At 64.5% G+C, this 57155-nt stretch carries 55 protein-coding genes and 1 tRNA gene (1 of these 56 running past the window's edge); 32 read left to right on the forward strand and 24 right to left on the reverse strand.

All coding sequences use genetic code 11. The features are described 5' to 3' along the window. Positions 1–72: 72 nt before the first annotated feature. Entirely contained in the window at positions 73–882 is an 810-nt protein-coding gene (locus WDN01_00005; protein MEJ0024381.1) for a TonB family protein, read from the forward strand. A 112-nt stretch (positions 883–994) separates the two neighbouring features. Here the strand turns inward: WDN01_00005 and WDN01_00010 are convergent, their stop codons facing one another. Both WDN01_00010 and WDN01_00015 read right to left on the reverse strand, forming a co-directional pair. After that, complete coding sequence (locus WDN01_00010) at positions 995–1249, reverse strand: hypothetical protein (GenBank protein MEJ0024382.1); 255 nt, start codon at positions 1247–1249, stop codon at positions 995–997. Positions 1250–2104: 855 nt separating this feature from the next. Next, entirely contained in the window at positions 2105–5515 is a 3411-nt protein-coding gene (locus WDN01_00015) for a S41 family peptidase (GenBank protein MEJ0024383.1), read from the reverse strand. Positions 5516–5783: 268 nt separating this feature from the next. Here WDN01_00015 and WDN01_00020 point away from each other — a divergent pair, with 268 nt between their 5' ends. The 3 genes from WDN01_00020 to WDN01_00030 all read left to right on the forward strand — a co-directional run bounded on the left by WDN01_00020 (position 5784) and on the right by WDN01_00030 (position 8381). Continuing rightward, positions 5784–6107, forward strand: a complete 324-nt coding sequence (locus WDN01_00020; GenBank protein MEJ0024384.1) for a hypothetical protein — start codon at positions 5784–5786, stop codon at positions 6105–6107. A gap of 253 nt (positions 6108–6360) precedes the next feature. Continuing rightward, positions 6361–6525, forward strand: a complete 165-nt coding sequence (locus WDN01_00025) for a hypothetical protein (protein MEJ0024385.1) — start codon at positions 6361–6363, stop codon at positions 6523–6525. A gap of 215 nt (positions 6526–6740) precedes the next feature. After that, a complete protein-coding gene (locus tag WDN01_00030) occupies positions 6741–8381 on the forward strand; it encodes a Na+/H+ antiporter (protein ID MEJ0024386.1) in 1641 nt (546 codons plus the stop codon). 38 nt (positions 8382–8419) lie between these two features. Here the strand turns inward: WDN01_00030 and WDN01_00035 are convergent, their stop codons facing one another. Continuing rightward, the gene (locus WDN01_00035) at positions 8420–8653 is read right to left on the reverse strand and encodes a hypothetical protein (protein ID MEJ0024387.1); all 234 of its coding nucleotides are present in this window, start codon (positions 8651–8653) and stop codon (positions 8420–8422) included. 134 nt (positions 8654–8787) lie between these two features. Here WDN01_00035 and WDN01_00040 point away from each other — a divergent pair, with 134 nt between their 5' ends. The 4 genes from WDN01_00040 (at position 8788) to WDN01_00055 (ending at position 11534) form a co-directional block, all read left to right on the forward strand. Continuing rightward, entirely contained in the window at positions 8788–9042 is a 255-nt protein-coding gene (locus tag WDN01_00040) for a GlsB/YeaQ/YmgE family stress response membrane protein (GenBank protein ID MEJ0024388.1), read from the forward strand. A gap of 174 nt (positions 9043–9216) precedes the next feature. Next, entirely contained in the window at positions 9217–9417 is a 201-nt protein-coding gene (locus WDN01_00045) for a hypothetical protein (protein ID MEJ0024389.1), read from the forward strand. 54 nt (positions 9418–9471) lie between these two features. Beyond that, positions 9472–10920, forward strand: a complete 1449-nt coding sequence (locus WDN01_00050; protein MEJ0024390.1) for a catalase — start codon at positions 9472–9474, stop codon at positions 10918–10920. A gap of 131 nt (positions 10921–11051) precedes the next feature. Then, positions 11052–11534, forward strand: a complete 483-nt coding sequence (locus WDN01_00055; GenBank protein MEJ0024391.1) for a ferritin-like domain-containing protein — start codon at positions 11052–11054, stop codon at positions 11532–11534. A gap of 70 nt (positions 11535–11604) precedes the next feature. Here the strand turns inward: WDN01_00055 and WDN01_00060 are convergent, their stop codons facing one another. Beyond that, a complete protein-coding gene (locus WDN01_00060; GenBank protein MEJ0024392.1) occupies positions 11605–12849 on the reverse strand; it encodes a hypothetical protein in 1245 nt (414 codons plus the stop codon). 187 nt (positions 12850–13036) lie between these two features. Here WDN01_00060 and WDN01_00065 point away from each other — a divergent pair, with 187 nt between their 5' ends. Then, positions 13037–14134 (forward strand): helix-turn-helix transcriptional regulator, encoded by a 1098-nt coding sequence (locus tag WDN01_00065; GenBank protein ID MEJ0024393.1) that lies wholly within the window; start codon positions 13037–13039, stop codon positions 14132–14134. 278 nt (positions 14135–14412) lie between these two features. Here the strand turns inward: WDN01_00065 and WDN01_00070 are convergent, their stop codons facing one another. From WDN01_00070 to WDN01_00100, 7 genes are all read right to left on the reverse strand, one after another. Further along, positions 14413–14580 carry a hypothetical protein gene (locus WDN01_00070; protein ID MEJ0024394.1) on the reverse strand — a complete coding sequence of 56 codons (168 nt, stop codon included), beginning with the start codon at positions 14578–14580 and terminating at the stop codon, positions 14413–14415. A gap of 66 nt (positions 14581–14646) precedes the next feature. After that, positions 14647–17253, reverse strand: coding sequence for a magnesium-translocating P-type ATPase (mgtA, locus tag WDN01_00075; protein ID MEJ0024395.1), 2607 nt, complete (start codon positions 17251–17253; stop codon positions 14647–14649). A gap of 508 nt (positions 17254–17761) precedes the next feature. Then, entirely contained in the window at positions 17762–17947 is a 186-nt protein-coding gene (locus WDN01_00080; protein MEJ0024396.1) for a CsbD family protein, read from the reverse strand. A 176-nt stretch (positions 17948–18123) separates the two neighbouring features. After that, positions 18124–18291 carry a DUF3309 family protein gene (locus WDN01_00085; protein ID MEJ0024397.1) on the reverse strand — a complete coding sequence of 56 codons (168 nt, stop codon included), beginning with the start codon at positions 18289–18291 and terminating at the stop codon, positions 18124–18126. Positions 18292–18664: 373 nt separating this feature from the next. Further along, on the reverse strand, positions 18665–19444 hold the full coding sequence (locus WDN01_00090; GenBank protein MEJ0024398.1) for a sensor histidine kinase: 780 nt from the start codon (positions 19442–19444) through the stop codon (positions 18665–18667). A gap of 151 nt (positions 19445–19595) precedes the next feature. Next, positions 19596–20273, reverse strand: coding sequence for a Crp/Fnr family transcriptional regulator (locus tag WDN01_00095; protein ID MEJ0024399.1), 678 nt, complete (start codon positions 20271–20273; stop codon positions 19596–19598). Between the two features lie 372 nt (positions 20274–20645). After that, a protein-coding gene (locus tag WDN01_00100; GenBank protein MEJ0024400.1) for an IS5 family transposase occupies positions 20646–21406 on the reverse strand; the annotation gives its coding sequence in 2 pieces (ribosomal slippage) (positions 20646–21079 and positions 21079–21406; 762 coding nt in all). A gap of 141 nt (positions 21407–21547) precedes the next feature. Between WDN01_00100 and WDN01_00105 the strand changes: the two genes are divergently transcribed. The 6 genes from WDN01_00105 to WDN01_00130 all read left to right on the forward strand — a co-directional run bounded on the left by WDN01_00105 (position 21548) and on the right by WDN01_00130 (position 25411). After that, positions 21548–22057: a hypothetical protein gene (locus tag WDN01_00105; GenBank protein MEJ0024401.1), complete on the forward strand. Its 510-nt coding sequence runs from the start codon at positions 21548–21550 to the stop codon at positions 22055–22057. Between the two features lie 698 nt (positions 22058–22755). Further along, positions 22756–22995, forward strand: coding sequence for a helix-turn-helix domain-containing protein (locus WDN01_00110; protein MEJ0024402.1), 240 nt, complete (start codon positions 22756–22758; stop codon positions 22993–22995). Positions 22996–23217: 222 nt separating this feature from the next. Further along, positions 23218–23613 carry a MucR family transcriptional regulator gene (locus WDN01_00115; protein ID MEJ0024403.1) on the forward strand — a complete coding sequence of 132 codons (396 nt, stop codon included), beginning with the start codon at positions 23218–23220 and terminating at the stop codon, positions 23611–23613. A 96-nt stretch (positions 23614–23709) separates the two neighbouring features. Then, positions 23710–24447 (forward strand): type IV toxin-antitoxin system AbiEi family antitoxin domain-containing protein, encoded by a 738-nt coding sequence (locus tag WDN01_00120; GenBank protein ID MEJ0024404.1) that lies wholly within the window; start codon positions 23710–23712, stop codon positions 24445–24447. Further along, a complete protein-coding gene (locus WDN01_00125; GenBank protein ID MEJ0024405.1) occupies positions 24444–25265 on the forward strand; it encodes a nucleotidyl transferase AbiEii/AbiGii toxin family protein in 822 nt (273 codons plus the stop codon). Before WDN01_00120 ends, WDN01_00125 begins: the two co-directional genes overlap by 4 nt. Continuing rightward, entirely contained in the window at positions 25262–25411 is a 150-nt protein-coding gene (locus tag WDN01_00130) for a hypothetical protein (GenBank protein ID MEJ0024406.1), read from the forward strand. The genes WDN01_00125 and WDN01_00130 overlap by 4 nt, the downstream gene beginning before the upstream one ends. 44 nt (positions 25412–25455) lie before the next feature. Here the strand turns inward: WDN01_00130 and WDN01_00135 are convergent. From WDN01_00135 to WDN01_00145, 3 genes are all read right to left on the reverse strand, one after another. Next, positions 25456–25530 (reverse strand) — tRNA-Val (locus tag WDN01_00135). Positions 25531–25588: 58 nt separating this feature from the next. Further along, on the reverse strand, positions 25589–26176 hold the full coding sequence (locus WDN01_00140; GenBank protein ID MEJ0024407.1) for an NAD(P)H-dependent oxidoreductase: 588 nt from the start codon (positions 26174–26176) through the stop codon (positions 25589–25591). 33 nt (positions 26177–26209) lie between these two features. After that, positions 26210–26869, reverse strand: coding sequence for an HAD-IA family hydrolase (locus WDN01_00145; GenBank protein MEJ0024408.1), 660 nt, complete (start codon positions 26867–26869; stop codon positions 26210–26212). A gap of 89 nt (positions 26870–26958) precedes the next feature. On the opposite strand from WDN01_00145, the gene glmU reads away from it, so the two are divergent. Together glmU and glmS are read left to right on the forward strand one after the other, a co-directional pair. Next, positions 26959–28305: a bifunctional UDP-N-acetylglucosamine diphosphorylase/glucosamine-1-phosphate N-acetyltransferase GlmU gene (glmU, locus tag WDN01_00150; GenBank protein MEJ0024409.1), complete on the forward strand. Its 1347-nt coding sequence runs from the start codon at positions 26959–26961 to the stop codon at positions 28303–28305. 157 nt (positions 28306–28462) lie between these two features. Continuing rightward, complete coding sequence (glmS, locus tag WDN01_00155; protein ID MEJ0024410.1) at positions 28463–30292, forward strand: glutamine--fructose-6-phosphate transaminase (isomerizing); 1830 nt, start codon at positions 28463–28465, stop codon at positions 30290–30292. On the opposite strand, the gene solA is transcribed toward glmS, so the two are convergent. Then, on the reverse strand, positions 30279–31394 hold the full coding sequence (gene solA / locus WDN01_00160) for an N-methyl-L-tryptophan oxidase (protein MEJ0024411.1): 1116 nt from the start codon (positions 31392–31394) through the stop codon (positions 30279–30281). The genes glmS and solA overlap by 14 nt on opposite strands. 11 nt (positions 31395–31405) lie before the next feature. On the opposite strand from solA, the gene WDN01_00165 reads away from it, so the two are divergent. The 3 genes from WDN01_00165 to rpiA are packed head-to-tail and all read left to right on the forward strand — an operon-like array spanning position 31406 to position 32866. Beyond that, entirely contained in the window at positions 31406–31708 is a 303-nt protein-coding gene (locus tag WDN01_00165) for a type II toxin-antitoxin system prevent-host-death family antitoxin (GenBank protein ID MEJ0024412.1), read from the forward strand. Further along, positions 31705–32127, forward strand: coding sequence for a type II toxin-antitoxin system VapC family toxin (locus tag WDN01_00170; GenBank protein MEJ0024413.1), 423 nt, complete (start codon positions 31705–31707; stop codon positions 32125–32127). The genes WDN01_00165 and WDN01_00170 overlap by 4 nt, the downstream gene beginning before the upstream one ends. A gap of 31 nt (positions 32128–32158) precedes the next feature. Beyond that, positions 32159–32866 carry a ribose-5-phosphate isomerase RpiA gene (gene rpiA / locus WDN01_00175; protein MEJ0024414.1) on the forward strand — a complete coding sequence of 236 codons (708 nt, stop codon included), beginning with the start codon at positions 32159–32161 and terminating at the stop codon, positions 32864–32866. Here rpiA and WDN01_00180 read toward each other — a convergent pair. Continuing rightward, positions 32847–34004, reverse strand: a complete 1158-nt coding sequence (locus WDN01_00180) for an alpha/beta hydrolase (protein MEJ0024415.1) — start codon at positions 34002–34004, stop codon at positions 32847–32849. The two genes, rpiA and WDN01_00180, sit on opposite strands and share 20 nt — an antisense overlap. 105 nt (positions 34005–34109) lie before the next feature. Between WDN01_00180 and gor the strand changes: the two genes are divergently transcribed. Both gor and WDN01_00190 read left to right on the forward strand, forming a co-directional pair. After that, positions 34110–35498 carry a glutathione-disulfide reductase gene (gor, locus tag WDN01_00185; GenBank protein ID MEJ0024416.1) on the forward strand — a complete coding sequence of 463 codons (1389 nt, stop codon included), beginning with the start codon at positions 34110–34112 and terminating at the stop codon, positions 35496–35498. A gap of 72 nt (positions 35499–35570) precedes the next feature. After that, positions 35571–36755, forward strand: coding sequence for a hypothetical protein (locus WDN01_00190; GenBank protein MEJ0024417.1), 1185 nt, complete (start codon positions 35571–35573; stop codon positions 36753–36755). Here the strand turns inward: WDN01_00190 and WDN01_00195 are convergent, their stop codons facing one another. From WDN01_00195 to WDN01_00205, 3 genes are all read right to left on the reverse strand, one after another. After that, on the reverse strand, positions 36756–37286 hold the full coding sequence (locus tag WDN01_00195) for a hypothetical protein (protein ID MEJ0024418.1): 531 nt from the start codon (positions 37284–37286) through the stop codon (positions 36756–36758). It lies immediately after the preceding gene. Positions 37287–37350: 64 nt separating this feature from the next. Continuing rightward, positions 37351–38934 (reverse strand): AMP-binding protein, encoded by a 1584-nt coding sequence (locus tag WDN01_00200; GenBank protein ID MEJ0024419.1) that lies wholly within the window; start codon positions 38932–38934, stop codon positions 37351–37353. Positions 38935–39077: 143 nt separating this feature from the next. Further along, on the reverse strand, positions 39078–39704 hold the full coding sequence (locus WDN01_00205) for a TetR/AcrR family transcriptional regulator (protein MEJ0024420.1): 627 nt from the start codon (positions 39702–39704) through the stop codon (positions 39078–39080). 107 nt (positions 39705–39811) lie between these two features. Here WDN01_00205 and WDN01_00210 point away from each other — a divergent pair, with 107 nt between their 5' ends. From WDN01_00210 to WDN01_00225, 4 genes are all read left to right on the forward strand, one after another. Next, complete coding sequence (locus WDN01_00210) at positions 39812–41014, forward strand: acyltransferase (GenBank protein MEJ0024421.1); 1203 nt, start codon at positions 39812–39814, stop codon at positions 41012–41014. 47 nt (positions 41015–41061) lie between these two features. Next, complete coding sequence (locus tag WDN01_00215) at positions 41062–41382, forward strand: hypothetical protein (GenBank protein MEJ0024422.1); 321 nt, start codon at positions 41062–41064, stop codon at positions 41380–41382. Positions 41383–41474: 92 nt separating this feature from the next. Further along, entirely contained in the window at positions 41475–42851 is a 1377-nt protein-coding gene (locus WDN01_00220) for a 3-deoxy-7-phosphoheptulonate synthase class II (GenBank protein ID MEJ0024423.1), read from the forward strand. Positions 42852–42875: 24 nt separating this feature from the next. Further along, entirely contained in the window at positions 42876–43634 is a 759-nt protein-coding gene (locus WDN01_00225; protein ID MEJ0024424.1) for a hypothetical protein, read from the forward strand. On the opposite strand, the gene WDN01_00230 is transcribed toward WDN01_00225, so the two are convergent. Genes WDN01_00230 through WDN01_00240 form a run of 3 tightly spaced genes read right to left on the reverse strand, consistent with a single transcriptional unit; the run spans position 43635 to position 45401 of the window. Further along, positions 43635–44045: a type II toxin-antitoxin system VapC family toxin gene (locus WDN01_00230; protein ID MEJ0024425.1), complete on the reverse strand. Its 411-nt coding sequence runs from the start codon at positions 44043–44045 to the stop codon at positions 43635–43637. It lies immediately after the preceding gene. Further along, positions 44046–44333: a type II toxin-antitoxin system Phd/YefM family antitoxin gene (locus WDN01_00235; protein ID MEJ0024426.1), complete on the reverse strand. Its 288-nt coding sequence runs from the start codon at positions 44331–44333 to the stop codon at positions 44046–44048. It abuts the gene before it with no gap. A 48-nt stretch (positions 44334–44381) separates the two neighbouring features. After that, positions 44382–45401, reverse strand: coding sequence for an NADP-dependent oxidoreductase (locus WDN01_00240; protein MEJ0024427.1), 1020 nt, complete (start codon positions 45399–45401; stop codon positions 44382–44384). A gap of 148 nt (positions 45402–45549) precedes the next feature. On the opposite strand from WDN01_00240, the gene WDN01_00245 reads away from it, so the two are divergent. The 5 genes from WDN01_00245 (at position 45550) to rarD (ending at position 53077) form a co-directional block, all read left to right on the forward strand. Next, positions 45550–46515, forward strand: coding sequence for a Gfo/Idh/MocA family oxidoreductase (locus WDN01_00245; protein ID MEJ0024428.1), 966 nt, complete (start codon positions 45550–45552; stop codon positions 46513–46515). Positions 46516–46725: 210 nt separating this feature from the next. After that, positions 46726–48390, forward strand: a complete 1665-nt coding sequence (locus WDN01_00250; GenBank protein ID MEJ0024429.1) for an NAD+ synthase — start codon at positions 46726–46728, stop codon at positions 48388–48390. Between the two features lie 436 nt (positions 48391–48826). Further along, a complete protein-coding gene (gene cysS / locus WDN01_00255; GenBank protein ID MEJ0024430.1) occupies positions 48827–50167 on the forward strand; it encodes a cysteine--tRNA ligase in 1341 nt (446 codons plus the stop codon). A 254-nt stretch (positions 50168–50421) separates the two neighbouring features. Then, positions 50422–52023 carry a citramalate synthase gene (cimA, locus tag WDN01_00260; protein MEJ0024431.1) on the forward strand — a complete coding sequence of 534 codons (1602 nt, stop codon included), beginning with the start codon at positions 50422–50424 and terminating at the stop codon, positions 52021–52023. Positions 52024–52171: 148 nt separating this feature from the next. After that, the gene (rarD, locus tag WDN01_00265; GenBank protein MEJ0024432.1) at positions 52172–53077 is read left to right on the forward strand and encodes an EamA family transporter RarD; all 906 of its coding nucleotides are present in this window, start codon (positions 52172–52174) and stop codon (positions 53075–53077) included. Here rarD and WDN01_00270 read toward each other — a convergent pair. Continuing rightward, entirely contained in the window at positions 53054–53626 is a 573-nt protein-coding gene (locus tag WDN01_00270; protein MEJ0024433.1) for a TIGR00730 family Rossman fold protein, read from the reverse strand. The genes rarD and WDN01_00270 overlap by 24 nt on opposite strands. A 153-nt stretch (positions 53627–53779) precedes the next feature. Between WDN01_00270 and WDN01_00275 the strand changes: the two genes are divergently transcribed. Continuing rightward, positions 53780–55657, forward strand: coding sequence for an ABC transporter ATP-binding protein/permease (locus WDN01_00275; protein ID MEJ0024434.1), 1878 nt, complete (start codon positions 53780–53782; stop codon positions 55655–55657). Here WDN01_00275 and WDN01_00280 read toward each other — a convergent pair whose 3' ends face one another. Next, positions 55658–57155: the end of an efflux RND transporter permease subunit gene (locus WDN01_00280; protein ID MEJ0024435.1), read on the reverse strand. It continues 1712 nt past the right edge of the window; 1498 of the gene's 3210 nt are visible here — the last part of the coding sequence; the start codon falls outside the window, past its right edge; the stop codon is at positions 55658–55660.

Below are 57155 nucleotides of genomic sequence, written 5' to 3' on the forward strand. Positions count from 1 at the left end.
ATGAGCGCGCATTCCAAACCGACGCAAATGACCGTTCGCCCCTCGCGCGGCGCGTTCATCCGACCGCGACCGATGATCGGCGGCGGGCCCGCTCCGTTGCCGCCGGCAAATGGCGGCGCCGCCCACCGCATCTTCCGCGGCCGCATACCAGCCGATCTCGCGCGCTATGGCACGAGTGCCTTCGTTGCGGTCTGCCTGCATGTCGGTATCGCGTTGATCTGCGTGCTGGAATGGGCAAGCACGACCGCCATGCCCTCCCAATCCGCGGCGCTGATCGTGGACCTGGCGCCCGTGCCGTCCTCGCCCGCCGCGATTTTCAAGGACACGCCGCCCGGTCCGCACCAGGTCCTGTCCCAGCCCAAGCCTCAGCCGCAGCAAAAGCCGCTCAAGCAGCCCAAGATAAAGCAGCCGCCGGTCATGCACGGCGAGATCGTCCTGCATACGGATGAGCACAAGACGCCGCCAGCGCCGCCCGACCGGCCGGCCGTCGCTCGCAGCACCGACATGCCGACCTCCGTTGCGTCCAAGAACGACGTCGCTGCGGCACCCGTTTCGGGCGCGGCCTTGGAGGCATCGCACCCGGCGGAGGAAAGCTGGGAGGGCGCGATCCTCGCCAAGCTCGAACGCGCCAAGCGCTATCCGGGCCTCGCCCAGATGCGCGCGGAAGAAGACGTCGTTTATCTGCGCTTCTCCGTCGACCGTGGCGGCCGGGTGCTGGCGGCGTCCATTGATCATAGCCGCGGTTTTGCGCTGCTGGACGATGAAGTGCTTTCTCTCATTCAGCGCGTGCAGCCCCTGCCGCCGCCGCCGGACCAGGTCAAGGGCGACAGCATCGAACTCGTCGTGCCTGTCGAGTTTTTCATCAGGCAGCGCGAGCCCTAGATATTTAATCGCAGGGTGAAGGGCGTGGTCTTCGAGTGGAGCATGCGTTCCGTATGCCCGCGCCATGGCGTCACGCGGTCCGGCGAGGACGTCGGCAGTCCGATAGTGACGTTCAGCGATCCATTGGATTGATCTCATAGACGGTATCCGTGCATAGATGGCGCAGGATTTCGATTGCCAATGCTCGTTGACGGTAGCCGGCAGTCCTGGCGTATCGGTAATGGGCGTGTCGTAATTGAGCATCAATGGCTGAAGCCGCGTCGTTTTCTGGCGGTACGGTGACCTCGCAAGCCACTATCGAATGCGTCGACGGCGCCGGGCAAGTTCCGGCACGGCTGTCAGGCGATAAGATGATGATCTTTGCCAAGGCCGCATCACTCAGTAGGCTCGAGGTGAGAACAGGCGTTCTGGTGGCACGCAAGTGTAACGCACGGAGGCGAAATCAGCCTATCAGCGCCCATTTTTGCGTGCGCTTGCATGCCTAAGCATTGAAATTATTAAATTGCCACTCCATTGACGTGGTAGCGCTGAGACGCGCCCAGTGACTTCTGTCACTACGGGTCGCGCGAACGAATCATGTCGACACGCAAGCTTCGATCCCCTTTGCTGCCGCTTAGCGTTGCGGCGGAGGTACGAGCAGGTGCGGCAGGAATTTAAATTCTTGAAATTGCTATGCATGATAGTCAACGCAATTGACGAGAAAGTCAGGTTTCCTTGTTTTTTTTGGGGGAGGCTTTGCCCTTATAACGGTCTGGTCGCTGGTTCGAATTCAGCCGGGCCCGGCAACGTGCGCCAGAGCCTGCTGCCATAACGGCGCACCGGTTCGACCGATTCGAGCATCTTGGGGCTGTTCAGACCTAGCCGCTTGAGGACTCTGCTCACCATTGGGCGGCGCTCCTGGCGCGGCCGCGAGTTGCGGTTGGCCAGGCCGGCAATGCCCCGCTTCATGGCGTTTGATTCATTTGCGATCCGCCCGCTGGCCGCCCGTCTACGGCTTGCGCAACGGCCTTCGGCGGTTGCCCGCTCGCTGCTTGACCTGCAGTCCACTCTCGACCGCGCGGCACCATCGAAATCCGACGTTCGCGCTGGTGCCACGAAAGACTTGCGATGAGATTGTCGAGTCATCAAGGCAAGCGGCTTGTCTTTTGCGCAGGGCCTAAAAGCTTATCCCTCCCGCTATCCAAAGAACGATCTCGGACCAGGAGTTATGACGCGTTCCTATTCAAGGCTTTGGTTGCACCATTCCGCTGGGCGGATAGGGCGGCAGTAGCGGTGGCGGAGCGGGCAGCGCGGCGGGCTTGTCCGCGATGGCCTTCATTAAAAGACTGACGGCTGTCTCCAGCTGCGCGTCATGTCCGGCGAGAAGGTCGGCGGGCATGTTCTCGATCTCCACGTCGGGATCGACGCCGTGGTTCTCCACCGACCAGACACGATCGGGTGTGTAGAGCGCGTCCTCGGGAATGGTGATATAGCCGCCGTCCATCATCTGCCAGTTGCCGCGGATTCCGCGAACGCCGCCCCAGGATCGGGTGCCGACCAGCGGGCCCAGGCCGTAGAGCTTGAAGAGATAGGGAAAAATGTCGCCGTCCGAAGCCGACCAGTGGTTCAACAGCGCGATCTTCGGTCCGTTCAGCACCTGTTCCGGTTCGGTGGCGACAGCGCCTTCACGGTTCGTCCCGAGCGTGACCAGAACACGGCGCAGGCGCTCCAGCGCATAGGGCGCGACGAAGCCGCCGCCATTCCAGCGGTCGTCCATGATCAGCGCTTGTTTGTCGAGTTGGCCGTAAAACTGGCGCACGAACTGTTGCAGGCCCAATTGCTCCATATCCGACATATAGACATAACCGATCCTTCCGCCGGACAGCTTGTCCACCACGGCCCTGTTGTGCGCGATCCAGGCAGCTTCGCGCAGACCGAGTTCCCGCTCGACGGGCTTGACGACCACGTGGCGCGACGGACCGTCAGGGCTGTCGGCGACAGTGAGATCGACGGTGGTGTCGGCGTCGGCGAGTTGGAGAAGGCTGTCCGGGTCGGTCGGCGCGCGAAGATCGATGCCGTTCACCGCCAGCACGTAATCGCCGGCTTTCACGTGGACGCCGGGTTGAGCCAAGGGGCTGCGATAGTCGTCGCGTGTGTTGTCTCCTGGATAGATGGTCGCGAGCCGATATCGGCCGGACGCCTGATCCAACGCCCAGTCGACGCCAAGTAGCGCCGAATGTGCCTTGGGCTGGGTGTCGCCGTCATCACCGCCCCCCACATAGGTATGGGAGTTGCCGATCTCGCCCAGCATTTGGCCGATCAGGTAGTTCAAGTCCTCGCGCGAACCGAGCAACGGCAGCAGCTTGGCATAGCTGTCATGGACGGCTTTCCAGTCCTGGCCATTCATCACCGGAGAGAAGAACAGATCCCGCTCTAGCCGCCAGGCATTCTCGAACATCTCGGCCCATTCGGCGCGCGGATCGACGAGCACGCGCATGTGATCGAGATCGAGCTTCTTGGTGTTGTCGCTGTCCTTGGACGCGTCTGCCTTGGTGTCGAGAACCGTATAGTTGTCATCGTGTTTGATCACGACCTTCTCGCCGTCCAGGGAGAGGGAATAGCTGTCGACATCTTCCGTCACCACCGAATCCTTGCGCTTGTCGAGATCATAGAAATGGAGAGCCGACTTCTCGCCTTTGAGGGCGCCGTCGATCAGGCCAATCGGCTGAGTCAGATAGTAGATGCGGTCGCCGCGGGCATCCATGCGCGCGATGTTGGCCCCATCGATGGGTAGCGCGACGGCGCGTGCCATCATGCCGTCCAGGTCGATCCGGATGGGCGCGATGGGTTTGGTGACATCGCGTGCAGGTTCGCTCTTTCCGCTCTTGTCCTTGTCCGGCGGCTGGTCCTGGCTGTCGCCGGCTTGACCAGGCTTTGATCCGCTATCGGCCTCGTCCGAGCGAGGTGCCGTCGGCGAAGCGGTATCCCGCGATAGGGGGACCGCATAGACGCCATTGGATTTCAAAACCTCGAAATCGAACTCTATGTCGGACGGCACGGTGTTCTCATGCCGATTGGAAACGAAGTAGAGGTATTTGCCGTCAGGCGACCACGCGGGGCCGTAATCGACCTCGCCGCCGTTGCCCAGCCGCGTCAACTTGGCTGTTGCAACCTCGTACAGATAAAGATCGCGCCGCCGATTGACCGCCGACATGCTGAAGGCGAGCCAGCGCCCGTCCGGCGAGAAGGCCTGGTCGTGGATTTCGCCGAACTTGTCCTGCGCGACCTGCTTCGGCGCGCCGCCGTCCGTGCGGACCGTCCATAGCCGGTGCGTCCCATCGCTGAAGGCCAGGGTCTTGCCGTCCGGCGAGAAGATCGGTCCGTAGAAGTAACCTTCCGTGAAGGCTGTCAGCACTTTCTCGGGGCCGCCCTCGGCCGGGCGTACGGCGATCTGCTGCGCGCCGCCGACATCGGTGGTGTAGGCGACGGTGCGTCCGTCCGGCGACCAGGCCGGATGGTCCTCGTCGATACCCTGGGTCATCGTCAGATCGCGGGTTGCGCCGAACTCGGTGGGCAAGCTGAAGATATCGCCGCGGGCCGAGAACAGTGTCCGCTTGCCGTTCGGTGCCAGCGCGTAGTCCGTCTGACCCGCCGGGTCGCCGCTGCGGATCTCGTCATGGACCTCGTCGACATGGATGCGGGTGCGGGGATTGTCATCCGGCACACTGACCGGGACTTCTCGCGTTTCCTCGCTGATCAGGTCGAGGCGATAGAGCTTGCCGCCTTGCTGGAAGGCGATGGCATCGCCGCCAAGCGCCGGGAAGTCGATGTCGTAGTCGGTGAAGTGGGTGATTTCACGCGTCTCTTTGGTGTCGAGATCGTAGACCCAGATATTCGCGCGGCGATTTTTGTCCTGGTCGGAGAGGTAGTAGATCTTCCGGCCGTGCCACATGGGCGAGGTGTTGGTGCCTGACCAGTCGGTGATCTGATGGAGCGCCCGTGTGTCGAAATCGTAGGTGAACACCTGCTGGGCCAAGCCGCCATTATAGCGCTTCCAGGTCCGGAAATTGCGGAAGATACGGTTGTAGGCGATCGTATGCCCGTCCGGCCCGAAGGTCGCCAGGCCAACGGCGCTGTCGATCGGCATCGGCGTCGGCTGGCCGCCGGCGACAGGCACCTTGTACATGTTCTGAATCCAGCCGTTCCACTGGTCGTGCTTGCTCAAATAGACGACGTATTTCGAATCCGGCGTCCAGGTAACCACCATATTGTCGGGTCCGTGCCGGCCGCCGGTCCCCGCCTCTGTCGCCGGCTGGAAGGTTAGCCGGCGCGCGGCGCCGCCCGAAGCTGGAATCACCCAAATGTCCGTGCCGGCGCGGCTGGCCTCGGTATAGGCGATCCATCTGCCGTCCGGAGACACGCGCGGAAGCATGTCCTGCCCCTGAGCGCTGGTCAGGCGCGTGGCCGTCCCGCCTGTTTTCTCGACGGACCAGACATTGCCGTCGGCGACGAAGGCGATCCGGTCGCCATAGGGTTGGGGAAATCTGGGAAGCGAGGCTTGGGCCGTCGTCGCCGTGAAACCCAGCGGCACGGCGATCAACAAGGCCGCGACCACGCGCGAAATCTTCATATCAATGCCCCAACGAATTGCCATGGCCTTCATATCACTGAAGCAAAAGTCGCGTCAGCAAAACAACTTGTTACTCTTCGCGCTGCGCTCTTGCTCATTGCGCTCTTTCATAATGAAACGGCCCTGGCTATCGGGTCCGAACAACGACGTTCGCATCACCATGTCGCCGCACGTCCTTGACTCGGCTGCCGGGCATTAACCGATAACGAACCCTTATGGAGGATGTTCGTGCTTCGCATCGGCGCCAAAAGACGCTTGGTATCGGTGTTGGAATTGCGCGCTTGTTGCAATCATGCGCGAAATCGTGTGTAAAACTCGCGCAAACGCGGCCAGGCCAACGTCGTTGCAGCAAGTGAGAGGGCATATCGGTCGAAAGGGGGCGGCGAAAATCGCGGCTCCGGCGCTGTCTTTGCGCACCTTTGTCGCCGCCTTCGCGCTGCTGAGCTTCTTGCTCTCCGGCTTTGCCGTCCAAACCCATATTCATCTCGAGTCGGCCGGCGCGCCCGGCGCGAAGATCGCGCTGTCACAGAGTCGTGATCATAAGGCGCCGGCAGTCCCCGACGATCCGGAGCATTGCCCGCTTTGCCTGGATTTCTTGGCTGCGGCTCCTATGTAACGCCAGCGCCGATCATCCTCCCGCTGCCCATTCAGGTGGCGGTTGCCGCGCCGATGATGACCGAAACGGTTTCGGTCGTTCAGGCCGTCGGCTGGCGCGGCCGCGGCCCTCCTCTCGACTGACTTTGCTGAATTAAGCGCGTGAATCCGCGACGGCTTTCGGGCAATCGCCGTGTTTCCCGCATTCACAATGTCATCGCTTCCGACGATTGGTTGCGCTCAAGAGCGAAGCGGCAACTGCCGAGGGAATATCCGTGTACCGTTCTTACTTGCTTGCGACCGCGGCGGCGGTGGCGCTGGTATCGACCAGCTCATTGGCCAATGCGGACGCCATCGAAACCGTCACGGTGACCGCGCAAAAGCTCAACGACGCGCGAATCGGGATACAGCCGCAGATCGGCGCTTCGACACGATGTTGACGAGGCCGCCCGGCGCGTTCTGGCCGTAGAGCACCGAGGTTGGACCGCGCAAAATGTCGATCTGCTCCAGCCCGTAGGGTTCAAGCAACGGACCGATGAAGTCGCTGGCGAAGAGGCGCGTACCGTCCTGGAAGACGCCGTCTTCCGCTTTCGCGGCACCGCGGCGACTGTCAAAAGGTCGTGTCGCCCCGAGCCGTATGATTTAGAAAGCGGCCATGGAAACGATCGTGCTTGTCCTGTTCCTGCTGTTGGCCGTGGTGGTCAGCGGCGCGCTGGCGCGCATGTCGCCGGTGCCGGTGCCTTTGCCGCTGGTGCAGATCGGCCTCGGCGCGGTCATTGCCGCTTTCGCCCATTCGGGAGTCGCGCTGAACCCGGATATCTTCTTCCTGCTTTTTCTGCCGCCGCTCCTTTTCCTCGACGGCTGGCGCATCCCCAAAGAGGGACTTTTCCGCGACAAGGGCACCATCCTCGAACTGGCGTTGGGGTTGGTCGTGTTCACGGTCGTTGGCCTCGGGTTTTTCGTCCATTGGATGATCCCGGCCATGCCACTGACCGTGGCATTTGCCTTGGCGGCGGTCGTTTCGCCGACCGATCCCATCGCGGTGTCTGCCATCGCCCACAGGGTACCGATCCCGAAGCGGCTGCTGCATATCCTGGAAGGCGAGTCGCTGCTCAACGATGCGTCGGGCCTGGTCTGCATGCGGTTCGCCGTCGCCGCGGCCCTGACCGGAACCTTTTCGCCCGCAGCCGCGGTCGGAACATTTCTGTGGCTGGCTTTGGGCGGGATCGCCATCGGCATCGCCGTAACCTGGGGAACGACGATCGCCAAGAACTGGGTGTCACGGCATTTCGGCGAAGAAACCGGTTCGCAAATTCTGGTCAGTCTTCTTATTCCCTTCGGCGCCTATCTCCTGGCCGAGGAGCTTCATTGCTCCGGCATTCTCGCGGCTGTCGCGGCGGGCATCAGCATGAGCTACGCCGAACAGACGGGACAGGCGCTGCCTGTGACGCGCGTCCGCCGCGTCGCCGTCTGGGATCTGATTCAATTTTCCGCGAACGGCATTATATTCGTGCTGCTGGGCGAGCAGCTTCCCCAGATCGTTCTCCGCGCGAAAGCGCTGGTACACGACACCGGTCACAGCCAGGCGGTCTGGCTCGCCCTCTATGTCGTTGCCGTGACCGTTGCCTTGGCGGTGCTTCGGTTCGTCTGGGTGTGGACATCGCTGCGCTTCACGCTGTTTCGGGCCGCCCGTCGTGGCGAGCGCCGGAACGTCCCGGGCTGGCGCCTTATCGCGGCGACGTCTCTGGCGGGCGTTCGCGGCGCCATCACCCTGGCGGGCGTTCTCACCCTGCCGCTGACGCTGACCGATGGCTCCCCCTTTCCCGCGCGAGATGTCGCGATTTTCCTGGCCGCCGGCGTCATCATCGTGTCGCTCGTCGCCGCGAGCCTGGGGCTGCCTTATCTGCTGAAAGGTCTGAAGCTTCCGCCCGAACCCAGTTACCAGGAAGAGGAGGATCACGCCCGCATCGCCGCGGCCGAGGCCGCGATTGCCGCTATTGAGCGTGCGATGCGCGAAAGAGGAGAAAACTGGAACGACGCCGATATCTATGCCGACGCCAGTGCCCGGATCATGGAGCTCTATCGTCAGCGGATCAAGGGACGATCCAAAATTGGCGAAGAAGGTATCGAGGCACGCAAGGCCGATGCGATCGAGCGCAAACTCCGTCTCGCAGGCTTGCGCGCCGAACGCGACGCGCTGTATCGGGCAACCCGGAACAACGAGCTTTCGGACGAGCTTGGACGCAAACTCGTCCGGGAGGTCGATCTCCAGGAAGCGCGCTTTGGCGCGGAATAGCCGCGCGGCGGCGGGACCGCCATCGCCCGCAGAAGCTGTCAGTGTTCCGCCGTCAAGCTATAGAAAAGTGCTTTGACGAGCTCGACGAGCGCCAGATACGCGGCGGTCTCGCCCAGCAGGTAGGCGAAAAACAGAGGCGGCGGCGCGACAAAGTCGAACCAGCGGCCCACCGGCAACACGATCGCGACCGCCGCGGCGCTAGCTTCTCTCCAAGGAGGTGAGCGGTCAGGCGACGAGCGGGGCCAAGAGCTTTTTTCCCAGGTGATCGTCATGCTCCATCATACGCTGCGGTGCAGCAGAGTAGCAGGATCGGTGCTGGCACTTGACCCTTTTGTTTGTGAACGGTCAGTCTTCGACGTTGCCCGTCTGTATTTGCGAAAATTAGAAAACTTTGCTGGAGGACGAAATGGACACGCACGGAATCATCTTTTGGCTGATCATCGGTGGCGTTGCGGGGTGGCTAGCCGGGACATTCGTCAAGGGCGGCGGTTTTGGCCTGGTTGGCGACATTGTCGTGGGCATCGTTGGCGCCCTTGTCGGAGGTTGGCTGGCCGGGGTTCTCGGCATCAGCATCGGCAGCGGCCTGATTGCCTCGCTCATCACGGCGACCTTGGGCGCGGTCATCCTGATCGTCATCCTGCGGATGATAAAACGCGCCTAGCTGTTCGCCATCTTCGGTATGCGTTCGTTGCGGGCCGACCGCGCGGACGGAAGGGTGGGAACTTCTGTGCCCGCTGGCGCGTATTCTGGAAAGAATGCCGGCGACACTTCTTCAACAGTAGCGTCAACTTCAGCGGGGGCCTTATCGAGAAAATCTAACAAGGGAGGACTCGCCATGGCATCGAAAAGAGCCACGACTGCGGCGTCGTACAAGAAACAGAGCCAGCCACACAAAAGTGTACCAGGCGCAAAACAAGAACCCAGTTACCGCGAGAATCAAGTCAAGGGCGGCGAGACCCACCAGATCGCATCGGATGGCGTCGAGACCTTAACCACACAACAAGGCATTCCGGTCGCCGACGACCAGAACACGTAGAGTTATGGCGCACGCGGACCGGCGCTCCTAGAAGATGCCCATTTCCGCGAGTAGATCTTTCACTTCGATCATGAGCGGATTCCCGAACGTGTCGTGCACGCACGCGGCTATGGCGCGCATGGTTATTTCGAATTAACCGAGTCGCTCACGAAGATTACACGCGCCGACGTGTTCCAGCGCGTGGGCGAGAAGACGCCGGCTTTCGTGCGCTTCTCGACGGTGGCCGGCAGCAAGGGCTCCGGCGATCTGGCGCGCGACGTTCGCGGCTTCGCGGTCAAGATCTACACCAAGGAAGGCAACTGGGATCTGGTCGGCAACAACATCCCGGTCTTCTTCATCCAGGATGCGATCAAATTTCCCGATCTCGTTCATTCCGTGAAGCCGGAGCCTGACAGCGACTTCCCGCAGGCCCAATCGGCACACGACAATTTCTGGGACTTCATTTCTCTCACGCCCGAAAGCCTGCACATGATCATGTGGGTGATGTCCGATCGCGCCATCCCGCGGTCTTTTCGCTTCATGGAAGGTTTCGGCATCCATACTTTCCGTTTCCTGGACGCCAAAGACCGCTCGACCTTCGTCAAATTCCGCTGGAAGCCGAAGATGAACAATCCGAAGACCCGCGCCAATTACGAGCCCAACAGCTGGGGCGCCGAAGGCGGGCCGCGCGAGAATCCGGATCGCGGCTTTCGCAGTTTCGCGGCGGAGGAGAACGGGCCGAAGACTCGGCTGCGTCCGGAGAGTTTCGCGGACCACTACAGCCAGGCGCGACAGTTCTACATCAGCCAGACGCCGGTGGAGCAGAAGCACATCGGCGACGCCATCGTATTCGAGCTGAGCAAGGTCGAACGGCCCGACATCCGTTCGCGCACGGTTTCGCACCTGATCCACATCGACGGGGGTTTGGCGATGACCGTGGCCGATGGCCTGGGTCTCGATCTGCCCAAGCCGGCGCGGGCCGCGCGGCCGGTCAATACAAAGCTGTCGCCGTCGCCGGCTTTGAGCATGTTGAAGAAGCCCGTCAATAGCTTCACCGGCCGTAAGCTCGGCATCCTGGCGGCCGATGGCGCGGATGCGGCTGTGTTCGACGCGCTCGTCGCCGCGGTGGAAAAGGAAAAAGGCGTTTGCGAAGTCGTGGCGCCCAAGATCTGCGGTGTCATTCTGTCGAACGGAACCAAGGTCGCCGCCAAGCAGAAGATCGATGGTGGTCCCTCCGTGCTGTTCGACGCGGTGGCCATCCTCGCGTCGAAGGACGGCGCGAAACTTCTCGCTGGAGATTCGTGCGCAAAGGATTTCGTCAACGACGCCTTCGCCCATTGCAAGTTCATCGGCTATTCGTCCGAAGCAGCGCTTGTCTTCGAGAAAGCCGGCCTGGCGAAGGATCTGGACGAAGCCTGCATCAAACTGGCCACAAAGGCCGACGCGATGTCTTTCGTCAAAGCCTGCCGCGCGTTGCGCCATTGGGAGCGCGAGACGAAGATCGATCTCGATGCAGGGGCATAAATTGAATTGAGCCCTTAACGGAAGGAAAACGACATGCCAAAGCCAAAGCCAAAGCAAAGCACGCCACGCCGTTCCTCAGCGATGTGAAGACTCTACGCGACCGCGCGCGCAAGAACATCGCCGAAGACGCCATGACTTGGACCTACAAGGGCGACCCCAAGAAGACGGTCGATATCCTCCAATCGGTCCTGGCCACCGAAATCTTTTGCGTCCTGCGCTACACCATGCATTCCGTCAGCGCCGCGGGCATCTCCAGCGAGGGCGTCAAAGCGGAGTTCGCCGAGCACGCCAAGGAGGAGCAGGAGCACATGATGGCCGTCGCCGAACGCATCACCCAGCTCAGCGGCGAACCCAATTTTGATCCCGAAGGGCTGGCCAGCCGCTCGGCGTCGCAATATTCCACGGGACCGACCCTCGTCGACATGATCAAGGAGAACCTGATCGCCGAGCGCATCGCGGTGGATCACTATCGCGAACTGATCCGCTACTTCGGCGATAACGATCCGACGACGAAGCGGATGCTGGAATGGATCCTGTCGGTGGAGGAGGAGCGCGCCGACGACATGCACGACCTGCTGGTCGCCCATGAAGGCAAACCCATGCTGCCCAAATAGGGCACCACCGAAAGCGACCCAGTCTCTCAGCCCTTCGCATGCTCCGGCACTGACCCCTTGGCTAACCACTTCATCGGAAGGTCCTCGTAGCGCCAAACTGGACGCGAAGGCCGATCGTGACCGTGTTGCTTCGCGGGAGCCATGTATAATCGAACAGCGGCGATGCAGCCGGCGTGTTCAGCCGGCTGCCGCTCCACCAAGTGTGCTCGTAGTCCACGAACACCGAGCTCGAAGAGCCAAACTCCGGAAGGATCGGGTTCGGCAACATCCATTCGGCGCCGCCGCCGAGCGAAAACCCCGGCGTAATCGTGCTTTCGTCTGTGCGCGGGCCGCCGAAGTCGATCTTGATGCTCTCGTCGGCCAAGCTTACGCCGGTCTCGCCGTATATCAGCAGATCGGGGGTCGCGAGCAGGCCGCCGCGGATCAGCGCCGATCCGGTGAAGTCCACATCGGAGCCGATGAAGTTGCCACCCGCGAAGTGATGGTTGACGACGCCGCCGACAATATCGGCGTCCAGGACCACACCCACCACGATATTGGTGCCGACCTGCCAGTCGTAGCCGACGTTGACGCCGCCGCCGAAGCCGCTGCCGGAATCGTCGAAGCCGTTCGTCCGGATATCGGTCGCGTCCAAATATTCGACGGTCGCGACGCTGCTGGTCATGCCGACGAGCTGGACGCCGCCGAACGGTCCGTTCCAAGGACTCGTCATGCCGATCTCGGGGCGGTTTTCCCAGGTGTCCGGTTTCGGCGGCAGGGGAACGGTCCAGTGCTCTTCCGCGGGAGGCGGCGGTGCCGGTTTCTCAGGCGGCGGTGTTGGGCTCTGCGGTTCTGGCGCCGGCAGCGTTTTGTCGTGACAATCGCCGGCGAGATGACTTTTCTTGTCTTCGCGGGCGAGCGTGTCCGTGACGGCTTTCCAATCTTTGGCGTAGTAATCCCAGTTCACCGACCGCATCGAGGAGAGATCGCCGACTGCGGGGTAGGTAACACTGCTATAATCGCGCAGATATTGCTGAAGAGCTGCATCATAAGCTGTATAGGCGTCGTGATAGGCTTTGGAATCCCACATGTAGGTATATATGCATTTTATTTCCGTCGCTTTGGCGTCCTTATAGGCGTCGTAGAGCTTCATCAAGGCATTGAAGTCCGCCGCCTCTGCGCTTGCCGCATCCTTGTCGGCGCCGAAGGGTGAATGAAACGGCGCGAGCGCCGGCGTGGTCTGAGCCCATGCCTGCGATGCGCCACCGGCTGCACCAAGAATGACCAGGACGGCAGCCGTGCTAAGCGCTGCCTGCGAAATAGATTTTCCGTTCATGACCCCCTCGGTAACGCGCGCCGGCGCGTAAGCCTCTAGCTTTAGGGGGCTCGGGCTGTGCTTCATCGTCCGTTCGGACTATAAAGACAGGGATTTCTAGCCGTTTCCTCATTGGCGATCCGCCGCCTGTGTTACCGTTCTTGGGGGTTGGGCCATGCCGCAACCGTCACTGGAAGACACCATCGCGTTGTTCTATCGCGCCGCGGCCGAGCCGGACGCGTGGCCGGAGGCACTTACGTCCCTGGCCGGCGCCTTCGATGCGACTGCGGGCCACTTGATCTGGTGGAACAAGCAGCAGAACAAAGTCGAAAGCTCCTGGGTCGGCGGCGATCATACGTTGGTGAAGGCCGGCGACGCGCGATACAATGCACATTACGGTGCCATCGATCCGCGCCGCAAGCTGGCCGCGGGTGCGGCGACAAGCGACCCGCAATTCTGCCAGACCAGCTTCGACGAAACATACGTCGAACGAAGCGAAATCTATCAGGATTTCCTGATTCCATTTCAGGCGCGCTATTCCGCGATCACGAAAGTCGCCGACGACCGCGAGGCCGAAGCCATGCTGGCCGTTGTGCGTTCGCAGGCGCGCGGCGCGTTCGCGGACGACGAGATGGAGCAATTGCGGCGGCTGATGCCGCATGTTTCCCGCGCGGCATGGCTCTATCGCAAATTCTCTCAGGCCCAGGCGGTGATCGGCGGGTTGCGGTCAACGCTCGATCTTCTCGACAGCGCCGTTGTGCTCGTCGGCCGCGACGGGCGTGTCATGGCCCTCAATCGCGCCGCCGAACGGCTGCTGACCGGCCGGAGAGGCCTGCGGATCGTGCGGGGACGGCTGCAGACGGAAGACGACGGCGGCGCCATGCTGACTGCGCTGATCGAAGCCGCGCAGCGCACCGCGGAGGGCCGGAGCGCAGGGTCCGGCGGATCCATCGCGATCCGGCGCGCGGCGGAGGAAAGCCCCCTTTATGTCACGATCGCGCCGCTGGCGGAGACCGCCGCAGCGTATCTCGGCCAAACGCGATGCTGTGTCGCGCTGTTCCTGAACGATCCGGGCACCGCCGCCCCGATGCCGGCGCAACGCCTGAGCCAACTCTTCGGGTTGACATCCGCTGAAGCCCGCGTCGCCGTCGCGCTGGCCGGCGGACATTCGCCGGACGCGATCTGCGATCGCCACCGCGTGTCTAAGAACACCGTGCGGGCGCAAATGCGCGCGATCTTCGCGAAAACGGGAACTAGGCGGCAAATCGAACTGGTAAGCCTGCTACGCGGGCTATTCCCCGGCTAGTTACGCGGCAGATGCGGCCGTGGCCAACGCGCTGGTCGCCGCGGTAGAGCATGAAAAGGGCGTCCGCGAAGTCGTCCGCCTAAGATCGGCGACGTCACCCTGTCGAACGGAACCGCCGGGGATCCATGCGCGAAGGATTTCGTCAACGACGCCTTCGCCCACTGCAAGTTCATTGGCTACACGTCCGACGCGGTGCTTCTCTTCGAGAAGACCGGTCTGGCGAAGGACCTGATGAAGCCTGCATCAAGCTCGCCACAAAGGCCGACGCAGCGCCTTCGTCAAAGCCCGCCGCGCCCTGCGTCATTGGGAACGCGAAACCGAAGGTTGATCTCGACGCACGGGCATAAGTTGAACCGCGCCCGCAACAGAAGGAGAAAGACATGCGCCAGCAGCGCCACGAAATCGGTGATCGTGCGCGTCGAATGGCCAATGGTGAAGATCGTCACCGCGGACTGTCGGGCAGACTGTCTTGCCGTTATTGCCGCCAAACTATCTTGGTTGCCGGATACCGTTCAGCGCTTGGTAGCGAAGCGGTAGAAAAAGCCTTTGACGATTTCGACAAGTGCCAGATACGCCGCGGTCGCGCCCAGCAAATAAACGAAAAACAAGGGCGGCGGCGCGACAAAGCCGAACCAGCGTCCCATCGGCAATAGCGCTAGCGCGACTGCGATTGCCACGGCGCCAACCGCCATGGCGACAAGGAAAGCGTGAGGCTTGCTTTGGAAGAAGCGCCGGCGCGTGCGAATGGCAAAGACAACCAGAACCTGGGTCGTGATCGATTCGATGAACCAGCCCGTCTGAAACAGCGCCGCGCCGGCGGCGAACAGATGAAGGAGCGCGTAGAACGTCAGAAAATCGAAAACCGAGCTGATAGGGCCGAACACCAGCATGAACCGCTCAATCAGCTTGATGTCCCATTTGACCGGGCGGGCGATCGTCTCCGCATCGACGCGATCGAACGGGATCGCGATCTCCGACACGTCGTAGAGCAGATTGTTCAGCAGGATCTGGATCGGCAGCATCGGCAGGAACGGAAGGAACAGGGCCGCGCCCGCCATGCTGAACATATTGCCGAAGTTCGAGCTCGAACCCATCAGCACGTATTTGGAGACATTCTGTACCGCGCCGCGGCCGGCGGCCACGGCGTCGCGCACGACCGAGAGGTCGGGTGCCAGAAGGATCAGGTCGGCGGCCGCGCGGGCGACGTCGGCCGCGCCATCGACCGATATCCCGACATCGGCGGCGTGCAGCGCCGGGGCGTCGTTGATCCCGTCGCCCATATAGCCGACGACATGTCCCAATCGCTTCAGCGCCAGAAGGATCCGGTGTTTCTGTTGGGGATTGATGCGGCAATAGAGATTGGTTTGCTGGACCTGGCCCAAGAGGGCCTCGTCCGAAAGCTTTTCCAGCGCGTCGCCCGTCAGCACATCGGCGACCGACACGCCGATCTGCTCGAACACATGGCGGGTGACAAGCTCGTTGTCGCCGGTCAGCACCTTCACGGATACGCCCGCCTCTGCCAAGGCCTTGATTGTGGCGCCCGCGCTGGCCTTGGGAGGGTCCAGGAAAACGGCGAAACCCGAAAAGGCAAAATCGGCTTCATCGCTGATCGCTGCCGTCTTGTGGCTCTCATCGACCGCATGGCTGGCCACGCCGAGAGAGCGATAGCCTTGCGCGCAAAGCGTATCGAGCGTGGCCTGGAAGGTGCGGCGCGTCTCGGCATCGAGCGCTTTTTCCATCCCGTCGGCCGCTTCGTATGTATTGGACAGTCGCAGGATGTCTTCCGGTGCGCCTTTGACGATCAACCGGCGCTTGGCGTCATGCTCGACCAACACGGAAATCCGCCGACGCTCGAAATCGAACGGCACTTCGTCGATCTTCGTAAAGGGCGCCATGTCGAAAGGACGTGCGACGATGATAGCATCGTCGAGCGGGCTCTTCATGCCGCTTTCGAACCGGCTGTTGACGCAGGCATAGGCAAACGTCCGGTCGCAATCAGCGCCCCGGCCGTCGATGGTCCGCACGAGCTTGATGGTGGCTTCCGTCAGCGTGCCGGTCTTGTCGGTGCACAGGACGTCCATGGCGCCGAGATCGTGGATCGCGGACAGTCGCTTCACGATGACCTTGCGCTTGGCAAGTTCCATCGCGGACCGGGCGAGGGTTACGGTGACGATCATGGGCAGCAGTTCGGGCGTCAGCCCCACCGCGAGCGCCAGCGCGAACATCAGGGATTCCAGCACCGGCCGATGAAAGGAGATGTTCACCACCAGCACGAACAGCACCATCAGGATGGTCAGCCGCATGATCAGCATGCCGAAGCGGCGAATGCCCAGCGCGAAGGCCGTGGCGGGCGGTTTCTCCGCCAGGCTTGTGGCGAGATTGCCGAGCGCCGTTTTGCTGCCGGTCCGGCAAATGACGATCGTCGCGGTGCCGCTGATCACCGAGGTGCCGGCAAAGACGGCGTTCGACGCGCCGGCGGGATTCTCGGCGCCGATGGCGGTGTCGCCAGCCTGTTTCTCCGCCGGATAGGGCTCGCCGGTCAGAAGAGCCTGGTTGACGAACAGATCGCGGCCTTCGAGCAGACGGGAGTCTGCTGGAACGAGATCGCCGGCGATCAATTCGACAATGTCACCCGGAACCAGTTGGTCGATCGGCAGGGAAAGCTTCGCCCCGCCGCGCAGCACGGTTGCCTGCACCGCTACGGAGCGGCGCAAGGCGTCCACCGCATTCTGGGCCCGTACCTCCTGCACGAAGTCCAGCGTCATGCCGAGGGTGACGATGCTGAGCACGATGAAGAAACTGGCAAGATCGCCGGTGGCGGCGGACAAACCGCTCGCCACCAGGAGGATGATCACCAGCGGATTGCGGAAGCGCGCGAGAAACTGCAACCAGAGCGGCGAACGCTTGACGGTCGCCGCGTCGTTGAGGCCGTAGGTCGCCAATCGCGACTGGGCCTCTGCACCACTCAAGCCTGCTGGAGTCGTTGCAAGCCGCGCGAGAAGACCGGCCAACGGCACCTTCCACACATCGTCGGGACTCAACTCACCCGCTACAATTGGCAGCGCGCGATTGTGAGACGCCCGGCCGCTCGACTGCGCGACTTTAAGATTGGATACCATCGGCTAGGGCCTCCCGCACGGCGCGATTGCAAGAGTATTGCTCAAATGGATGTTCGCGTCCTGTCGCTTGGAGAGCGAAAAGACGATCAAGCTGCGGTTCGCGGATTTCGCCAGCCGCATGCATCCGCTTTCGATCACGAGAACCGAACTAGCTACTGGGACGCTGCGCGAGAAAACAGTTTGGGGAATATCTGTTGCTTGGTCGCTTGAACGTTATAGCGCTTACCAGTAGCCGCGACCGCGGCCCCAATATCCACCGCCGCCGAACAACAGCACAGCAACAACGATAATTATAATCAATGTCATGAGAGCCCTTCTGCCCGCGTCATATGCATGGATGGCTGGCCGTTCAGTAACGAAACTGATGGCAAAAAGTTCCACGCACCGTCGGCACGGGCGAAGGCGGCAAGCAAAGGCTGGCGCTTGGCAGAAACGATTTGCGATCGATAAAAACGAAAAGGCCCGGCAAGCGCGCCGGACCTTTTCGTGATTTCGAAGTAATCTGCGGTCAGTCCCGATCGCCCAAGTCGCGAATCTTGTCTTTGGCGTCGCCGACGGCGCTTTCGATCTTCCCCTTGGCCTTGTCGAGATGACCTTCGCCCTGCAGCTTCGTGTCGCCAATCGCTTTGCCAACGCCGACCTTGACGGCGCCCTTGGCCTGATCGCCCGCGCCCTTGATTTTGTCCTTGTCCATGAAGCTCTCCTGTTGAACCCAACCGTTGGGTTGTCTGGCAACGGTGTTACCGGACACATGTTCCATTGCACGAGGTGAAAAGCACGGGTGAACAACATGTTTAGGGGGTTGCAGCGATATCATGGGGAATGCCGCGAATGCACCCAATGGCGCGCGCCCGGCGTTCATTGGCGGCTTCAAGAATGAACGCCGCCCAGCGCCCCAACCAGCCAGAGGATCACCAGAATGACAAGCAACGTGCCGAGCACACCGCCGAGCCCCGCGCCGCCGTAACGACTGTAGCCGAAGTATCCACCGCCGCCGAACAACACCACAAGCACCACAATGATCAATATGAGACTCATGCTTTATCTCCTGCTGGCAGACTCAGCGCTTGATCCGGGAAATCTTCGTACCCTCGATACTGACACCGACCATCTCGCGGACTCCGGATTTACTGCCATCCGGTGGTTACCTCTGTGCTGCCTGTCTTCGTTTCGCAACCGCACTGCGCCGTTTCGATGCGCGAACGGTCCGCATCAAAAACACCAGCCAATGTTAGTGCCGCGTCCGCTGGACCACTGTGCAGAATTGACCACATGCGCGGAGTTCCGAGCGCGGCTATGCCATTGGACGAATTTGCAATTCGGTCACGGCGGGACACTGGCGGACCGTCGCTGCAAAGCGGTGCGACGAACGCCCCTACTGCCGTATCATTCGGCGCGCGATTTGCTGACGTCAGGAGAAGTGAACAGCAAAGAGCGCGCCGCGATTGCCTTCCCCTCGACCAAAAAGAAGATGACCACCAATTTGATCGACAAAAGACCGAACGATTCTCATCCCCAATCCTTTTGACATTGCCGGATCAAATCCTTCCGGAAGAGCCGGGCCGGCGTTGGAGACGGCCAGCACATAGCCCTCTGAATAGAGATTCAGGCTGACGGCGATCCGACCTTCGCCATATTTGGCAGCGTTGGTGATCAACTCGTTGACAATGAAGCCGAGCGGAATTGCGGTCGCGGTTGGAAGGCTGACCTCGACAGATTGGACGGTGATCGCCTGTTCCGGGTCCTCCTCGGACGTCATCATGCCGGAGAAATCGCGACAGAAATCCTCCAGATATTTTCCAAATGCGACAGTGTGCGTTCCATCGTTGAAATGAAGGCGGCGATGGACGCGTTCGATGGTTGCCACCCGTCTGGCGGCTATGGACAACTGCAGGGCCACGTCGGGAGTGGCGGCTGCGCGGCTCTGGAGCGAAAGCAGGCTGACCACCATTTGCAGGCCGTTCAGCAGCCGATGATCGGATTCTTTGCGAAGCATCTCCTGCTCCTGGATTAACGCGTCCTTTTGATGAAGAAGAACCGCCTCCCGAGCAAGCGACTGGCGCAGAGCATCTACGGGACACGGTCCGACGTCCTGCTCGCACGCATAGCCCGACATCAAACCGGCCTTCGGAGATTTGGATTTGAGGCGCAGAGTCGGAAAAGATCGACCGATCGAATGTCCAATAGCCATGGTCTTAGTCCTTCACCGGCGCCGAACCACCCGGCGGAACGGCGTGCGAAGGAAACCTTATGGGCGTCCGGACCCATCCACTGTGCAGGATTGCTCACATCCTACCGTGGCAAGATCGGCGGAGTGCATGGCGGCGACGCGTTGGGCGCGTTCAGGTATCGATATGCGGCTTTTCGTGAAGAACCAGGTTCAATAGGGACTTATGAACCTCGATGGCGCCGCCATGATCGTAATCTATCAAGCCAAGTTTACGAAATTTGTTCATGAAGAAACTGACGCGGGAACGCGTGGTGCCGATCATCTCGGCAAGGGTCTCTTGGCTGATTTTCGCGATCAAAGGCTCCGGCTTTCCTTCCTTGCCGAAGTTCGCCAGCAGCAGGAGCAGCCTGGCGAGCCGCTTCTCGCTCGAATTGAACAGTTGATCGACGAGGTCCGCTTGAATACGCAGGCTGCGGTCCAAAATATGCGCAATGAACATTTCGGAAAACCCCGGTTCCTGTCGTATCAATTTGCGCAGTGTCGTCTTCTCAAGCCGTGCGATAGCAGCGTCGGTTAGCGTCTTGGCCGTCGCGGTACGGATTCGCTGTCCATCGAGGCATTCTTCGCCGAGAAAATCATCTGCTGAGAGAATTGCAACGATCGCCTCCTTTCCCTGCTCCGAAAGAACCGTGAGCTTCACCTTGCCCTTCAAGATGTAGAAAATGGCGTCGGCGGCGTCTCCCTGCGAGAAGATATTTTCGTTCTTGCGGTACTTGCGAACGCTTCGACCCGCGCCAGTTTGGGCGAGAAATGATTTAGGATCGAATGATGGCTTGGGTCTGGCCGGCATGACAAAATCTCCGCTGGTCCGGCGATCGTGCTTTCATCGTCGCGCCAACGCGGTGGTTTCAATTCTCGCTGTGCCGCTGGTGCAACTGTGCCCACCCGATCGTGCGCGCGAATAGCTGCATCGCGCTGCCGCCATTCATTCTAGTGACCGTCTTTGCGAATTCAACGAAAATGTCCGGTACCGGACACTGCCTCCAGCCGTTCGCCGGAAAGCTGGCATCCCAACGCCTCAATGGTCTCTTTACGAGCGTGCCGGTCCGAGCTTCGTGGCGGGAATGCGCACAATGTCCAGAAATGTTTGGAATTTCTTCCTCCAGCGTCGGTGAGCAAAATTGCTCAGCCTGAACCGTCCCTCACGAACTAGGGCCACGACTCATAAAATCCACCATACGATGACAGCGACGAGGCATACGGAAGCGAGGAAGTTTCTTGCCAGCCTGTCGTAGCGCGTCGCGATGCGCCGGAAGTCTTTGAGGCGGCAGAAGGCGTTTTCGATCCTGTGTCGCTGCTTGTAGGATTTTCTGTCGAAGCTAAAGGGCTGCTTGCGATTGGCCTTGTTGGGAATGACAGGCTTGGTGCCGCGATCACTGAGCCATTGCCGAAGTTCGGCGCTGTCGTAAGCCCTGTCGCCGAGCAGTTTCTTGGTGGCCTTGGAGCGGCGGATCAGACGTTGTGCGGGCGGACAATCATGCGCCTGGCCGCCGGTCAAAAGGATGGAAAGAAGACGGCCTTTAGCATCTGCGACTGCATGGATTTTCGTGTTTCGCCCGCCGCGCGAGCGACCAATAGCCTGCTTATGCTCCCCCTTTTTGCGCCCGAAGCCGAGCGGTGTGCCTTGACGTGCGTGGAGTCGATCATCTGTGTAGCGCCGGATCGGCCACGGGCCGCGAGCTCGCGGAACAACCGCTCCCAAACGCCGCGCTCTGCCCAACGCACGAAGCGATTGTAGATCGTCGTCGGCGGACCGTATTCCGGCGGGCAATCGCTCCACCGACAGCCGCTCTTGAGCACATGCAGGATGCCGCTGATCACGCGGCGGTCGTCGACCCGCTCCTTGCCGCGCACGTCCGTCGGCAGATACGGCTCGATCTGAGCCCACTGCTCGTCGCTCAGCCAAAAAAGATTGGGTCGCATCTCATCAGCTCCGAATCAACGAGCATAGAGAATCAACAACCCATTCAGCCAACAAGACTTTTATTGGGTTCGCACCCTAATGTGCTAGTCGCAGGCTGGGCTGTCGGGCGCTGGCATCAGCAACAGTTCAACGGTATCGCCATGCCCAGAGCAGAAACAGATGTAATCCAGAGCAATCGATTGCTCGGCGCGTTGGAGCCCGCCAGCCGCAAGCGGATCGATCCCCATCTTCAGCCGGTCACATTCAAGCTCGGGGTGGTCGTATGCGAGGCGGGCGGCGTGCTGAAGCATGCTTATTTCCCGCAAGGTTCTGTCCTTTCGCTGCTCACCGTTCTGGAAAACGGCTCGGCAATCGAGACGGCCAACATTGGACTGGAGGGCGCATTCGGCCTCTTCGCGGCGATGTGCAGCCGCGTCTCCTTCAACCGCTGCCTCGTGCAACTGGAAGGCGACATGGTTCGCTGCCCGATTGCGATTCTGCAATCGGAATTCCGAAACAGCGAACACGTGCGCAATCTCTTCGTGAGCTATTCGGAGACGCTGTTGTCGCAAGTTCAGCAAACCGTCGCGTGCAATTTCGTTGGCGCAGTGCCAGACGTTTGCGCTGCTTCGCGTCGCCCGTGGCAAGCGCAGAGATCAGATCGAGAATGATGGCTCGGACACGCGAGTTTTCGATGCTCCAGATCATCGCAAAGAGTGACGACGCCTCGTCATCAACAATGTCTATTGGAAGGGGCTCGGTGCAGCCGTCGAGCCCTTCGAAGAAATATATGATCTCGACTTTGAGGATGATGGACGCCTCGAACAGACGGCCGGCGCTGATGCGATTTGCGCCCCGCTCGTATTTCTGCACCTGCTGAAAGGTCAGCCCCAGAGTCTGGCCCAGGTCGCTCTGTGACATGCCGCGCGACGTGCGGGCCAGACGAAGCCGGCCCCCGACATGTCGGTCATATTGCGTCGAGCGTTTGCGGTTCGGCTGGGCGGTTTGCGTCAAGTGTCCTCCCGTGACGTTGAGCCCGCGGCTGGCGCGGTCCTCGCGCGCGCCTTGCGCACTTCCTCGCGCATGGCAATGCGAGCGCAATTGCTGATCCGATCTCGTCGTCAATCGATGAGGAATGCTTTAAGGACGGGGTTGGCGGCACGTCCTTGGCGTCGGGGGGCACTTCCTTGGAGGACCGGCTCTTCGGCGGCTGATTCGTCTGCTCGCGTCTAGATGGCGGCATGGATCAATTACCCTACATCCTGCGGCTGTAAGAAATACCCTATCCGGGATAGATATCAACCTAACGAGGTCAATAAAGACCCTCTCTGTAGCTAAAAGCGCCCCGGCGCGGCGATTGTGCGCGTGCATGATCACAGCGCGTCAAATTCGGGCGGCCCGTGCTTTGTTGGGTTGGTCGCAGCAGAACCTCGCGGACAAGGCCGTCGTGTCCTTGAACGCCGTGACGCGCCTCGAGCGCGGCGAGGTCGATCCGCGCTTCAGCACAGTGATGGCCGTCCAGAAGGCTATCACCAAAGCCGGTATCGAGTTCATTTCCGAAGATGACAGGAAGGGCGAAGGTGTCCGCCTCGCCAAGACCGGCACCTGACGACAGTGGCGTTTCTCTTGTGAGCAGCCGGCGGTCGCACTCGGTCCCGCGGCTTCGCCGCTCCTGCGTGTGCGCCGCGTCGCGCGCGCTGGTCGCGCGCCGCCGGCCGCTCGGCGGCGCGTTCGCCCGCACGAAGAACGCGGGCTCCTGCAGCCTCCGTCTTTCCAGGCACGGCTGCCGCCGTGGTCATTTGCTCTTTTCGGAGCAGAAGGCACGCTTGAGATGGTCGCGAAGGTTGTAGCGGCTTACGTCAGCAACAACCCCGTTCCGGTGGCGGAGCTTCCCGGCCTTGTAAGGAGCGTGCATGGCACATTTGCCGGCTTGATCGGATCATCGACTGCGGACGCGGTCACAACACAGAAACCGGCCGTCCCGATCAAGAAGTCCGTGACGGCGGAACACATCGTTTGTTTGGAGGACGGGAAGAAGTTGAAGATGCTCAAGCGATATCTGCGGTCGCGATATCAGCTATCGCGGGAAGACTATCGCGCCAAGCGGGGGCTTGCGCCTGACTACCCCATGGTCGCGCCGAACTACGCCGTGCAGCGTTCGGCGTTCGCCAAGAAGATCGGCCTGGGCCACCGGTCTCCCGAACCTCGGCGGCGGAAGCGTGGGTGATGTTTGAGAAAGTATGAATTATCGTAGTATAACTACGATAATTCCGATAAATCTAATCTTGCCTTGTGTGTTTGGAAAAGTGCATATAATCGTAGCATGACTACGACAGAGAGAAACAAACTAAACACCCTCTATGCCGGGCTCGCGCCCGGAGCCCCGCTGACGCCTGAGGATATTGCTGGTCTCGGTATATCGGCCGACCTTGCCGTCCACTATGTGCGCTCGGGCTGGCTGACGCGGCTTGCACGCGGCGTATACAGCAGGCCGAACGATACCTTGGCGCTTCATCCGAGCCTGCTGGTCTTGCAGCGCAAGCTGAAAGGTCTGCATGTCGGCGGTAAATCCGCTCTCGACTGGTATGGCGTCCGCCAATACGTGTCGCAGCAGCCGATCCTGCATCTCTACGGATGGGCGGCGGCCACGCTCCCGCGCTGGTTCACGGAACGCTTTCCGGCCGAATATCATCGCAAGCGCCTGTTCGAAGAAAAGCCCGGCGCTTTGCTCCACGCCGGTCCGTTCGAAAGGCGCAGTGGTGCGCCTCTGGTATCTGCCCCTGAGCGGGCGCTGCTTGAGGTACTGAGCGAGGTTGGTGTCCGCCAGCCGATGCAGGAAGCGCGCGAGCTCGTCGAAAGCACCTACAGCATGCGTGCCGATGTATTGGGTGAGCTCTTGCGGCGCTGCACGAGCGTGAAGACAGTCAGGCTCTGTCTGCAACTCGGAAAGGAGAGCTCGCTTCCCTGGGCGGCAAAGCTCAAACCGGACAAACTGCCGACCGGCAGCAATCGCCGCTGGGTCTCCCGCTCCGCCGATGGTCTGCTGGTGCTCAAGCCATGAACCAGCTCTACCTCGATACAGCACGCATGCTGGTGCAGGTGGCGCCATTCGTATTCACGGACGACGCTTTGGCCCTGAAGGGCGGCACCGCGATCAACCTCTTCACGCGAGATATGCCGCGCCTCTCGGTGGACTTGGACCTTGTCTTCGCCGACCCGGCGGTTCCTCGCGAACAGGCACTGCGCCGTATCAACGCCGCCATACGGCAGGCTTCGGAACGTCTCAGCAAGAGCGGATTCCAGACACGTGCCACCATCGCTGCCGGCGCCGGAGAAACGAAACTTCTGGTGCGGCGCGGCTCCATTGAAGTGAAGATCGAGGTGAACTTCGTCTTGCGCGGAACGGTTCGGCCGGTCCGCCTCGCATCGCTTACGCCCCGCGCCAGAGAGACATTGCTGGCCGACCTGGAAATTCCCGTTGCCTCACTTGAAGACCTTTATGGCGGCAAGCTCGTTGCCGCGCTGGACAGGCAGCATCCTCGCGACCTATTCGACGTCCTGCAGCTGTCTGAGAATGAGGGAATCACGAATGGCATTCGCCGCGCTTTCGTCGTCTACTTGGCAAGCCATACCCGTCCGGTTCATGAAGTCCTGTTTCCGCGCCTTCGCGACATAACGCAAGACTACGAGAACAACTTCGTCGGTATGACGACCGATCCTGTCGCCCTCGACGAACTAATTGCGACACGCGAGCGAATGCTGACCCAGCTTTCCCACTCGCATTTCCAGAGTTCGACCGCTTGGGTGGCGCCGTTGATTTTTCTCTCTACGAACATCGAAGCCTGGGTGGTGAAGGTTATCGCGGACAGCTTGATATGACCCCTGAACTCGCTGCTTTCCAGAGTGAGTCATCCGCCGATTCTGACCGTGAACAAAAGCCGATTTTCAGCCTCAAATTTTTCCACGGGTTTTCCACGGATTTCGGTGCCGAAATCTGCTTTTGTACGCCGTTCGGTGCCGAATAGAACAAAATCGCGTTTGGAAAAACCCGCGGAAATCCTGTCAAAAATGGTGGGCGCGACAGGGATTGAACCTGTGACCCCTCCCGTGTGAAGGGAGTGCTCTCCCGCTGAGCTACGCGCCCGCGCCGAACGCGGACGTGCCGTATAGGAGCACCCCGCCCGGGGCGTCAAGCAGGCCGGCTAATAGGGCGGCTTCGCCTTCGCCCGCTGGGCCTTGGCCGCTTCGGCCCACCACGCCAGGTCGTCGGCGAAGCGCGCGAACGCCTTGTGCTGCACGGCGCCGGCCTCGCCCATGGGCTTGCCCTCCGCGTCGAGCACCTGGGTCAGCGTGCCGACTGTCAGGGTGCTCGAGACCACCACCATCCCCATCTCCGACAAGATGCCGTGCCAGGTCGAGTTGACCCGCGCCCCGCCGAGCCGCCCCGGCGAATAGCTCGCGATCGCCGCCGGCCGCCAGAACCATTCCTCCAGGAAATGATCGGTCAGGTTCTTCAGGCCAGGCTGGACGCCCCAATTGTACTCGCCGGTGACGAAGACGAAGGCGTCCGCCGCGCGGATCTTCTGCGCCAGCGTTTCCATCGCCGCCGGCGCCTGGCCCTTGGGATGCTCCTTGTACATGCGGTCGAGGATCGGCAGGCCGACCGCCTTGGCGTCGATCAACGCGACGGTCTCGCCGCGCGCCGCGAAGCCGTCGACGACGAATTTCGCCAGCCTTATGCCGATGCGGTCGGACCGATAGGAGCCGTAGAACACCAGTATCGAAGACATGCCGTCCCCCGATCGTTTCGACGCGGACGCGGCTCAGGCGCCCAGCCGCCGCGCCAGCGCCGGGATCTCCGCGAAGTCCGCCGTCACCGCGTCGCCGCCGAGCCTATCCGCCGGCTCCGGCGTATAGCCATAGGACACAAGTATGACCGGCGCCCTGGCGGCCCGTGCCGTCGCCACGTCGGTCACGCTGTCGCCGATCATGATGCCGCCGGCCGCGCCCAGCTCGCGCACCACGTCGTGGAAGATGCGCGCGTCCGGCTTGACATAGCTCATCCGCCCCGCGCCGTAGATCACCGGAAAGAAGCGGTCGAGCTTCAAGGCCTTCAGCAGCAGGTCGGCCATCTCCTGCGGCTTGTTGGTGAGCACGCCGAGGTGGCGGTCCTCGCCCAGCAGGGTCTCCAGCGTCTCCTCCACGCCGGGGAAGGCCACGCTCTTGTCCGCGATATGGGCCCGGTAATGCACCAGGAAGCGGTCGACCAGCTCCGCCAGCCGCGCATCCTCCACCGGCGCTCCGGTCGCCGCCATGGCCTGGCTGATCAGCGAGCGCGCGCCGAAGCCGACCATGTGCCGGAGCGTCGCCGGATCGACTTCGCGCCGCCCCTCCGAGCGCAGCACGGCATTGGTCGCGCCCAGAAGGTCGGGCGCGGTGTCGACCAGGGTTCCGTCGAGGTCGAAGATCAGGGCGGTTTGCATCGTTGACGATTCGTTTCGAAGAGAAGAGCAATATAGCGTCGCAATTCGTCACTTTGTCCTTTTTCCGTCGGCCTTTAAGGGAATTCGCCATGGCGAGAGCAGCCGTCATTCTGGCAGCGGGGCAGGGCACGCGGATGAAATCCGCCAGGCCCAAGGTGCTGCACGCCGTCGCCGGCCTTCCCATCCTGGGCCATGTCGTCGCCGCGATCCGCGGCGCGGGCGTCGACCGCATCGTCGTGGTCAGCGCGCCCAACATGGATGGGCTTCGCGGCTATGTCTCCAGCCTGGGCGCCGAGAACGCGATCCAGGACAGGCCGCTCGGCACCGGCCACGCCGCGCTGGCGGCGGCCAGCGTGCTCGGCCGCTTCGACGGCGCGCTCCTGGTCAACAATGGCGACATGCCGCTGGCGCAGTCCGCGATGATGGAGGAATCGCTGGCGAGTGCGGAGAAGACCGGCCTCTCCATCGTCGCCTTCCGGCCGAAAGATCCGGCGCAGTATGGCCGCGTGCTGCTGAACGCCGACGGCACGCTCGACCGCATCGTGGAATTCAGGGACGCGACGCCGCAGCAGCGCGCGATCGACCTGTGCGGTGCCGGGACCTATTCGGCCGCCGACGCGCGAAAATTCTTCGCCTGGGCGGCGCGGCTCTCCAACGACAACGCCCAGAAGGAATACTACATCCCCGAAGTCCCGCTGATCGCGAAAGCCGACGGCGTCCCGTGCGCCGTCACGCTCGCCGACGAGACCGACGTCATGGGCGTCAATTCCCGCGCCGAGCTGGCCGATGCCGAGCGCGCGATGCAGCAGCGCCTGCGGTCCCGCGCGCTGGCCGCCGGCGTCGGCATGACGGCGCCCGAGACGGTGTTCCTCTCCCACGACACGGTGCTGGAAGCGGACGTCCATATCGGCCCCTATGTCGTGTTCGGTCCCGGCGTGCGGGTCGAGAGCGGGGCCGAGATCAAATCGCATTCCCATCTCGAAGGCGCCCATGTCGGGCAGGGCGCGCTGATCGGCCCCTATGCGCGGCTGCGCCCCGGGGCGCGGATCGCGGAGGACGTCCATATCGGCAATTTCGTCGAGGTGAAGAACGCCACGATCGAAAAAGGCGCCAAGGCGAACCACCTGACCTATCTCGGCGACGCGCGGGTCGGCGCGGGCGCGAACATCGGCGCCGGCACCATCACCTGCAATTACGACGGCTTCGACAAGCACCACACCGACATCGGCGCCGGTGCCTTCATCGGCTCGAACGCCGCGCTGGTGGCGCCGGTCAGCATCGCGGACGGCACCTATGTCGGCGCCGGCTCGGTGATCACGAAGTCGACCGGGAAGGACAGTCTCGCGGTGACCCGCGCCGAGCAGAAGGAAATCCCCGGCTGGGCGGAGAAGTTCCGCACAAGGAAGAAGGCCGAGAAGGCCGCGAAGAAGAAATGACGTTCAGCGATGGTTCAGGATTGGCCGCCTAGAGATTGCCGTTTGTAAAATAACCCCGTCATGCCCGCGCAGGCGGGCATCCAGAGCCGCGGGGCGACTCTGGATTCCCGCTTGCGCGGGAATGACAAGCGACAAGACGGGAAGAAGGAATCGAACGATGTGCGGAATCGTCGGAATCGCGGGCACCCGCGACGTGGCGCCGGTCATCCTGGATGCGCTGAAGCGCCTGGAATACCGCGGCTACGACTCCGCCGGCATCGCCACGCTGGTCTCCGGCCATATCGAGCGCCGCCGCTCGCCCGGCAAGCTGGACCGCCTGGGCGACGTCCTGCATGCCCGCCCGCTGCACGGCCACACCGGCATCGGCCACACCCGCTGGGCGACGCATGGCGCGCCGAACGAGACCAACGCCCATCCCCACGCCAGCAAGCGCGTCGCCATCGTTCACAACGGCATCATCGAGAATTTCCGCGAGCTGCGCGACGAGCTGATCGCCAAGGGCCATGTCTTCGAATCGCAGACCGACTCGGAAGTCGCCGTGCATCTCGTCACCGATTACCTCGACATGGGCCTGACGCCGTCCGAAGCGGCGCAGGCCGCGGTGCGCCGCCTGACCGGCGCCTATTCGCTGGCGATGATCTTCTCCGGCCATGAGCGCCTGCTGATCGGCGCCCGCAAGGGCGCGCCGCTCGCCGTCGGCTATGGCGAGCACGAGGCCTATCTCGGCTCCGATGCCTTCGCGCTCGCGCCCTTCACCAACAAGGTCTCCTATCTGGAGGACGACGACGTCGTCGTGGTCGACGGCGCCCAGGTCTCGATCTTCGACCGCGAGGGCCGGCCTGCCAATCGCGAGGTGAAGATCACCAGCGCCTCCGCCGCCATCGTCGACAAGGGCGGCAAGCGCCATTTCATGGCCAAGGAGATCCACGAGCAGCCGGAAGTCGTCGGTCACACGCTGGCGCATTATCTCGATCCGGCGGGCCCGGTGGTGCAGCGCCAGGGCGTCGGCCTGCGCGGCGCGCTGTCCAAGGCCTCGCGCCTCACCATCTCCGCCTGCGGCACCGCCTTCTATGCCGGCATGGTCGGCAAATACTGGTTCGAGAAGCTGGCGCGCCTCCCCGTCGATGCCGACGTCGCGTCGGAACTGCGCTACCGCGATCCGGTCTACCCCAAGGACGGCGCGGCGCTGTTCGTCTCGCAATCGGGCGAGACCGCCGACACGCTGGCGGCGCTGCGCGAGGCCAAGGCGCACGGCCAGACCACCATCGCCATCGTCAACGTCGCCGAAAGCTCCATCGCCCGCGAGGCCGATATCGTGTTGCCGACCTTCGCGGGACCGGAGATCGGCGTCGCCTCGACCAAGGCCTTCACATGCCAGCTTGCCGCGCTCGCCTCCTTCGCCATCGCCGCCGGCGTGGCGCGCGGCACGCTGAGCGAAGAGGACGAGAAGCGCCTCTGTGCCGCCCTCCTCGCCACCCCGCGCCACATCGCCGAATTCCTCAAGCAGGAACCGAAGATCGAAGTGCTCGGCCAGGAGATCGCGAAGGCGACCGACGTGCTCTACATGGGCCGCGGCCCGAGCTTTCCGCTGGCGCTGGAAGGCGCGCTGAAGCTGAAGGAGATTTCCTACATCCACGCCGAAGGCTATGCCGCCGGCGAGATGAAGCACGGCCCCATCGCCCTGATCGACGAGACCGTGCCGGTCATCGTCATCGCGCCGCACGACGCGCTGTTCGAGAAGACCGTCTCCAACATGCAGGAAGTCATGGCGCGGGGCGGCAAGGTGCTGTTGATTTCCGATGCGCAGGGCATCGCGCGCGCCGGCGACGCGGTGTGGGCGAGCATCCAGGTGCCCGAGGCCGATCCGTTCCTGGCGCCGCTGCTCTACGCTATCCCGATCCAGCTCCTCGCTTATCACGCCGCCGTGGCCAAGGGCACCGACGTCGACCAGCCCCGCAACCTGGCGAAGTCCGTCACGGTCGAATAGGCCAGCCGAATTTCGCGATGGGAACGCGCTGCGCCTTGCCGCTCGCGAGGTTCGCAAGGACCTCGCCGATGGCCGGCGCGAATTTGAACCCGTGCCCCGAAAGCCCCGCGCCGATCACGATCCGGCGGTCGCGTGGATGGCGCGCCAGGATGAAGCGCTCATCTTTGGCCATCGGATACATGCAGACCTCGGAGCGCAGCCGCTTGCCCAGCCCCGGCATCAGGCGCCGCACCAGCGGCGCAATCGCATCGATATCGGTTTTCGTCACGCGGCGATCCAGCGCGTCCGGCGTCGCGATGATCTGCACGCGGACATGCTCGGCGACCTTCACTTCGCCTTTCGCGTCGGCCGGAAAGCCGTAGATCATCTGCCCGTCCTCCGTGCCGATGGCGAACGGCCCGAAGCCCCGCCGACGCGTGAACCGCCGCTCGGGATCGGCGAACCAGTGCAGAACGCGCCGCTCGACGAAGGTGACATGCTTCAGTTCCGGCACCAGTTCGCCGATCCACGCCCCGGTCGTCACGACCGCCCGATCCGCCGTCACCGCGCCGCGCGCGGTGCGGACGACGATCCGCTTGCCCGACCGGTCGATGCCTTCGCACGCGCAGTTTTTGAGAACGGTCGCGCCATGCTGCCGCGCCTCTTTGAGGAACGTCGCGATGGCGCGCTCCGGATAGACGAAGCCGCCGGCGCGCTCACGAAACCTGTGCCATTCCGCCGGCAGGTCGAACCATTCCTCCAACCCGCGCACCGGCACCAGCCGCACCTGGCCGGCGGCATCCAGCGTGCCGCGGATGAAGGGATTGTGCTCCGGTCCGGCATAGACGACGCCGGTCTGCTCGAACAGCTTGACGCCGTTACGCCGCTCCGCAGCCTTCCACAGCGTCACGGCGCGCTTGACCAGCGGCACATAGAACGGTCCTTCGGCGTAAGCCATGCGCAGCAGCCGCGTTTCGCCATGGGAGCTGCCCAGCGCGTGCGGCGGATCGAACCGGTCGATTCCGACGGCGCGCACGCCCGCCCGCGCCAGCACGTTCAGCGCCGCGCTCCCCGCCGCGCCGAGCCCAATCACGGCGATGTCGTAGTCGTTCCTGCGTGCCATGGCGCGATGTCGTGGACGGCCCGCCATCCAAACGCTATATTCCGTTCATGTCCACGCACAGCATCGCCGAGGCCAAAGACAAGCTCTCCGAGCTGATCGACCGCGCCCGCAAGGGCGAGGACGTCGTCATCACCGAGGACGGCGAGGTCGTGGCGCGCTTGAACGGCGTGCCGGGCGGGCCGATAGCGGGATCGAAAAAGCTGGACGATGCGGATCTTGATTGGCTCAAGACGCGTCGTACCGGGCGTGGACGGATCAACGACGACGCCGGAACCTTTGTCTCGCGGATGCGCGACGAAGAGTGGGCGCGTTGAGCGTCTACCTCGACGCAAGCGTCCTGGTTGCGCTTTTTCTGGACGATCCCTTTTCCGAACGCGCCGATGCGGCATTGCGCGGAAAGGGCTTGTCTCTCGTCGTCAGCGATCTGGCCGGCGCGGAGTTCTCTTCGGCGGTCGCGCGCCATGTTCGGATGGGCGAGCTCTCTGCCACCGAAGCTCAACAGGCATTCGCGGATTTCGATCGCTGGTGCCTGTCGTCGACGGAGCGGTCCGAAGCGCATCCGGTCGACATGCGGATCGCCCAGAGCCTTGTTCGCTCCTTGCTCTATACGCTGCGCACACCGGATGCTCTCCATATTGCCGTCGCCCAGCGGCTCGGCGCCGAGCTTGCGACCTTCGACCAGCGCATGGCCGATTGCGCGCGGGCGGTCGGTCTGCCCGTCGCCGCCCTGTGACGAACGTCCCACCCTTCGCTAGACTATCCCCATGACCGCCGACCCCGCCGCCCTCAAACGCGCCGCCGCCGCCAAGGCCCTCGACTACGTCCAGCCCGGCATGAAGCTCGGCCTCGGCACCGGCTCCACCGCCGAGATCTTCCTCGAACTGCTCGCGCCCCGGGTGCGCGGCGGCCTCGACGTGATCGGCGTGCCGACCTCGGAGAAGACGGCCGCCAAGGCTCGCGCCCTCGGCATCCCGCTCGCGCCGCTCGACGATCTGGCGCCGCTGGACCTGACCGTCGATGGCGCCGACGAGGCCGACCGCGAACTCACCCTCATCAAGGGCGGCGGCGGTGCGCTGCTGCGCGAGAAGATCGTCGCCGCCTCCTCCAGGCGCCTGGTGGTGATCGCCGACGACAGCAAGCTCGTCGCCCGCCTCGGCAAGTTCGCGCTGCCGGTGGAAGTGCTGGAGTTCGGCCACAAGACGACCGCCGCGCGCATCGCCGCCGCGACCGCAGCGCTCGGCTATTCCGGCGTTGCCGTCACGCTGCGGGCCCGCGACGGCGCAGCGGTCAGGAGCGATTCCGGCAACGTGCTCTACGACTGCGCCTTCGGCGCCATCACCGCGGCCGCGAAGCTGGCCCAGGCGCTGGCCGACATCCCCGGCGTGGTCGAGCACGGCCTGTTCCTCGGCCTCGCCACCACGCTGCTCATCGCCCATCCCGGCGAAGTCGAGGTCATTGAACGCGGAAAATAAGCGGCCACAGCGCCCGCAGCATCCGCGTCTGGAAATCCGGCCCCCGGTTCTTCGCCACCCGCAGCACATAGTGCCCATCGCCGCAGCCCGCCGCGCCGCAAGTCAGGGTCGGCCCGCCCAGCGCATCGGGCGCCGCGCGGCGCTCGATCGGCAGCCCCGACAGCACCCACATCATGTCGTCCATCATCTCGTAGGAGAGCACGAAATAGCCGTGCCCGAACGGATCGCCCGGCGCCGCGCTGGCGTCGACGACATCGACCTTGCCGTCTTTCAGATATTGCAGGTCGCGCGACGGCACGCGCCCGGCCCGCGGGATGCCGCCATGCACGCCCTCCGACGTGACCAGGATCAGGTCGTTGTCCGAGGCATAGACCGTCGCGCGATGCAGGCAAGGCGCGCTCTTCGCCAGCAGATGCCCGAAATCGTCGTTGTCGTGCTCGCTGCTCACATCGGGCGCCACCAGCAGAAGCTCGTCGGCCACCGGCACGGGATGCCGGTTGCACAGCGCCGCCAGCGCCGTCAGCGTCACCCGCGCTCCCATGGAATGCGCCACGATCTCGATCTTCAGCCCGGCCGCGTCCAGCGCGCGCAGCGTCTCGATGAGCTCCGGCGCGGCATAGCCGCTGCGCTCGATGTCGGCCGCATAGCGGTCGAACTTGCCCTCGCTCGACCAGGAGAACGCGGCGACCGCGCAGTGCCATTGGGTGTCCGTCGCGATCTGGCCCGCCCGCAGGATGGCGCTGGCGAAGGTCTGGTTGTAGCCATGCACGAACAGCAGCACCCGGCCGCAGCCCCGCGCCCGCGCCGCCACGGCCGCGGCGAAGCCGTCCATGTCGGTCTTGAGGTCGCAGGCGACGGGCGGCGGCGCCAGCCTGGCCTTGGGCCAGCGCGGCATCTGTCCGAAGACGAAGGCGCCGGGCACTTCCAGCTCGGCCACCCCGCAATGGATCGCCGAATCCCAATGCAGCCCATAGCCCAGCGCGCTGCCGTCCGCCTGCCGGTCGGTCGCGAAGACCACGGACTGCTGGGTCACTGTGTTCGGCGGATGCATCCAGAGCGAACGGATATCGTCATGCCGGAGCGAATCCGACAGCGTGCAGCCGCCCAGCAAGGCGCATAGCAGGATTGCGGCGCGCATCCCTCCCTGTCGCATGCTAATTTGGCCCCTACATCGGGCTCGGTTAGAACCCGTCCTTACGACGCCCGACAAGACAGACCACTAGGCAGACCACAAGGCAGGCACATGGCACAATACGACTACGACCTTTTCGTGATCGGCGGCGGCTCCGGCGGCGTGCGCGCCAGCCGCATGGCGGCCTTGGGCGGCGCCCGCGTCGCCCTGGCCGAGGAATGGCGGATGGGGGGCACCTGCGTCATCCGCGGCTGCATCCCCAAGAAGCTGTTCGTCTACGCCGCCCAGTTCCGCGAGGATTTCGAGGATTCCGCCGCCTATGGCTGGACCATCGGCGCGCCGAAATTCGACTGGCCCACCCTCATCGCCAACAAGGACAAAGAGATCGCCCGGCTGGAGGCGATCTACACCAAGAACGTCAAGGCCGCCGGCGTGACCGTCTTCCAGGACCGCGCCGTATTCGAGGATGCGCACACCATCCGCCTCCTCAACGACGACCGCCGCATCACCGCCGACAAGATCCTGATCGCCACCGGCAACCGCCCGACCCGCGAGCTCGGCACCACCCATGTCATCCCCGGCGGCAATCTCTGCATCACCTCCAACGAGGCGTTCCATCTGCCCGACCTGCCCAAGCGCATCCTGATCGCCGGCGGCGGCTATATCGCGCTGGAATTCGCCCACATCTTCCACGGCCTGGGCTCGCAGGTCTCGCTGCTCTATCGCGGCCAGAAAGTGCTGCGCGGCTTCGACGAGGACATCCGCGATGCGCTCGGCGAATCGATGGTGACCAAGGGCCTGCATGTCGCGCTGGGCTGCGAGTTCACCAAGATCGAGCGCCGCAATGGCTGCCTGCACGCCGAGACCAACAAGGGCGACGTCATCGAGTGCGACGAGATCATGCTCGCCATCGGCCGCGCCCCCAACACCGAGGCGCTGCATGTGGAGAAAGCCGGCGTCGAACTCGGCAAGCGCGGCCAGGTCGTGGTCGACCGCTTCTCGAAGACCAGCGCGGACAACATCTACGCCATCGGCGACGTGACCGACCGGCTGCAGCTCACGCCCGTCGCGATCCACGAGGCGATGTGCTTCGTGAAGACGGCATTTGGCGGCGTGCCGACGCCGGCCGACCACGAGAACGTCGCGACCGCGGTCTTCACCACGCCGGAGATCGGCGTTGTCGGCATGACGGAGATGAAGGCGCTGGGCCTCGGCCACGGCATCGACGTCTACAAATCGGTGTTCCGTCCCCTGAAGCACACGCTGAGCGGCCGCGACGCGCGCACGACCTTCAAGCTGATCGTGGATTCGAAGACCGACAAGGTGCTGGGCTGCCACATCTTCGGCGATCACGCCGCCGAGATCGTCCAGATCGTCGCCATCCTGGTGAAAATGGGCGCGACCAAGGCGCAGTTCGATTCCACGATCGCGCTGCATCCCACGGCCGCGGAAGAACTCGTGACGATGCGGACGAAAAGCTACAGCAAGACGCCCTCATAGCGCGCGTTTCCTCCCCCGCTGTTGCGGGGGAGGTGGCACGCCGCAGCGAAGCGAAGGCGTGACGGAGGGGGCATGCACCGGCTTCGGACGATCTTCGCGACCGCTGCCCTTTTGCTGGACGTCTTCGCACATCCTGCCGACGCAAACGAAAAACCGTCTCCCTGCACTACGCTCGCATCCCAATTCGATGCCTCGCCCGCCCCCGCCTTCCTCGCCAGCTATCCCGGCACCGCGATCCGCGAGTTGAAGGACGTCGCTTTTCTCTACGACAACGCCGCCGCCACCCTCGCGCTGATTGGCTGCGACGACGTCGCGCGCGCCCGCCGCATCGGCGACGCCATCCTGTTCGCCCAGGATCACGACCGCTATTGGCATGACGGACGCCTGCGCAACGCGTATCTCGCCGGCGCGCCCGCGAATCCGGTGAAGCTCGCCGGCTGGTGGGACGGCACGCTCAACCGCTGGGTCGAGGACCGCTACCAGGTCGGCAGCGACACGGGAAACCTGGCCTGGGCGGCGCTGGCGTTGCTCGCCCTCGACCGCGCGACGCAGGACCCGCGCTACCGCGCCGGCGCGCTGCGCCTGGGCGCTTTGCTGGAGCAATGGCGCGATCCGCGCGGCCCCGGCGGCTTCACCGGCGGCCTGTTCGGCCACGAGCCCAAGCCCGACCGGCTCGCCTGGAAATCCACCGAGCACAACACCGATCTCGCCGCCGCCTATCGCGCTTTGGCCCGCGCGACCGGCGACAAGCGATGGCTGGCGGACGCTGCCGCCGCCGAAGCGATGGTACGCGCGAGCTGGCTGTCCGATTGCCGCTGCTTCGCCGCCGGCACCGGCCTGGACGGTGCCGCGCCCAACCCTTTCCTCGCGCTCGACGCCCAGGTCTTTCCGCTGCTCGCGCTGGACGACACGGCGCGCTATCGCGCCGTCCCGGCGACGCTGCGCCAGCGCCTCGCGCGGGACGGCGGCTATGCCTACAGCGAAACCCGCGCCGGACTTTGGACCGAAGGCACCGCGCAGGCCGCGCTGTTGATGCGCATGCTGCACCGCGACGCCGAAGCGGCCGCCCTCGACCGCGCCTTGGACTCGATGCGCGCGCCCGACGGAACCTATTACGCGGCCACGGCCGCGTCGCAGGCGACCGGATTCATGCTCGACGCCGATCCGACCCAGCCTCGCCGATATTTCCACATCCCCGCGCTCGCGCCGCTCGCCTGGGCGGCGCTGGCGGAACGCCGGTTCAATCCGTTCCGCTGACTACTTGAACGCCTTGCAGTCGGTCGCGAGGATGCGTTTCAAATTCTTCAGCAGGTCGTCGGTGCCGCGCGCGTCCTGGATGCGGATATTGCTCACGCCCCAGCGGCGCGGCAGCGGCGCGTTCTGGTACAGCGTCATGTCGTAGTGGATCACGACGGGCTTGGGCCCGCCTTGCGAGAAGCTCGCCCGCACCGTCGCGCGGTCCTTCGCCGGACTGCCTTCGAACGTCACGACCAGGTTCTTGATCACCGGGTCCTGGGAATCGCTCGGCCAGTCATAGTCGATGACCTCGCCGTCGCCCGACCGCTGGCAGGTGTCGACCCGCCCGATCAGCCGGCCGGTCTCGATGTCCCACGGCACGGTCTCGAAGAAGCTCTTGCGCTCGTTCGCCCCGTTGTCGTAGCCGGCATAGAGATACTGGATCAGGCCCACCGTGCTGCGAACATCCTGCGGGCCGACGGCCGAAGCCGCGCCCGCCGGCGCGCCAAGCGATAGAAACACCAATGCGGCGGCGACAAAGCGCGATCTCATGCAGGCCCTCGGGTGGAAATCGCGGCGACCATAGGGCCGCGGCCGTCCCATGGCGAGCGGCCCGCTAAATCTGCACCTTCCGCCCTTCCCAGAACGGCCTCCGTACCTCGCCGCGCTTGATCTTGCCGGCCGCGCTGCGCGGAAGTTCGGCCACGAAGTCGATGCTCCGCGGCACCTTGAACCCCGCCAGATGCGGCCGCACGAAATCGATGATCTCCGTCTTGAGTTCCTCGCTCGGCGCCACGCCCGGCTTCAGCAGCACGACGCTCTTGACCTCCTCGCCCCATTCGGCGTTCGGCACGCCGATGGTGCAGACGTCCTCGACCGCGGGATGCTTGACGATCTCGTTGTCGATCTCCTGCGGATAGATGTTCACGCCGCCCGAGATGATGATCTCCGCCGAGCGCCCGGTCAGGAACAGATAGTCGTCCTCGTCGAAATAGCCGATATCGCCCAGGGTGAAGAAGTCGCCGCGATGCGACGCCGCCGTCTTCTTGTCGTCCTTGTAGTAGCTGAACGGGTTGAGCTTCGCCGCCTCGTGATAGATCAGCCCCGGCTGGCCCGGCGGCAGCTCGTTGCCTTCGTCGTCCAGGATCTTGACGCGCATCAGCGCCGGCCGCTTGCCGACGCTGCCGGGCTTCTTCAGCCATTCCTCGGCCTGGATGAAGAACCCCGCGCCGCCCTCCGACCCAGCATAATATTCGAACAGGATCGGCCCCAGCCAGTCCATCATCGCCCGCTTGACCTCGGGCGGGCAGGGCGCCGCGCCGTGCACGATCATCCTGAGCGACGACAGGTCGTAGCGCGCCTTCATCTCCGCCGGCGCCGCCAGCATGCGCTGCATCATGATCGGCACGAGATGGGCGTGCGTGACCCGCCGGCTCTCGATGGTGCGGAACACCTCCTCGGTGTCCCAGCGCTCGCCCAGGAAGGCGATCGGCACGCCGCTCGCTTGCGGGATCGCGATGTCGAAGGCGAGCGGCGCCGCGTGATAGCCCGGCCCGGCGCACATCTGAACGTCCGTGTCCGGATCATAGCCGCCGTTCGAGCCCTCGAATTGCGGCGGCGTCGCCACCCCGTGCGGCCGGTGCACGCCCTTGGGCCGCCCCGTCGTGCCGGAGGTATAGAGCATCTGGCTGCCCATCGCCGGATCGTCCAGGTCGGTCCCGTCCACGCCGTCGAGCGCGCCGTCATAATCCTCGAACCCGTCCGCCAGTCCGCCGACCGAGAGCTTGAGCCCGATCCCCGGCGCCTTGTGCACCGCCTCGCGGATGGTCTCGAACTTGGTCTCCGCGATCAGCGCCTTGGCCTCGCAATCGTTCAGGATATAGGCGATCTCGTCGGACTTCAGATGCCAGTTCACCGGCGTCACGCGCAAACCGCTGCGCCGCGTCGCGTTCAGCGTCTCGATGAACGCCGCGCGGTTGGTCGAGAACAGCGCCACCGCGTCGCCCGGCTTCAGGCCCTCCTCGCGCAGCACCCGCGCCAGCCGGTTCGACTGCGCATTGACCTTGGCATAGGTGTGCGCGCCGAAGCGGTCCCAGATCGCGATCCGGTCGGGCTTCACCTGCGCCCAGAACGCGCCGACCATGCCGGCGCCGGCATAGCCCATGAGCCGTTCGAGGAATGCCGGATCGCGCGTGTCCATCGTGCCTCCCGCGCCGCCGCCCGTGCCGGCCGCTCGCGCCAATATCGCCGGCCAAAGGCTACTGAAACGCGCCGCCCAAGGCCACCCGTGCCCCGCGCGTCCGGAGTGTCGCGGGACCGTCACGCAGGGCGGCGCAATCGCGTCTAGCGCTTCTTCTTTTCGGGCGCGAGCGCCTTCAGGAACAGCCGCGTCGCGCGCTGCGCGTGCGCGTCGATCATCGCGTCGGTGACCTTGTCCACCAGGCGATAGCCGACGCGCATCGCCCATTCGCCCTGCGCCATGGCGACGAAGATCGAGGCGATCTCGTAAGGATCGTCGTCGAAGGCAAGGAACCCCTCGGCGCGGCACCATTCGAAATAGCGCACGAAATTCTTGCGTTCCTCGCGGATCGCGGCGCCCAGGCCTTCGGCCAGGATCGGGGTGCGGTCGCCCGCCGATGCCGCGGCCCGGTTCAGCGGCTCCATGGCGAGAAGCATCTTGACGATGTCGCGCGCGACGACCGGCAGGACATGGGAGGGGTGCGGATTCTCCGCGACCGCCGCGGTGGCATGGGTGCCGAGCGACTCCAGCCGCGCCTCGAACACCGCGCCGAACAGCCTCTCCTTGTTCTCGAACCAGGCGTAGAGCGTCTCTTTCGAGGCCCGGGCGCGCTTGGCGATCGCCGCCATCGAGGCGCCGGCGAAGCCCTTGCTCGTGAATTCCTGGCGCGCGGCATCCAGGATTTCCTCCCGCCGCGCGTCCTTGGCCGATTTCACCGCCGCCTTCGCCATCGCGTCCGTTTTACCCCGAGTCGCTGCGTTCCAACGCTCTTGCGTACCGTACCGTTCGGTACTACAAGGCGAACCGAACGGTACGGTACTTCGACGGGAGAGGCAAGATGGATAACGCGGTCAAGGCGGCTCCGGACGCGGCCTATAGCGTGCCGATGGGTTATCTGCGGGCCTTCGTCACCGTGCTCGTCGTGGTGCACCACTCGCTGCTCGCCTATGTCGGCATGGCGCCGCCGCACCGGTTCGCCGGCGGCGCGATGCTCTGGCGCGCCTTTCCGGTGGTCGACAAGGCCGTGTGGCCGCCGGCCGGCGTGATCGTCGGCATCGACGACGTCTTCTTCATGTCGCTGATGTTCCTGGTTTCGGGTCTCTTCGTCGCGGCGAGCGTCGCGCGCAAGGGCCGGGCGGCGTTCCTGCGCGACCGTCTCGTCCGGCTCGGTCTGCCCTTCCTGTTCTGCGCCTTCATCGTCGTTCCCGCCGCCTACTATTTCGCCTATCTCCAGTCCGGCGGCGCGCCCGGCCTTGCGAACTACTGGGATGCGTGGCGGCGGATCGGCTACTGGCCGACCGGTCCCGCATGGTTCATCTCGCTGCTGCTCGCCTTCGATGTCGCCACGGCCGTCTTGTTCCTCGTCCTGCCGTCCTGGGCCGCGCGCCTCGGCCGGCTGAGCGCGACGGCAGGCGACCATCCCTGGCGGTTCTTCGCGGCAGTGCTGGCGGCTTCGGCGGTGGCCTATGTCCCGCTCGCGCTCGCCTTCGATCCGGTTGCCTGGACCTATTGGAGCATCTTCCAGTTCCAGACCGCGCGCCCGCTGCATTACTTCGTCTATTTCGCAGTCGGCGCCGGGCTCGGTGCGTTCGGCGTCGGGCGCAGCCTGCTCGCCCCCGACGGACGGCTCGCCAGGCGCTGGTGGCTGTGGCTGCTGGCCGCGCTCGGCGCGCTGGCTCTCGGCACCGCCATCCTGATCGCCATCCTCGCCGCGAAAGGCGGCGCGAGCCCGGTCCTGCTGGCGCTCGGCGATGCGAGCTTCGTGCTGAGCTGCGGCACGCTGTGCTTCGCGCTGCTCGCGATCTTCCTGCGCTTCGTCCGGCGCGCGAACCGCGTCATGGACAGCCTGTCGCGAAACGCCTACGGCATCTACATCGTGCACTACGCGTTCGTCGCCGCCGCGCAATACGCGCTTTTGACCCAGCCCCTTCCGGGCGCGGCGAAGGCCGTCCTCGCAATCGCGGCCGCGCTCGCCGCATCCTGGACGGTGGCGGCGGTCCTGCGCCGCATTCCGCTCGTCGCGCGCTTCGCGGGCGGGTAACGCACGCGAAAATCGTGTATGCTCGCGGGGTCAAGGGGGAGTGGGCCATGAGAATTTTCGCGACTGCTCTCGTCGCGTTCATCATATTGTCCGGCGCGGCGCGTGCCGCCGACGGCGATGACGCCGGCACACTGGCCCTCGTCGACGACGCATCCTTCGATGCCGCGTTCCAATGCCCCGAAACCCTTGCCGACGCCGACGCGCGCGAGGCCGAGCTGCACCGTTACGCCGCCTGGGCCAAGGCGATGCACCCCGACTGGAGCTTCCGCAAGCGCCTCGACGTCCGCTACGGCCTCTTGCGCCGTCACGCCTGCGCCCAGACCATGGCCAATATCGCCGCCGCCGCGCGGCCGGCCTTCGCGCCTTAAGCCCCGCGACCCGTTCACCACCGTCGCGCCTGCCGCTGGCAAAGCGGGGCCTCATCTCTTATATCCCCGGGACCTCTTTTGGAGTTTTCCGCGTGGCCCAGCCCTGGTCCCCGCAAAGCTGGCGTTCCAGGCCGATCCGTCAGGTTCCGGATTATCCGGACAAGGCGGCTCTGGCGGCGGTGGAAGCGCGGCTGAAGACCCACCCGCCGCTGGTGTTCGCCGGCGAGGCGCGCAACTTAATGTCCAGCCTGGCCGAGGTCTCGCAGGGGCGGGCTTTCCTGCTGCAGGGCGGCGATTGCGCGGAGAGCTTCGCCGAATTCACCGCCAACAACATCCGCGACACGTTCTGCGTCTTCCTCAGCATGGCGACGGTTCTGACCTTCGGCGCCGACCTGCCGGTGGTGAAGATCGGCCGCATCGCCGGCCAGTTCGCCAAGCCGCGCTCCGACGATTTCGAGACCCAGAACGGCGTGACGCTGCCCTCCTATCGCGGCGACAATATCAACGGCGGCGAATTCACGCCCGAGGCCCGCACGCCCGACCCCGAGCGCATGGTGCGCGCCTATTACCAGGCGGCGGCGACCGCGAATCTGGTGCGCGCCTTCGCGACCGGCGGCTATGCCGATCTTTCCCGCGCGCGGCACTGGAATCTGGATCATCACCACGCCGATCTCAGCCGTCGCTACAACGAAGTGGTCGACCGGATCGACCAGGGCGTCGGCTTCATGAAGACCTTCTCCCTGGCCGATGCGGTGAAGCAGCAGACCAGCCGGGTCGATTTCTATTTCAGCCACGAAGCGCTGCTCCTGCCTTACGAGGAAGCGCTGACCCGGCAGGATTCGATCACCGGGGAGCATTACGCCACCTCCGGCCACATGATCTGGATCGGCGACCGCACGCGCCAGCCCGACGGCGCCCATGTCGAGTTCTGCCGCGGCGTGAAGAACCCGCTCGGCCTCAAATGCGGGCCTTCTCTCGCGGAAGAAGACCTCATCAAGCTCTGCGCCACGCTGAACCCGGACAACAAACCCGGCCGCCTCACGCTGATCGCGCGCTACGGCTCCGACAAGATCGCCGCGCATCTGCCCAAGCTGATCCGCGCCGTGCGCCGGGAGGGCCTCAACGTCGTGTGGTCCTGCGATCCGATGCACGGCAACACGATCAAGCTGCAGTCCGGCTACAAGACCCGTCCCGTCGACCGCGTGTTGGAGGAGGTGAAATCCTTCTTCGCCATCCACCGCGCCGAAGGCAGCCATGCCGGCGGCATCCATCTGGAGATGACCGGCCAGGACGTCACCGAATGCCTCGGCGGGGCGCAGGCGATCAAGGAGATCGACCTGTTCGACCGCTACCAGACCGCCTGCGATCCGCGCCTCAATGCGAGCCAGGCGTTGGAGCTCGCCTTCCTGCTCGCCGACACGATCCGCGCCGAACGCGTCAAAAGCGACCGCCTGGCGGCCTCGGCGTGAACGGGCGATAGGGGCACCAACCGCATGGGCGTGGCGCGGCTTCTCGCGAAAGGGTGGGTCGTGTTCTGCCTCTATGCGGGTGGCCATGCCTTCGTCCAGGCGCTGGTCCACGGCATCGCTCTTCCCGAGGCGCTGCAATCCGTCGCGATCTGCGTTCTTTTGTTCGGCGCCATGGGGCTTCTGTTCGTCGCGGGCTTCGGCGCGTCCGCGCGCCCGAACGCGCCGCTGCTGGCGCGGCTGAGGCCGCGCGACCTCATTCCCACCTTCGACGACACCGTCTTCGTGGCCTTCGTGGCGGTCAGCTTCGCCGTCCAGGTCTATTTCGTCTCCGAGATCGGCAACACGCCGGTGGGCCAGGCCGTGCAGAAAGCGATGTTTTCCGTGGTGCCCGGCTTGCCCAAGCTCGCCGACCGGCTGGACGATTGCGTGCTCAATCCGCAGCGCGTCTATTCCATCTCCCTTGCCGCCTCCATCGCCTGGCTGCTGGCGATCGTCTATGTCGCCTCGGCGGCGTCGCGCATCGGCCTGACGGCGGGCCTGCTGCGCCTGCAGCAGGCGCTGCGCCCGACCTCGTTCGGGCCGACGCTGCTGGCCGCGCTCTACGGCACCGTCGCCATCGTCGGCTTTCAGCTTCTCTACATCGGCTCGCTCTATGGATGGCTCGGCTGCGGCGGTTTCGGCGGCATCGGCGGCGTCCTCCTGACGGGCCTGGCGCCTCTGATGCTCGCCTACCTGATCGTTGCCGCCCTCGTGACGCTGAAAGCCAGCGGTCCCGAATCCTGATCAGGCCGCGTCGAACGGATTGAGGATCGCGACACCGGTCTTGTCGAAGTGACGGACATTGCGCGTCACGACCGTCAAATTGTGCTCCAGCGCAATCGCGGCAATGGCGATATCGTCGTCGTCTCTTTGAAGCTGGATTTGCATGCGTCCCCATCTGCGGGCGACTTGGCTCGTGATCGCAAGGACGCGTTCGCCGTATTGCGTCAGATTTTTCAACAGCCATTCTTCCAGGATATTCGCGTGGTCGGGATTGGCGCCGCGCTGTTTTTGAATTCCGCGCTCGATCTCCATGACGGTGATCGCACTGATGAACAGCTCCGCCGGATTCCGGCGGCTCATCCAATCCAGGACATTGCCGTTGGGTCGCGGCTTGCGCAGCTCCGACAGGACGTCCGTGTCGATCAGATACATTCAAAAATCGATGTCGCGCCGTTTCGGCCGCACGCGCTCGAACAAGTCGTCCGGGCCGACTTTTGGAATCGCCAGCAGATGATCGATGAATGTGTGCTCCTTGCCATCCGGCATGAGCTTTGTCTGCGGTCCTGGCTGGGTTTTCCCCCCAAGCCGCTCGAACTCCGCAGCGTCCACAACCACCACCGCCGGCTTGCCGTCCTTGGTGACGAGTTGGGGCGCCTGATGGGCGGCCGTCACCACCTCGCCGAAGCGATCCTTCGCATCCTCGAGCGACCATTCCGTCATGGCGCGAGCCTAGCCGAAAACGCCCGCAAAGTCACCGCGCCGGCGCCCTCACACCGCCCGGTCCGGCCCCACCCGCACCACCATCTTGCCGATATTGTCGCCCTTGAAGAGCCCGATGAACGCGCCCGGCGCGTTCGCGACGCCGTCGACCACCGTCTCGCGCCACGTCATCTTGCCGTCCTTCACCCACGCCGACATGTCGCGCTGGAAGTCGCCGAACATGTCGAAATGGCTCGGCACCACGAAGCCCTTGATCGTCAGCCCCAGCCCGATCGCCAGCGCCAGATTGCACGGCCCCGGCGGCAGCTCCGTCGCGTTGTACATGTCGATCATCCCGCACAGCGCGATGCGCCCGCCCGGCCGCATGTTGTAGATCGCCGCTTCCAGATGCGCCCCGCCGACATTCTCGAAATCGACGTCGATCCCTTCGGGAAACGCCGCCGCCAGCGACGCATTGAGGTCGCCGCAGGTCTTGTAGACGATCGTCTTGTCGACCCCGAGCGAGGCCAGGTAATCCGCCTTCTCCTGCGAGCCGACCGAGCCCACCACATAGCAGCCCTTCGCCTTGGCGATCTGGCACACTACCTGGCCGACCGCGCCGGCCGCTGCCGACACGAACACCCGCTCGCCGTCCTTCAGCGCGCCGACGCGGAGCAGCCCCGCATAGGCCGTCAGCCCCGGCATGCCCAGCGCGCCGAGATGGGCCGAAAGCTCCGCCGCCGGCGTAAAGGTCTGCACCTCGCCGCCATTCGCGACGAACCATTCGCGCCAGCCATAATTGCTCTGCACGAAGTCGCCGACCTTCACCGTATCGCTGTTGGACGCCACCACCTGGCCGATCGCGCCGCCGGTCAGCGCCTCGCCCATCGCGAACGGGGGCACATAGCTCTCGCGGTCCATCATCCGCCCGCGCATATAGGGATCGACCGAGATATAGCTGTTGCGGACCAGCACCTGGCCCGGCCCCGGCGTCGGAACGGCGGTCTCGACCAGTTCGAAGTTGTCGGTGGTAGGCAGCCCATGCGGCCGCGACTTCAAGCGGATTTCGTGGTTCTTCTGATTGTCCATGGGACGCTCCTTAACCCTTGAATTGGCGGAAATATCGGGAGCCGGCACCCTATCAGCGCCCCTTGGTGTAACAAGACGAAACATTTTATGAGTCGCGCCGGATCGGCCGGACTGACCTTATGCCCCTGTAATCCCGGCGAGATTCCATTTGGCTCCGTTCCGCTTGCGTCCCAAGGGACCGCTCAAGGCTGCCGTGATCGGCGCCGGCGCATTTGGCCGGCACCACGCATCGAAATATCGCCATATCGACGGCGTCGAGCTCATCGCCATCGCCGATCCGCATCCCGAGGTTCGCAAGACCGCGCTCGCCAATCACGGCGTGCCCGCCGTCGCCGACTGGCGCGAGCTGCTCGGCAAGGTCGACCTCGTCAGCGTCTGCACGCCGGCCCAGACCCATGCCGAGATCGTGCGCGCCTTCCTGAATGCCGGCGCCCATGTCCTGGTCGAGAAGCCCATCGCCACCTCCGTCGAGGAGGCCGACGCCTTGATCGCGCTCGCCGCCCGCACCGGCCTCGTGCTGACCGTCGGCCACCAGGAGCGATTCGTCTTCGCCGGCACCGGCCTGCTCGACCACCGGCAAGTGCCGCTGGAGATTTCCTGCTGGCGCATGGGCCCGTGGACGGGGCGCAGCGCCGACGTCTCGGTGGTGCTCGACCTGATGATCCACGACCTCGATCTCGTGCATCAATTGGTGCCGGCCGAGGTGTTCGACGTCGAGGCCCGGAGCCGCGCGCTGCACAGCCGCCTCGCGGACGAGGTCAGCGCCGACGTGACCTTCGCCAACGGCACGATCGCCCATCTGGAGACCAGCCGCATCTCGGACGCGCGCCGCCGCGGCATGCGCGCCGAATATGCCGACGGCGTGATCGAGATCGATTTCGTCACCCGCAAGATCCGCAACACCACGCCGCGCCCCTTGAAGGCGCTGGAGCAGGGCGATCCTCTGGGCGAGTCCGTCGCCGCCTTCGTCGCCGCGGTGCGCGACGGCGCCGCGACCCTGGTGCGTCCGGAAGAAGCCCGCCAGGCGCTGGCCACCGCGCTCGCCATCGAAGACGCCGCCGACCGTCCGGAGCAGCCCGCCGAACCCTATGTGGCGGTCGCCGCGGCCAGATAACAAAAATCGTCATGGCCGGGCTTGATCCGGCCACCCATCCGGCGCGCGTCGGCGCACCAAGATTCACGCGGAGCTGCGGAGAGCGCGGAGGTTCAGCCAGAACTCCGCGTTCTCCGCGGTTCCGCGTGAGTCAGCCCATGCCCGCACAAAGACTTGTAACAGTCAGCCATGACTGTTTTCTCGCGTCGCCGCTCGCGCTAAACCTCATCCATGACAGACCGCTTCCGCATCGCGCTCGCCCAGCTCAATCCCATCATGGGCGACATCCACGGCAACCTGAAGAAGGCCCGCGCCGCCCGCGCCGAGGCCGCCGCCGCCAAGGCCGATGTGATCCTGTTTCCCGAACTCTACATCGTCGGCTACCCGCCGGAGGACCTCGTCCTCAAGCCCGCGCTGCAATCCGATGCGATGGAGGCCATCGAGAAATTCGCGAAGGACACCGCCGATGGCGGCCCCGCCGTCCTCGTCGGCAGCCCCTGGGTGGCGGACGACAAGCTCTTTAATGCCTGCCTGCTGCTCGACGGCGGCAAGATCGCGGCCAGGACCTTCAAGGTCGACCTTCCCAATTACGGCGTGTTCGACGAGAAGCGCGTCTTCGTCCCCGGCCCGATGCCCGGCCCGTTCAACATCCGCGGCGTGCGCATCGGCGTTCCGATCTGCGAGGACATCTGGACGCCCGACATCGTCGAATGCCTGTCGGAGACCGGCGCCGAGATCCTGTTGGTGCCCAACGGCTCGCCCTTCGAGGCCGGCAAGGAGGACGTCCGCCTCAACCTGATCGCCGCCCGCGTCACCGAAACCGGCTTGCCGCTGGTCTATCTCAACCAGGTCGGCGGCCAGGACGAGCTGGTGTTCGACGGCGCCTCGCTGGTCTGCAATGCCGACCGCTCCGTCGCCTGGGCGCTCCCCGCCTGGGAAGAGAAGATCGTCGTCACCGAATGGACGCGCGGCCTCACCGGCTGGGTCTGCGCGCCCGGCGAGCGCGCCCCGAGCGAGGAACGTTCGCGGCAGGTCTATCACGCGATGATGCTGGGCCTGCGCGACTATGTGAACAAGAATCGCTTCCCCGGCGTGGTGCTCGGCATGTCGGGCGGCATCGACAGCGCGCTCAGCGCCGCCGTCGCGGTCGATGCGCTCGGCAAGGACCGCGTGCGCTGCGTGATGCTGCCGAGCAAATACACGTCGGCCGACAGCCTTTACGACGCGGCGGAGTGCGCCGCCCTGCTCGGCGTGCACTACGACACCGTCGCCATCGAGGACGTGGTGAACGCCTTCGGCGCGGCGCTGGCGCCCACCTTCGCCGGCAAGCGCGTCGATACGACGGAGGAGAACATCCAGTCCCGCGCCCGCGGCGTGATCCTGATGGCGATCTCCAACAAGTTCGGGCCGATGGTGCTCACCACCGGCAACAAGAGCGAGATGAGCGTCGGCTACGCCACGCTCTATGGCGACATGTGCGGCGGCTACAATGTGCTGAAGGACGTCTACAAGATGGAGGTCTTCGCGCTCGCCCGCTGGCGCAACCAGGAAAGCCCGCGCGGCTGCCTGGGCCCCGCCACGCGCGTCATCCCCGAACGCATCATCACCAAGCCGCCGAGCGCCGAGCTGCGCGAGAACCAGAAGGACGAGGATTCGCTGCCGCCTTACGAGATACTCGACGGCATCCTGGAATGCCTGGTCGAGCGGGAGATGACCTTCGAGGACACCTGCGCCAAGGGCTACCACCCGGCGACGGTGAAGCGGATCGAACAATTGCTCTACACGAGCGAATACAAGCGCCGCCAGGCCCCGCCCGGCGTGAAGATCAGCGCGCGGAATTTCGGGAGAGACCGCCGCTACCCGATCACCAACGCGTTCCGGGATGCACGGGACTAGGCAAATCTTCAATCAATCGTCATTGCCCGGCTTGTCCGGGCAACCCATTTTTCCCGTTGCCAAATTGGGTCGCCCGCATGAAGCGGGCGATGACGGCTTTTTTTATGGCGAGCAGCTTGAACCCTAACCCGTGGACGAGCGCCAGAAAACCTGCTACCTCCCCGCCCGCTGCGCGATTTCCGCGCCTTAAGGGACGTGACGTGAGCTTTGTCCGCCACATTTTCTGCTCGATTTGCGGCTGACGCCGCGACCCTCCCCTTTTGTCTGCCCACATCGCCAAAGTGCCCCTCACCCGAAAAACGCTGCGCGTTTTTCGACCTCTCCCGTAAACGGGAGAGGTACGCCGCGTTAACCTCTCCCGCTTGCGGGAGAGGTCGAAATCGCGAAGCGATTTCGGGTGAGGGCCAAGCCGCCAAATCGCTGTATGAGTAAGCCCATGACCATCCGCCTCTACAACACCCTGACCCGATCCAAGGACGTCTTCGTCCCGCAGGACCCGAACAATGTGCGGATGTATGTCTGCGGCCCGACGGTCTACGACTTCGCCCATATCGGCAATGCGCGGCCGGCCATCGTGTTCGACGTGCTGTTCCGGCTGCTCCGCCACACCTATGGCGACGGCCACGTCACCTATGTCCGCAACATCACGGACATCGACGACAAGATCAACGCGCGCGCCGCCGAACGCGCCGCCGCCGGCGCCCGCAACGTCCCCATCCTCCAGGTCCTGCGCGAGCTCACGGAAGAGACCTACGGCCTCTATCGCCAGGACGTGGCTGCGCTCGGCTGCCTCGAACCCAGCGTCATGCCGCGCGCCACCGAATACGTCGGCCCGATGATCGCGATGGTCGAGGCGCTGATCGCACAAGGCTACGCCTATGCCGCCGAGGGCCACGTCCTCTTCCGCGTCAAGAACAAGGCCGATTACGGCAAGCTGGCGCGCCGCAGCCAGGGCGACATGCTGGCCGGCGCCCGCGTCGACGTCGCTCCGTACAAGGAAGACCCGATGGACTTCGTGCTGTGGAAGCCATCCGACCCCGCGCAACCCGGCTGGGACAGCCCCTGGGGCCGCGGCCGCCCGGGTTGGCATCTGGAATGCTCCGCGATGATTAAGGCAACGATGGGCGAGACCATCGACATCCATGGCGGCGGCATCGACCTCGTCTTTCCGCATCACGAGAACGAGATCGCGCAATCCGAAGGCGCCCATCGCGGCCACGCGCTGGCGCGCTACTGGCTGCACAACGGCTTCCTGAATGTCGAAGGCGAGAAGATGTCGAAGAGCCTCGGCAATTTCGTCACCATCCACGAGCTGCTCGCCGACTGGCCCGGCGAGGTGCTGCGCTTCAACATGCTGCGCAGCCATTACCGCCAGCCGATGGACTGGACCGTCGCCGGCATGACCGAAAGCTGGAAGACGCTGGAGAAATGGTACGCCGTCACCGAGCCGCTGGCCGATCCGCCCATCGGCGCCGCCTTCCTCGAAGCCCTGAGCGACGACCTCAACACGCCGCAGGCGATCGCCGAACTGCACAAGGGCAGCGACCACGAGCTGGCCGGCGGCCTCGGCCTGCTCGGTTTCTCCAATGTGCAATTGAAGCTCGCGGCGAAGAAGGCGGTTGACGAGGTCGCCATCGCCGACGCCATCGAAGCCCGCAAGGCCGCGCGCGCCCGCAAGGACTTCAAGGAATCGGATCGCATCCGCGACGAGCTTCTCGCGAGAGGCATCGTCCTGAAAGACGGCCCCGCCGGCACGACCTGGGAGGTCAAGCGGTGAGCATCCCCTCACCCGAAAAACGCCGAGCGTTTTTCGACCTCTCCCGCAAGCGGGAGAGGTTGACGCCGATAACCTCTCCCGCTTGCGGGAGAGGTCGAAATTCGCGCAGCGAATTTCGGGTGAGGGGCCGCGCGACAAACTTATCCAACGGCGCCGAAACGGCCTTATTCTTCCCGGCGGCATCGCGCCGCGACCGTGGGAAAGCGCTCCCCCGCGCGAGACCTCGAAAACAATTATATTGCCGAAAGTAGTCTATGCATTTGGAAAGATTATACATTTTCGACACCACCCTGCGCGATGGGGCGCAGACCCAGGGCGTCGATTTCTCGGTGGAGGACAAGCGCCAGATCGCGCTCGCGCTCGACGGCCTCGGCATCGACTATGTCGAGGGCGGCTGGCCCGGCGCCAACCCCACCGATACGGCCTTCTTCGCCGAGCGCCCGCCGCTGGGACACGCGCGCTTCACCGCTTTCGGCATGACCAAGCGCCCCGGGCGCAGCGCCGCCAACGATCCGGGCCTTTCCGCCGTGCTGGATGCGAAGGCCGACGCGGTGTGCCTGGTCGGCAAGACCTGGGACTTCCATGTCGACGTCGCGCTCGATATTCCGCGTACGGACAATATAGACGGCATCGCGGAGTCGGTTGCCGCCGTCGTCGCCAGGAAGCGCGAGGCGCTGTTCGACGCCGAACATTTCTTCGACGGCTACAAGGCCAATCCGGAATACGCGCTCGCCTGCATCGGCGCCGCGCACGAGGCCGGCGCGCGCTGGCTCGTGCTCTGCGACACCAATGGCGGCACCTTGCCGGAGGACATCTATCGCATCGTCTCCGAAGTGAAGGCGAAACTGCCGAATGCCGATCTCGGCATCCACGCCCACAATGACACGGAGCAGGCGGTGGCAGTGAGCCTCGCGGCGCTGCGCGGCGGCGCGCGCCAGATCCAGGGCACGCTGAACGGCCTCGGCGAACGCTGCGGCAACGCCAATCTCTGCGCCCTCCTGCCGACGCTTCTTCTAAAGGAGCCTTACGCGTCGCAATTCGAGACCGGTGTCGGCCGAGACCAGCTCGCGCAGCTCGTGCGCGTCTCGCGCCTGCTCGACGAGATCCTGAACCGTGCGCCCAACCGCCACGCCGCCTATGTCGGCCCCTCGGCCTTCGCGCACAAGGGCGGGCTGCATTCCTCCGCCGTGGCGAAGGACCCGCGCACCTACGAGCATGTGCCGCCGGAAAGCGTCGGCAACCGGCGCAAGATCCTGGTCTCCGACCAGGCCGGCCGCTCCAACCTGCTGGTGCGTCTCTCCGAGGTCGGCATCGATCTCGACGCCAAGGACGAACGTATTTCGCGGCTGCTCGAAGACATCAAGCATCGCGAATTCCTCGGCTATGCCTATGACGGCGCCGAAGCCTCGTTCGAGCTTCTGGCGCGGCGCGCGCTGGGCGACCTGCCGGATTATTTCGACGTCGATTCCTTCCGCGTCCTGGTCGAGCGCCGCCACAATGCGAAGGGCGAACTCGTGACCGTGTCGGAGGCGGTGGTGAAGCTCACCGTCGGCGGCGAGCCGCTGCTCACCGTCGCCGAAAGCAGGAACGGCCCGATCGACGCCCTCGACCAGGCGCTGCGCAAGGACCTGGGCCAATACTCATCCTATCTCTCCGACCTGAAGCTGGTGGATTACAAGGTCCGTATCCTCACCAGCGGAACGGAAGCCGTGACCCGCGTGATGGTCGAGAGCGCCGACGGCAAGGGCAACCGCTGGTCGACGGTGGGCGTATCGGAGAACCTGGTCGACGCCTCCTTCGAGGCGCTGACGGATTCGATCCGCTACAAACTCTACCGCGACGGCGCCCGCGCATGATTTGTGCGCCCCGTTTTTTCCTCCCCCGCCGTTGCGGGGAAGGTGCCGAGCGAAGCGAGGCGGAGGGGGCCTGCGCGGATAGCATCCGCCCAGTCGGCCCCCTCCACCGCTTCGCGGTCCCCCTCCCCCGCAACAGCGGGGGAGGAAATTGAATGCCGAGCCCCACCACGGCGAAACACGCGGTATCCTCTACGCCGGCGGCGCCTATTTCATCTGGGGCCTCGTGCCCCTCTATTGGAGCCTGCTCGGTGGCGTCTCGCCGCTCGAACTCACCTCGCACCGCATCCTGTGGTGCGCCCTTTTCGGCCTCGCCGTCACCGCCGGCCGCGGCCGCCTCTCCCGCGTCGTGAGCGTCGTCCGCACGCCGCGCCTGCTCGGCGCTCTGGCCGCCTCGAGCCTTCTCATCACCGCGAACTGGACGCTCTATCTCTACTGCGTCACGACGCATCAATTGGTCGACGCCGCGCTCGGCTATTACCTGACGCCGCTGGTCTCCATCGCGCTCGGCGTCGTCGCCTTGAACGAGAAGATCTCGCGGCTGCGGCTCGCGGCGATCGCGCTGGCGCTCGTCGCCGTGGCGGTACAGGCCTTCGCGCTCGGCCATATCCCATGGATCGCGCCCGCGCTGGCGCTGACCTTCGGCTTCTACGGCTATGTCCGGAAATTGACGCCGGTCGACGCGCTCGACGGCCTCACCATCGAGACCGCGCTGCTGCTTCCCGTCACGCTGGTCCTGGTCGTGCTCTGGGCGCTGAACGGCACCGGCGCCTTTCCCGCCGCCAGCCTCTCGCGCGACGCGCTGATCGTCTTCACCGGTCCCTTGACCGCGGCGCCGCTGGTGATGTTCGCCGCCGGCGCGCGCCGGCTGCGCATGACGACGCTCGGCTTCCTGCAATATCTCTCGCCCACCATCACGCTCGCCGTGGCGACGCTGATCCTGGGCGAGGCGTTCGGCCGCGCCAACGCCATCGCCTTCGGCCTGATCTGGGCGGCGCTGATCCTCGTAAGCCTGGAGGGACGCCTGCCGGCGCTATCGCGGCGCGTCGCCGAGTAGGCCGGCGATGCGGTCCAGCGCCTCGTCCGGCGTCTTCGCCACGTGATAGAGCGAGGCGATCCTGTCATGCGCGAAACCCTCGCGGACGACCTGCGCGATCAGCGGCCAGAGCGGCGCGAAGAAGCCTTCGGTGTCGACCACGACGATCGGCTTGTCGTGCACCTTGAGCTGGGAGATCGACAGCACCTCGAACAGCTCGTCCAGCGTGCCGAGCCCGCCCGGCAGCACGACGAAGGCGTCCGACGCCGCCAGCATCTTCTGCTTGCGGATCTGCATGTCGGGCACGATCACGAGTTCCTCGGATTCCGGCTCCAGCGGCACCTCGATCTTCTTCAGGAAGTCCGGCAGGATGCCGAGCACTTTGGCGCCCGCGCCATGCGCCGACCGTGCCACGATCCCCATCAGGCCGTTGTTCCCGCCGCCGAACACCAGCGACCAGCCGCGCCCGCCGATCCCGCTGCCGAGATCTTGCGCGGCCGCCGCATAAGCCGGCTTGACGCCCGGCGAAGAGCCGCAGAAAACGCAGATGGCAGGAGTGTTCTTTTCCATGACCGTTCAAGGGTTGCACGTCCGCGCCGCAGTTCCTAAACAGATTCGGACAGAAAGGTTAGCCGTGCGCGCCGCCATCATCCTCGGCATCATCGCCTTGATCGCCGTCGTCGCGGGGTTCCTCGCTTTCGGCGGCGGGAACATGGGTCACTGATGGCGCACCCCGCGGTCGAGGAGGGCGACGGCGCACCGTCCTTCCGTCCTCTCTGGATGTTGATGCCGTATCTGTGGCCCAAGGGGCAGCCCGAGCTGCGCCTGCGCGTCGTGGTCTCGGTCGTCTTCCTGATTCTCGCCACCGCCGCGACCAGCTACTCGCCGCTCTATTACGGCTACGCGATCGACCGCCTCGGCGGCTCGCCGGCGGCGATCGCCATCGGCTCGGTGCTGGCGCTGATCGCGGCCTATATCGTCTCGCGCATCCTGATGCAGGCGCTGGCGCAGTTGCGCGACGGCGTCTTCGCCAAGGTGCAGTACCATGCGATGCGCGAGGTCGCGGTCTCGACCTTCGCGCATGTCCACACGCTGTCGCTGCGCTTCCACCTGGAACGCAAGACCGGCGGGCTCTCCCGCGTGATCGAGCGCGGCACCAAGGGCATCGACACGATGCTGTCCTTCGCCCTCTTCAGCATCTTCCCGACCATCCTGCTGCTCGGCTTCTACACGGCCATCCTGCTGCAGAGGAACGGCATCTGGGTGTCGCTGACCACGCTGGTCATGGTGGTCGCCTATGTCTGGTTCACCTTCGCGATCACCCGCTGGCGCATCCAGTTCCGCCGCGACATGAATCAGAGCGACACCGACGCCAACACCAAGGCGGTCGACAGCCTGCTCAACTACGAGACGGTCAAGTATTTCAACAACGAGGCGCACGAGACCCGCCGCTTCGGCGTCTCGATGGAGAAATATTCCCGCGCCTCGATCCAGGCGCAGATCTCGCTCTCGGTGCTGAACACCGGCCAGGCGCTGATCATGGCGCTGGGCCTCGGCGTCGTGATGGTGCTCGCGGCCTACGACATCAAGGCGGGGCGCATCAGCGTCGGCACGCTGGTCGCCGCCAACGCCATCCTGATCCAGCTCTACCAGCCGCTGAACCTCCTCGGCACCGTCTATCGCGAGATCACCCAGGCCCTGGTCGACATGGAGGCGATGTTCCGTCTCCTGCACCAGCCCATCGAAGTGCAGGACAAGCCCGGCGCGCCCGACCTGAAAATCACGGGCGGCGCGATCGAGTTCAAGGACGTCGTCTTCGCCTACGAACCGGCGCGCACCGTGCTCAAGGGCATCAGCTTCGTCGTTCCCGCCGGCAAGACCGTCGCGGTGGTCGGTCCTTCGGGCGCCGGCAAGTCCACCATCAGCCGCATCCTCTACCGCTTCTACGACATCAAATCCGGCAGCGTGACCATCGACGGCCAGGACATCCGCGACGTGACCCAGTCCTCGCTTCGCCACGCCATCGGCATCGTCCCGCAGGACACGGTGCTGTTCAACGACACGGTCAAGTACAACATTGCCTATGGCCGCATCGGCGCGACCGAGGCCGAAATCAAGGACGCCGCCCGCTTCGCCCAGATCGACAAGTTCATCCGCGAGCTGCCGCTCGGCTACGACGCCATGGTCGGCGAGCGCGGCCTGAAGCTTTCCGGCGGCGAGAAGCAGCGCGTCGCCATCGCCCGCACCATCCTGAAGAACCCGCCGATCCTGTTGCTGGACGAAGCGACCTCGGCGCTCGACACCCACACCGAACGCGAGATCCAGGGCGCCTTGTACGAAGTCTCGCGCAACCGCACCTCGCTGGTCATCGCCCACCGCCTCTCGACGGTGATCGACGCCGACGAGATCCTGGTGCTCGACCATGGCGAGATCGTCGAGCGCGGCCGTCACGACGAGCTGGTCGCCAGGGGCGGCCACTACGCCTCGATGTGGAACAAGCAGAAGCAGGCGGCCGAAGCGCGCGAGATCCTCAAGGCGGTGGAGAACGATCCGGAAGTGGCGCCCGGCGTGGCCCGCGCCACGCCGGTCGCCGCAGGCTGATCACTCGGCCGGCTGGGCTTTCGGCTCGGCGCCGCCATGGCCGCGCCAGTCGCGCACCGCCTGTGCCGACGATTTCGCCGCCGCGAAGCGCGCCCGCCGCGCCTTGAGGCGATAGGGCAGGGCCAGCATCGCCGGCACCAGGCCCAGCGTGATCATCTTGGAGAACGCCAGGCCGAACACGATCGCGGTGGACAGCGCCACCCACATCAGCCCGTTCGGCCCGCCGATCGTCACTTCGCGGGTCGCGAAGTTGATCTCGATCGCGAACATCATCGGCAACAGCCCGCCGATCGCCGTGATCGTCGTCAGGAACACCGGCCGCAGGCGCTGCGCGCTGGAGCGGATCACCGCCTCGATCGGGTCCATCCCGGAATCGCGCAGGCGATGGAAGGTGTCGATCAGCACGATGTTGTGGTTCACCACGATGCCGGCGAGCGCCAGCATGCCGGTGCCCGACATGATCACCGAGAAGGGCTGCTGCATGACCACCATGCCGAGCAGGGCGCCGATCATCGCCAGCACCACCGCCACCAGGATCAGCCCCGCGTGATAGAAGCTGTTGAACAGCGCCAGGAGCACCATCGCGATCAGGAACAGCGCCAGGAACGCCGCCTCGACCAGGAACAGGCCGGACTCGTCCTGCTGCTCGCTGCCGCCCTTGAACGCGATATGGACGTCGTGCGGGAAGGGCTGCGTCGCGATCCATTTGCGGATGTCGGCGATCTCGGCATTGGCGTTGACCCCCGGCTTGACGTTGGCGCGCACGTGATAGACGCGGCGGCCGTCGACGCGCTCGATGGAATTCACCTGCGGCGCCGGCTTCAGCGTGACGAAATTGCTGATCGGCACCATGCTGCCGTCGGCGGCGGTGACGCGCAGATCGTCCAGCGCATGGACGCCGCGCGCCTCGGTGGGATAGCGGACGCGGATGTCCACCTCGTCCTGGCTGTCGTCCGGCCGGTACTTGCCGACCAGGATGCCGTTGGTGACGAGCTGCACCGCCGTGCCGATCGACTGCGCGTTGGCGCCGAAGCGGCTGGCGATCCCGCGGTTGATCTCGAGGTCCCATTCGATGCCGGGCAGCGGGCGCGTGTCCTCGACGTCGCGCAGTTCGGGCATCTTGTCCATATGGCCGCGGATCGCGGCCGCGACCTGGGCGAGTTCGAGATAGTCGTCCGAGCCGACGTCGATCATGACGTCCTTGCCGGTCGGCGGGCCGTTTTCCGGCTCGCGCACCTCGACATGCACGCCCGGGATGTCGGCCGTCTTCTGGCGGATCTGCTCCTCGATCCACTTGCCGGGCCTGCGCTCGCGGTAGTCCTTCATCTCGATGCCGAGCTGGCCGATATTGTCGACCGGCGTGCCGCCATTGCTGTTCAGATTGTTGCTCTGGCCGCCCGACGACGCATAGATCGCCTTGATGCCCGGCACGGTCTGCGCGATGCGGCTGATGCCCATCACGATGTCGCGTTTCTCCGCCGCGGAAAGATTGCCGCGC

It is taken from the genome of Rhizomicrobium sp., from assembly GCA_037200985.1.
Lineage (GTDB): Bacteria > Pseudomonadota > Alphaproteobacteria > Micropepsales > Micropepsaceae > Rhizomicrobium.

Coding starts and splice junctions, on each gene's coding strand:
- WDN01_00195 (MEJ0024418.1), bottom strand. CDS start 37,286: ATGAGATCGCGCTTTGTCGCCGCCGCATTGGTGTTTCTATCGCTTGGC.
- WDN01_00090 (MEJ0024398.1), bottom strand. CDS start 19,444: ATGGCTATTGGACATTCGATCGGTCGATCTTTTCCGACTCTGCGCCTC.
- WDN01_00080 (MEJ0024396.1), bottom strand. CDS start 17,947: ATGGACAAGGACAAAATCAAGGGCGCGGGCGATCAGGCCAAGGGCGCC.
- WDN01_00210 (MEJ0024421.1), top strand. CDS start 39,812: ATGGATAACGCGGTCAAGGCGGCTCCGGACGCGGCCTATAGCGTGCCG.
- rpiA (MEJ0024414.1), top strand. CDS start 32,159: ATGACCGCCGACCCCGCCGCCCTCAAACGCGCCGCCGCCGCCAAGGCC.
- WDN01_00250 (MEJ0024429.1), top strand. CDS start 46,726: ATGACAGACCGCTTCCGCATCGCGCTCGCCCAGCTCAATCCCATCATG.
- WDN01_00240 (MEJ0024427.1), bottom strand. CDS start 45,401: ATGGACAATCAGAAGAACCACGAAATCCGCTTGAAGTCGCGGCCGCAT.
- WDN01_00225 (MEJ0024424.1), top strand. CDS start 42,876: ATGGGCGTGGCGCGGCTTCTCGCGAAAGGGTGGGTCGTGTTCTGCCTC.
- glmU (MEJ0024409.1), top strand. CDS start 26,959: ATGGCGAGAGCAGCCGTCATTCTGGCAGCGGGGCAGGGCACGCGGATG.
- WDN01_00115 (MEJ0024403.1), top strand. CDS start 23,218: ATGGTCGCGAAGGTTGTAGCGGCTTACGTCAGCAACAACCCCGTTCCG.
- WDN01_00055 (MEJ0024391.1), top strand. CDS start 11,052: ATGACTTGGACCTACAAGGGCGACCCCAAGAAGACGGTCGATATCCTC.
- mgtA (MEJ0024395.1), bottom strand. CDS start 17,253: ATGGTATCCAATCTTAAAGTCGCGCAGTCGAGCGGCCGGGCGTCTCAC.
- WDN01_00215 (MEJ0024422.1), top strand. CDS start 41,062: ATGAGAATTTTCGCGACTGCTCTCGTCGCGTTCATCATATTGTCCGGC.
- WDN01_00040 (MEJ0024388.1), top strand. CDS start 8,788: ATGGACACGCACGGAATCATCTTTTGGCTGATCATCGGTGGCGTTGCG.
- WDN01_00270 (MEJ0024433.1), bottom strand. CDS start 53,626: ATGGAAAAGAACACTCCTGCCATCTGCGTTTTCTGCGGCTCTTCGCCG.
- WDN01_00180 (MEJ0024415.1), bottom strand. CDS start 34,004: ATGCGCGCCGCAATCCTGCTATGCGCCTTGCTGGGCGGCTGCACGCTG.
- cimA (MEJ0024431.1), top strand. CDS start 50,422: ATGCATTTGGAAAGATTATACATTTTCGACACCACCCTGCGCGATGGG.
- WDN01_00130 (MEJ0024406.1), top strand. CDS start 25,262: ATGACCCCTGAACTCGCTGCTTTCCAGAGTGAGTCATCCGCCGATTCT.
- WDN01_00060 (MEJ0024392.1), bottom strand. CDS start 12,849: ATGAACGGAAAATCTATTTCGCAGGCAGCGCTTAGCACGGCTGCCGTC.
- WDN01_00205 (MEJ0024420.1), bottom strand. CDS start 39,704: ATGGCGAAGGCGGCGGTGAAATCGGCCAAGGACGCGCGGCGGGAGGAA.
- WDN01_00145 (MEJ0024408.1), bottom strand. CDS start 26,869: ATGCAAACCGCCCTGATCTTCGACCTCGACGGAACCCTGGTCGACACC.
- WDN01_00125 (MEJ0024405.1), top strand. CDS start 24,444: ATGAACCAGCTCTACCTCGATACAGCACGCATGCTGGTGCAGGTGGCG.
- cysS (MEJ0024430.1), top strand. CDS start 48,827: ATGACCATCCGCCTCTACAACACCCTGACCCGATCCAAGGACGTCTTC.
- WDN01_00200 (MEJ0024419.1), bottom strand. CDS start 38,934: ATGGACACGCGCGATCCGGCATTCCTCGAACGGCTCATGGGCTATGCC.
- WDN01_00085 (MEJ0024397.1), bottom strand. CDS start 18,291: ATGAGTCTCATATTGATCATTGTGGTGCTTGTGGTGTTGTTCGGCGGC.
- glmS (MEJ0024410.1), top strand. CDS start 28,463: ATGTGCGGAATCGTCGGAATCGCGGGCACCCGCGACGTGGCGCCGGTC.
- WDN01_00120 (MEJ0024404.1), top strand. CDS start 23,710: ATGACTACGACAGAGAGAAACAAACTAAACACCCTCTATGCCGGGCTC.
- WDN01_00105 (MEJ0024401.1), top strand. CDS start 21,548: ATGCCCAGAGCAGAAACAGATGTAATCCAGAGCAATCGATTGCTCGGC.
- WDN01_00110 (MEJ0024402.1), top strand. CDS start 22,756: ATGATCACAGCGCGTCAAATTCGGGCGGCCCGTGCTTTGTTGGGTTGG.
- WDN01_00095 (MEJ0024399.1), bottom strand. CDS start 20,273: ATGCCGGCCAGACCCAAGCCATCATTCGATCCTAAATCATTTCTCGCC.
- WDN01_00035 (MEJ0024387.1), bottom strand. CDS start 8,653: ATGACGATCACCTGGGAAAAAAGCTCTTGGCCCCGCTCGTCGCCTGAC.
- WDN01_00030 (MEJ0024386.1), top strand. CDS start 6,741: ATGGAAACGATCGTGCTTGTCCTGTTCCTGCTGTTGGCCGTGGTGGTC.
- WDN01_00190 (MEJ0024417.1), top strand. CDS start 35,571: ATGCACCGGCTTCGGACGATCTTCGCGACCGCTGCCCTTTTGCTGGAC.
- WDN01_00275 (MEJ0024434.1), top strand. CDS start 53,780: ATGGCGCACCCCGCGGTCGAGGAGGGCGACGGCGCACCGTCCTTCCGT.
- WDN01_00005 (MEJ0024381.1), top strand. CDS start 73: ATGATCGGCGGCGGGCCCGCTCCGTTGCCGCCGGCAAATGGCGGCGCC.
- WDN01_00230 (MEJ0024425.1), bottom strand. CDS start 44,045: ATGTATCTGATCGACACGGACGTCCTGTCGGAGCTGCGCAAGCCGCGA.
- gor (MEJ0024416.1), top strand. CDS start 34,110: ATGGCACAATACGACTACGACCTTTTCGTGATCGGCGGCGGCTCCGGC.
- WDN01_00020 (MEJ0024384.1), top strand. CDS start 5,784: ATGCGCGAAATCGTGTGTAAAACTCGCGCAAACGCGGCCAGGCCAACG.
- WDN01_00015 (MEJ0024383.1), bottom strand. CDS start 5,515: ATGGCAATTCGTTGGGGCATTGATATGAAGATTTCGCGCGTGGTCGCG.
- WDN01_00140 (MEJ0024407.1), bottom strand. CDS start 26,176: ATGTCTTCGATACTGGTGTTCTACGGCTCCTATCGGTCCGACCGCATC.
- solA (MEJ0024411.1), bottom strand. CDS start 31,394: ATGGCACGCAGGAACGACTACGACATCGCCGTGATTGGGCTCGGCGCG.
- WDN01_00235 (MEJ0024426.1), bottom strand. CDS start 44,333: ATGACGGAATGGTCGCTCGAGGATGCGAAGGATCGCTTCGGCGAGGTG.
- WDN01_00045 (MEJ0024389.1), top strand. CDS start 9,217: ATGGCATCGAAAAGAGCCACGACTGCGGCGTCGTACAAGAAACAGAGC.